The sequence below is a fragment of the Bacillus sp. TH22 genome, assembly GCF_016651015.1.
Lineage (GTDB): Bacteria > Bacillota > Bacilli > Bacillales > Bacillaceae_G > Bacillus_A > Bacillus_A mycoides.
The window spans coordinates 4,046,725-4,104,395 of record NZ_JAEKER010000001.1 but is presented as its reverse complement, the minus strand read 5'-3'; the positions used below and the strand labels follow the sequence as shown (position 1 = coordinate 4,104,395).

Below are 57,671 nucleotides of genomic sequence, written 5' to 3'. Positions count from 1 at the left end.
TCATTCGGATTGTGTTCAAACGTTTGGTAAACTTCCAATAGACGTTAAAGCGATGGAGATTGATAGCCTCTCTGTTTCAGCCCATAAAATATACGGACCAAAAGGAGTTGGAGCTTGCTATATAAATCCGCAAGTTCGCTGGGAACAAGTATTTCCAGGAACTTCTCATGAAAAAGGCTTTCGCCCTGGTACAGTGAACGTTCCTGGAATCGCTGCTTTTTTAACAGCCGCAGAGCATATATTAAAGAATCAAAAGGAAGAGAGCTTTCGTTTTCAACAATTACGATCTTATTTTTTAGAGCAATTACAAACACTTCCTCTAGAAATTGAAGTGAAAGGACATTCTACTTCTTGTTTACCACATATTATTGGGGTTACAATAAAAGGAATAGAAGGTCAGTATACAATGTTAGAATGTAACCGTCATGGTATAGCCATTTCAACTGGAAGTGCTTGCCAAGTAGGTAAACAAGACCCTTCAAAAACAATGCTTGCAATTGGAAAAACGTATGAAGAGGCAAAACAATATGTCCGCTTTTCTTTCGGACATCACACAACGAAAGAACAAATTGATACAACTATTCATGCACTACACACAATTGGAAATCAATTTTATAGAGGTGTTAAATCATAATGAAACAAAATGATCAAAAAAAGATTTTAGGCGAAGAAAGACGACAACTCATCCTCGAGTGGCTTCTTGCTGCAAATGAACCGTTATCGGGGAATGAACTATCTAAAAAGACAAACGTAAGTAGGCAAGTTATCGTTCAAGACATTTCCTTACTAAAAGCACGAAATGAACCAATTATTGCGACTGCACAAGGGTATTTATATTTAAAGCCACAAACAAGACAACAAGCTTTTGAACGCGTAATCGTATGCCAACATAAACCGGCAGAAGTACGTCAAGAACTTACTATGTTAGTTGACCACGGCGTTACGATTAAAGATGTAAAAGTTGAGCATCCTGTATACGGCGACTTAACAGCATCGATTATGGTAAGTAATCGCTTCGATGTAGAACAATATTTACAAAAAATCGAAAACACAAACGCTTCCTATCTTTCGCAACTAACAGATGGTATTCACTTACATACAATCGAAGCAGATTCTAAAGAAAAATTAGATGCCGCTTGTGAGGCACTAGACCGCGCTGGATTTCTCGTTTATTAATGTAAAGCACAGAGTTTTTTATCATTCTCTGTGCTTTTTTAGTGATATAATATTGAAATCAATTGTAAAGGAGATCAACTATGGGGATTGAACTCGTTCACTTTAGCACTGGTAAACCGAAACAAATGAAATATGGCGAAGATAAAGAAATGATAACAGGTATATGTAAAGATCCTACAGAAGAGGCCTTCCTCTCAAAAGACGGATTCCGTGGTGATGATGTAGCGGATTTAAAACACCACGGGGGACCTGATCGCGCAGTTTGTGTGTACCCACACGAGCATTACGCACTATGGGAAGAGGAATTTCAAACTACACTTCCGGCTTCCACATTTGGCGAAAACATTACCGTAACAAATATGTTAGAGCGTGATGTATGCATCGGAGATACATATCAACTAGGCGAAGCAATCATTCAAGTTACACAAGCGAGAGTACCTTGTAGCACAATTTCAAAACGCCTTGGTATTCCTGGTATTTTGCCACGTATTGTAGCAACTGGATATACTGGGTATTTATGTCGTGTTCTTCAAGAAGGTACTGTGCGTAAAGATTCTAAAATTACATTACTAGAGCGTCCATCAAACAATGTATCTGTTTTGTTCTCTAACGAAATTTATTTTCATAATAGGAAAGATAAAGATGGCATTGAGAAGATTCTTGCTGTACCAGAACTAGCCGAGATTTGGCGTGGTCAGTTAGAGGATCGCCTTGCGAAGTTAAAATAATAAATCCCACCTTTTATAGGTGGGACTCTATTTATCTATCATACGGTATACTAGCGACCGAAATTATATCGACTTAACTACAAAATACGACAAACACTCCCCTTACAACCAATAAGAAGAATAACTCCCCAATACAGTAACAGAAAAACCAAGTGCTTCAAGTTCCATCGTTACGCCTGGCAATAATACGTCATCGTATGCTTTATCGACATCGATTAAGAAAAAGTAATTTCCAAGACCTGTTTTCATCGGGCGCGATTCAATTTTGGATAAGTTTAATTTTCTCCATGCGAAAGCTGATAACACTTGATATAGTGCCCCTGCGTAATCAGCAGGTAACGTTATCATAAGCGTCGTTTTCTCTCCTCGGTTTTCTCCGTTATTTGGGAGTACTGCTTTCTTTTTCTTATGGAGAACAAGGAAACGCGTATGATTGTTTTTATGCGTATGAATATCACGCCTTACAATTGTTAATCCGTACTTTTCTGCCGCTGCTTCATTTGCAATGGCGGCAACTTTTTCTTCAGGATGTTCTTTCACATATTGCGCAGCAGCACTTGTTGATGTCATATCTCGAACAGTTACGCCTTTTAATTCCTCATTTAAAAATTTATGGCACTGTGCAATGGCATGTGGATGAGAATGTACAGCGTATACTTCTTTCCACACTCCTTCGTACTGCGGGTGTACGAGTAAATGTTGCTGAATTGGCACTGTAATTTCTCCTACAATGGAAAGTGGCTGCTCATGTACGAGATAATCAACCGTTATATTAACTGAACCTTCTATGGCGTTCTCTAACGGTACAACTGCGAAATCTACGTTTTCATTTGCGGCTGCATCAATACAATCTGGAATCGTTCGATACGGTACATGCTCTGCTTCCGGAAAAAAACGACTCACCGCCATATTTGTAAATGTTGCCTCTGGTCCTAAATATCCTACTCGAATCATCGTCTTTTCCCTCTCTTTTTCGTTTTCTTACTGTTATACCATACTTTTTTATATTCTTCTATGTAAATTTCGAATATTTAAAAAAGACTAGCATTCGCTAGTCTAAATGTTTCTTGTATTCTCTTTGAGCGAAGAAGAAATAAATGATACATGCAGCGATATAAAACAGAATAAACAAACCTACTTTTCTTAATGAACCGTCCATAAAGAGAGTATTATGAAACGTATATAACGCAACTGCACTATGCATACTTCCTACTATAATTGGCGCAAAAAATAGCATACACAATTGCCAACGGGAAATTTTCCAAACTTCTTCCTTCGTCATCCCAAGTTTAGAGAGTGCCCCGTACTGCTTACGATCCGATGCAATATTATGAAACCATTTAAAATATACGATGCTACATGAAGTAAGGAAGAATAATATACTAATGAATGAGCCTACAAATAGAGTAATATCACCGCCTTCTTTCATATTCAGATATAACTCCATATTACTTCGAAATGCATCATTTGCATTTTGTTTCATATGTTTCCGTAAAGCTTCGTTTAATTCCTTCGTATTTTCGATATTTGGTAATGTATACCCTCTATATATCATTTTTTCAGAATCCGGAATTATATTTGCTATACTGTTAAAATCTTCATCATTCATGACAAAAAACAGACCATTAATGTATGAAGGGTGATAGTTAAATTGCCCCCCTTCTTTCTGACCGTTAAATGCGAATGGATACGCTTGATTCATTACTTGCAATTGAATCTCTTTTTGATTATATACATTTGGATAATTGCGTTTATTATAATAGACAAGTGTAACTGTTCCTTTTTTAGGATAATACATTTTCTGTTTTTGTTTTCTTGCCTCTTGATTGTATTCACTTTCCTTTATAATCGGTGCTACCTCTGTTTCTCCCTTATTGGACTGAAAGGATGCATACACTCCAACAAAACTCATATATTGAAAATTATCATATCCATATTGATGTAATAAGTTTTCAACCTTGTCTTTCTCGAAAACTTCATGAGCAGAAGTACCTTTTTCTATGTATGAAAATGAGTGTACTCCTCCGCCACGCCACATATCTTGCATGCTAGAAAAATATAAGAACACCGTACCTGTCGCCGTAACGACAAACGTTGTTGCCATAGACAACAGAAAGAAAAAGCGACTATTTTCCTTCATTCGATGTGACAATTGATTCACTATAAATAAATACGGATATGTATACATAATCTTTTTATTTCGTTTTATCACTTCTAACAATTGGCTAACACCATGTGTAAAAGAAAAATACGTTCCAAAAAAGATAAGTATAGACACAGGGAAAAAGTATAATGCTATCGTTGGCACCGTCACTTGTAGCGCTAGCGCATATCCCGTTCCTAAACAAGCAAAGCCGAATAAACAAAGCCACTTTGATGTTTTCCTCTCTCGTTTATCTGTTCGAAATTCTTTTAATAACCGTATGATTTTTATATTCCATATACGTAAAGCACTTATAAAAGATAACAGAACAAAGACGAGCATATATATAACAAACGTTACACCAATCGCTCTCATGTCAAATATGACAGGGAGTTCTTTCGGAAGATGAAGTAACATACTAAATACCATAAAAAAGAGTTTCAAAAAAATCATGCCAAGCCCAATACCGAAAATATTAGCGAAAATTCCGATCAATATTTGCTCGGTCATAATCACTCCTATTACGTTAGACTTCGTCGCTCCCATTAACATATATAACCCTAATTCTTTCTTACGTGCTTCTATGAAAATAGAAGTAGAGTACAAAATAAATATGACGAAAAAAGAAATAATTATAACGTTACATATGATAAGTCCCCAGCGTACATTTTGATACCACATCGTCTCTTGCATATACGGATGTACAATGACAGACATGTATGCATAAGAAGCAAATATGGCAAAACAACTACTTAAGAAAAACACTTTATAATTACGCCAATTTCCCTTTATATTTTGTAGCGCCAGTTGCCGAATGTTCATCTATCGTCCTCCTGTACCTTACTACATAGGCAAAAAGCTAGAGGTTTCCCTAGCTTTTCACGTGTTTTAAATATCCTCTTTGCGCGATCATAAAGTAAATGGCAGAAGCTAAAATATAAGCCCCTATTACAATCGCACCTGATTTCCATAAATCGATATAAAGCATTTTCCCTAACGTATGAAGAGCAAACCCACTATGAATTGTACCGATTAAAATTGGGATAAAGAAGATAACACCCATCTGACGAATTGCAATTTTACGAATTTCTTTATCTGTCATACCAATTCTTTTTAATGACTTAAATTGAATACGATCTTGTTCTTTATCATTAAACCATTTAAAGTATGTCATGCTACACGCAAAGAAGAAGAACAGTACTGCTACGAAGAATCCGATGAACATTGTAATCGCTCCACCTTCTCTTATATCTTTATAAGCGAACACTGCGTTTCTCAATTCCCCTTGCTTTTCTGGTGCAATTTCCTTTTTCAAATCTAGCACAAGGTCTTCCGTACTTTTCCAGTCTTCAATATAATAACCATAATATTTCGTCTTTTCTTCATCTGGTACGAGCTTTTCGTATTTCTCAAAATCTTGATCATTCACAATGAGATATTCGCTATCATTAAAAACAGAATATGACGTTGGCTCATTTAATTGAGCAGACTGCATTTGTCCGTTGATTGTAAATTCATACGGTTTCGTACGATCTATCTTCATAAGTTCATTTGCTGCATCAACCATAACCATCGTCGCACTACCTGGTGCATTATGAACCTCTGTAATTTGCTCTTTCTTTTGTTTACGCACTTCCGCGTTATATTCTTTTTCTGAAATAATCGTCATTGGTACTTCACGTTCACTGTTAAACAACATTATTTTCTGTGTTGCAGGTAGTTTTACGTAAGTTACTTTTCGTGCATCTTCAAACCCATGTTTTTTTACAATCTCTTGTTCTTTTTCTTCATTAATCAGGCTATGCGTGTTTAGTCCCTTTTCCTCATATGAAATAGCATGCGGTGTAAGCTCTATCGTTTTCGCACTCATATTTTCAAAATATACATAAAGCGTACCAACCGCTGAAGATACAACTGCCGTAATAATAGAAATTACAAATAGAAAACGAGCATTATCTTTCATTTTATAAATAAGATTGCTAAGTACGAACATATTTGGATACGTATAAAAAGATTTTTTTCTTTTTTGCAGTGCTTTTAATACGACTGTACTACCTTGTGTAAACAGTAAATACGTTCCGCCTATCGTCAGCCCTACAATCGGTAAAAACAGTATGATAAAATTCATAAATGTCACTTGGAAGCTAAGTACATATGCAACAATAATACATCCTATACCAACTACACCTAACCATGTAAATGCAAAAGGTTCTACTTTTTGTTTTCTTGCTTCTCTTAATAAATCAATAATTTGCAAGCGCCCTACTGTCCAAACACTAAACAATGATAGTATTAAAAAGAGGATAAAGTATACACCAGCTGTAATAAGAATTGCTTTACTATTCCATACGAGTGGAAGTGTTTTATCTATTTTCAATATTACGCTTAATGCTTGGAAAAATAATTTTGAACAAAGCATGCCAAGCCCAATACCTACTACAATTGCAATACTACCTAACATAAGCTGTTCTAATATAATCATTCGGCCAAGTTGAGATTTTGTTCCGCCTATTAATGTTAATAGACCAAACTCTTTTTTTCTTGCTCGTAAAAATGTTGAATTCGCATATAAAATAAAGAGTGCTGAGAAGATGACTACAATATAATTCATCGATTCTAGCCCTTTTGAGATCATATCCCTCATACTAATATTACCGCTTACGACATCTGGATGATAAATGAAGGAAGCATACATGAAAAATACGACAATCGATAAACAGCTACTAATAAGAAACGCTTTATAATTACGCCAATTTCCTTTTACGTTATTAAGCGCGAGCTGGCGAAAGTTCATGATATTCTCCTCCTAGCATCGCAAGTACATCCAGAATTTCTTGGAAAAAGGCTTGTTTCGTTCTTCCCTTATGTATTTCTGAGAAAATTTCTCCGTCGCGAATGAAAAGAATACGTTCGCAATAACTCGCCGCTACTGGATCATGCGTTACCATTGCAATCGTTACTTTCTTTTGCTCATGCAAATCTTGAAGTGCTCCCATTAATGATTTCGCTGACTTAGAATCTAAGTTTCCTGTTGGCTCATCCGCTAAAATTAATGTTGGTTCATGAATAATCGCCCTTGCAGCTGCTGCACGTTGTTGTTGTCCACCTGATACTTCGTATACTTTTTTATTTAAAATTTCTTCGATGTTTAAAAACCTCGCAATTTCAAGTACTTTCGCATCAATTTCTTTTACAGATTTCTTCGCCATTACAAGCGGCAAAATAATATTTTCTTTAATCGATAATGTATCAAGTAAGTTGAAATCTTGGAAAATGAATCCTAGATGTGTACGGCGAAATTCCGCCAATTTTGCAGCACGCATTTGATTAATTTCTTCACCATTTACAAGCACATGACCTGAAGTTTGCTTATCAATTGTTGCTAATAAATTTAAAAGCGTTGTTTTTCCGCTTCCTGAAGGCCCCATAATCCCTACAAACTCGCCTTCTTCAATTTTAAAATTTATATCATTTAAAGCAGTCGTCGCTACTGAACCTTTTGATTGGTACACCTTCGTTAACCCTTTTACTTCAAGAACACTCATTTCTAATCCCCCTACGTGTTTTCTTCTTACATTTACTATAAGAAAAATAAGAAAAAGAAACGAGTGATTTCCCTTACAAAACGTTTTGTTATCTTACAGTTTTGTCATTTTTCTCATTAATGTATGATATTCTTCATCTTTTGCAAATTGGAACGTAACTGTTGTTCCTTCCCCTTCAGTTGATTGTACATACACTCCATGATGTAAATTACCGCAGATTTCCTTCGTAATATATAAACCCATACCTGTCGCTTCCCTTGTTTTACGGCCGTTTATTCCCGTAAAGAACGGATCAAATATACGCTTTACATCTTGCTCAGGAATACCAATTCCATTGTCCTTAATATGTAATAACACCTTTTGATCTTTCTCTTCAATTTGAAATTGAATTTCTTTTTTCTCTGCTTCTGAAATTTTTGTATACTTAATTGCATTCACAACAATTTGGCTCATCGCGATACTAAGCCACTTTCTATCAGACGCAATCATACAAGTCTCTTCTTCAAACATCATTTTCGGAAATACAGAAGATTGAATGAACGACTTCCGATTTTCATTAATAATATCTCGAATGACCTCTATAACATTTACTACTTCTACTTTATAGTCTTTCGAAAATTGATCTAACCTTGCCATATGTAACGCTAAATCTAACCCATTTAAAATACGATTATTTTCTTCACGAATACTTTCAATCGTTCCCCTTGCTTCACGGTGCTCCTTACCATATTTCTGTAACAATAATTCAATAACGGATACTGGTGTTTTCATTTGATGGATCCACTGGTTCATAAAAATCATTTGCTGTTGCTCTTTTGCATGCTGCTTATGAACTTCATTCATATATTGCTGCCTTAATAGCGTAAACGCTTCAACGACCAGTTCTTGCTCTGTTGTATAAGAAGTATCAATAAGTAAAGAGTCATGTAATGTATGTCCACCGGCAATATACTGTTCTATTCTCTTTAAAAACACACTTCGTTTTCGGTAATCGTAAATAAGGTATACACTAAATACAACTGTCCCTAATAAAAGCCCATATAACCACGTACCCCAATCAATTGATCTCTTTTCCAAGAGACTTTGCAGCTGCAATACGAGTCCAAATAAACAAAGGCTTACAATATAAGTAATAATTAAAGAAAAGCGGTCTATGAGGTAATTTTTAACCTTCATGCCCTTCGCCCCACTCAGTAAGAAGAGCATAACCGTACCCACGCTTTGTGACAATTGCATTTTTAATGCCTAACTCCTCAAGTTTCTTCCTTACACGCTTTACATTCACGGTTAATGTATTATCATCAACAAAAGCTACTTCATCCCATAAAGCCTCTAACAGCTCTTCACGTGTCACGTATTGATTTGATTGTTTCATTAAACATTCTAATAAATAAAACTCATTTTTTGTAAGTTCCGTTTGTTGACCTTTCCACTCTACTGTGTGCTGTGATGGGAATAATAACAATCCATTAACACCTAAGCAGTCCCTTTCCGCGGCCAAAGCATACTCACCATACCCGCGGCGGAGTGCACTTTTCACCTTTGCCATTACGATATCTAAATGGAATGGCTTCGTAATGTAATCATCTCCGCCATTTTCAATCGCCATTACTTGATCCATTTCCCCTGTTCTTGCAGAAACAAAAATAATCGGCGCATTCGATACAGTGCGGATTTGGCGGCACCAGTAGAAGCCATCAAAGTATGGTAAATTAATATCAAGTAACACAAGATGAGGACTTACTTTTACAAACTCATCTTTTATATGCCGTAAATCGCTCACTCTGAAAGATTGATATCCATACCTTTCTAAATGCTCCTCTAATATCTCTGCAATTTTTTCATCATCTTCTACAATTAATATTTTATACATATTCCTTTTCTCCCCATAAAATATTCTTCTAAAATCACTCCTTTTTCTATTATAAATTGAAACTTTAATCAATGGGGATTTTTTCCTATATCGACTTATAGTTCGCCTATATGAATTGGGTTTTTACTGGACTCAAATAACGAAAAAAAAAAAGACCGCCATATTTCGGCAGTCTTAATCGATAAATTCAAATTGATATTCAAGAATTTTCACAATATCTCCGTCTGTTGCACCACGTGCACGAAGGGCTTCATCAATACCCATTCCACGCATTTGACGAGCAAATCGGCGTACAGATTCATCACGTGAGAAGTCTGTCATCTTGAATGTTTTCTCAATGTCATAACCAGAAATAACAAATGTGCCATCACTTTCGCGTGTAATTTCAAAATTAGATTCAGATTCAAATTTGTACATTACACTTGCTTCAGATTCTTCTACATCATCGTACATTGGGAATTCTGGTGTTGTTTCTAATAAGTTCGCTACTTCAAATAGTAAGTCACGAACACCTTGTTTCGTTACAGCTGAGATTGGGAAAATTTTCACTTCGTCTCCCAATTTCTCTTTAAATGCTTGTAAGTTTTCTTCTGCATCTGGCATATCCATTTTGTTTGCAACAACAACTTGTGGACGCTCAGTTAAACGCATATTGTATTCTTTTAGTTCATTATTGATTGTGACATAATCTTCATATGGCTCACGTCCTTCTAAACCAGACATATCGATAACGTGTACAATTACACGTGTACGTTCGATATGACGTAAAAATTGGTGTCCAAGTCCAACGCCGGAGTGTGCGCCTTCAATTAGTCCAGGAAGGTCAGCCATAACGAAGCTGCGGTTATCACCAGTTTCAACAACACCAAGATTCGGAACGATTGTTGTAAAGTGATATTCTGCAATTTTCGGACGCGCTGATGATACAACAGATAATAATGTAGATTTACCTACACTTGGGAATCCAACAAGTCCAACATCTGCTAGCACTTTAAGTTCTAGCGTGACATCACGTTCTTGACCTGGTTCCCCGTTCTCAGCGATTTCTGGCGCTGGGTTCGTCGCTGTTGCGAAACGTGAATTACCACGGCCACCACGGCCACCTCTTGCGATTACAGCTGTTTGTTCATGCGTTACTAAATCGGCAAGAATTTCACCTGTTTTTTCATCTTTCACTATTGTTCCTGGTGGAACCTTTACGATTAAATCTTCAGATTTACGACCGTGCTGACCTTTACTCATTCCGTGCTGACCGCGATCAGCTTTGAAATGACGTTGGTAGCGGAAGTCCATTAATGTACGTAAGCCTTCCTCAACAACAAAAACAACATCTGCACCTTTACCACCGTCGCCACCTGCTGGGCCACCTTTAGGTACATACTTCTCACGACGATACGCAACCATTCCGTTACCACCGTCGCCGCCTTTTACATATATCTTGACCTGATCTACAAACATTATTTCACCACACTTTTTTCGATTAGTTGTAATATAACTGAGACTTCTTCGTCTCGTACTGTATAAGAAATGGAATACCATTTATTGTTTTCGTTCGCAAGCCACGTTTGTAGTTCTTCTACATTCGTTAGCTTTCCACGAAAATCAAAAAAGAAACGAGCATTCTCCGCGTCACATTCAATTGTGATACAAACATAATTTTCAACATATACGTCTAAACTATGCTGAAGCATTAAGAAAAACTGATTCGTCCATGTACATACAGTCTCATCTAGATGAGATAAGTTATGTAATTTCCCTAATACTTCGTACTCCAATAAGCACGGTTGCTGTTTCCAATTATATGTTAAAATCCACTCTGAAAATAAAGGCATTGATAGCCCCATCAGATTGGATTCTTGTCTCGCTTCTTGGACAAAACGATCGATGAGCCTATGAATCTCTTCCACTTTTCCAAGGGAAAGATTTCCTTTAACCATCTGCAAACGATTGAGCCAATCATGTCTCGAGTGGCTCAACGCATCTATAATTGTCCATTTTTCATTCATTTAGATACCCCTTAATATAGAAAAACTCTAACCTGCACTCAGGTTAGAGTTTTCCGTGAGTTCTTATGCTTCTTGAGCAACAGGATATACGCTCACTTGTTTGCGGTCACGACCAAGACGCTCAAAGCGTACTACGCCGTCAACTTTCGCGTATAAAGTGTCATCGCCACCACGACCAACGTTAACACCTGGATAAATTTTTGTACCGCGTTGACGGTAAAGAATTGAACCACCTGAAACCGTTTGACCATCTGCGCGTTTAGCACCAAGACGTTTTGACTGAGAGTCACGACCGTTCTTTGTACTACCTACACCTTTCTTAGATGCGAAAAACTGAAGATCTAATCTTAACATACGTTACACCTCCTGCACTTTTTCTATTAAACGGATATACTTTCCGTAATCAAGTTCAATCGTCTTAAGTGAAACAACCAATCCTTCTAGAAGTATTTGTGCTTTTTCTGCTGTATGAACGTCTAAATCATTAGGCAATTCATACGTCAAGAATCCGCCATCACTTCCGAGTTCAATAGTTGCCTGCACATTACAAAGTTCTTCCACTGCATTTATAGAACCAAACACAACCGCTGTAGTTCCAGCACAGACAAGATCTTGTCCATGTGGCGCATAATTGGCATGTCCAGTCATTTTAAATGATCGGATACTTCCTAGTTTCGTGCGACTTATCGTAATCTTAATCATCTTAACCAGAATTAAGCGTTAATAGCTTCAACTACTAGCTTAGTGTAAGGTTGACGATGACCTTGTTTCTTACGATTGTTCTTTTTCGCTTTGTATTTGAAAACGATGATTTTCTTAGCGCGACCTTGTTTTTCAACTTTCGCAGTAACTGTTGCACCCTCTACAACTGGGCTACCAACTTTCACGTTTTCGCCACCAACGAAAAGAACTTTGTCAAAAGTAACAGTTTCACCAGCTTCAACATCTAATTTTTCAATGTAGATTGCTTGACCAGCTTCAACTTTAATTTGTTTTCCACCTGTTTCGATAATTGCGTACATACTTGCACCTCCTCTTAATTACTAAGACTCGCCAAAAACGAGGTAGACATAAAATGTCTTTAGGGAACCTGTCTTGTGCGGTTGTAGCATATAGCAGTTTAGGTGCTATAAACTATAACATAAAAATATTACCATGACTCATTGACTATTGTCAATGAATGTTCTGCTAACTATTTTTTCCGTTCTACAATTTCTTTCTTACTTCCAAAACGGATAATAGCGTACTTTTCGATAATATCATCTTTGAAATAAATTTCAAATGGAATATTTTTTTGTAATTCTTTTTGTGAAAAATGTTTTTGTACTTTTTTTGAAGCACCAATCAATACAGCTTCATCCTCTATATTACCATAAGTAATAAGCTCTCTCTCTAGCTCATACGCAATTGTTTCATTAGATATAACGTAACCTGTCGCTTTACAAGGCGCACACTCTTCTAATAATACGTCACGTAACGAATGTTTCTTGCGCTTACGCGTCATCTCTAAAATACCTAACTCTGTAAACCCAAGCACTCTTGTATATGTGCGATCATCTTGTAAAGCTATCATTAAACGCTCTCTTACCTTCTCTTTATCTTCCCGTCTTTTCATATTAATAAAATCAATTAATATCATCCCGCCAATATCACGAAGTCTTAATTGACGAGCAATCTCTTCAGCAGCCATTTCATTTGTGCGAAATACGGTATCTTGTAAATTTTGTTTTCCAGTAAATTTACCTGTATTCACATCAATTACAGTCATCGTCTCCATTTGTTCTACAATTAGATAGGCACCATTTGGTAGCCACACAATTTTTTGAAGTGCTTTCTCGATTTCACGATCTATTCCAAAATGGTTAAACATCGAAGATTTTTCATTATAAAAGGTTACTCTTTCTTTCCCTACTTTTTCTTCTAATTCTTTTACTATACTTCTCGTATCTACAACTATTTTTTCAATTGTTTCAATTGGGTTCTCCTGAAATACACGATCTAAAAACGTCGCTGGTTGATGAAGTAGTAAGGGCGCCTTCCCTTGATCTTCTTTTCTTTTTAACTCTTCATATAACTGCTGCAACCCTTGCATTTCAGCTTGTATTTCATCGATCGTTCCTTTTTCAGAAGCAGAACGGAAAATGTATCCACCTGTTCCTTCTACTTCAATTCCCAGTAACTGTTGTCTTCTTTTATTATTTTTTATTTTCCGAGAAACAGCGCGCATTTCATCATAGGGCATGTAAACGACATATTTTCCGGTAAATTCTATCTTCGCCGTTAATTTTGGCCCCTTCGTATCAATTGCCTCTTTCACAACTTGTACAAGTATCGCCTGCCCTTCATGTGTGCGATATGAAGATGGTACATCATCAAATGAAAGATATGCATGTTTTTCTAATCCGATATTTACAAAGGCTGCGTTCATTCCAGCAATTGTTCTTACGATACGCCCAACATAAATATGTCCGACAATCTCCTGCTCTTCATTCCGTTTCCATAAAAGCTCTACAATTTTTTGTTTCTCTTCTATCGCAACACGCTTTTCCGAACCAGTGTAGTTAATATATAACGTCTTCAAAATTCTTTCCTCACTTTTCATTTCTTTTCCTTACAATATAAAAGGTTAGTGTCGTCGTCAACACTAACCAATTAATTCTTCAACAGATGAGGTTGTTCGTTTTTCAGCAAAATACGCATACAACAATTCATTTTCGTCCAATGTGTAATGCTCTTTATATTTTCCATGGACGATAATAGAGTGTTTATATCCTCTGCGAAATTTTGTGAAAATCGTATATAAATGATCTTCCGTTTTCACCTCAATAGGTGCTATTTTTTCAATATCTCTTTTATTCCCATAATAACGCTCTAATAAAAAACGCATAAATGCGTACCGTCTTTGTTTCCATTCTTGATATAAAGAAATCGCTAGAAAAACGAGTAATACCCACATCATAATGTTATTACTATTCCAAAGTAACTGCCATCCTAATATTACACTAAAAAAAACACATGACAATTTCATCATCTTTTCATGTGCTTGTAAATAGGGAAAACGATATGATAATACATTAAATAATACTTTTCCACCATCCAGTGGCCAAATAGGCAATAAATTAAACCCTAAAATAATGACATTATTCCATACAAAGAAATGGTACAAATCGTCAGTTACCCAGCCCGCTTTATACAAAATGTAAGCGACTGCAATCATCCATATATGCTGAATTGGCCCCGCCATAACGACAATTAATTCTTCTTTTAACGATTTGTTCCCATGTTCTTCCATCTCAACTACACCACCAAACGGCAAAAGCTGAATTTGTTTAATACGCCAATTATAATACGCTGCGGCAAAAGCATGCCCAAGTTCATGAACTAAAACGATACAAAATAGTAATAGTAACTCTTTAAAACGTGCTGTAAAAATACCAATGACAATAATAACCCAAAACAACGGATGCACAGAAATTTTCGTGAAAACATCCCTATATTTAATCAAATGAAATCACCTGAATTGGATCAATAAATTTTTCATTCTTTTTTATTGCAAAATAAAATTTGCCATTTTTATTATTTTCATCATTACTCACTATTCCAATTTTTTGTTTCTTTGAAACGTAATCATATAATTTTACTGACATATCATTTAAATTTGCATACCATGACTCCGTACCATCAGCGTGCTGAATTTGAACTGTATTTCCAAGTTCCTCTTTCTTGCCCGCAAAAACAACTATACCTTCATTTACTGACTCCACCGTTGCATTTGTAGCCGTTTGAACAAATACACCCTGGCCGTTTTTTTGAAATCCTTGCATCACCTTTCCAGAGGCAGGAATCGCATAATCCTTTTGCTGAATAGCCTCTTCTTTTTTCTCATTTGGAGAAAAGAACACGAGAGGTTTTCCAAACTGATTTTCATACCATTTTGATATAGTAGCAAATTGAAATTCTTCTTGCATAACTTTTTCTGTAACAGCTCTAGTACCATCAAAAGAAGAAGGTGCGTTCTTAAATAAAATAGCAACCGAAAGAACTAATATTGCTGATAGCAAAACTTTGAAGAGAAAAACTTCTTTTCGAAATAGAGGATGAATTTCCTTCTCCCCCTCTTCAATAAAGACCGTTTCGCTATCAAAATCTCCTCCCGCAAAATACTGCTCTTCTTCTAGCAATTCTTGCTCTGCTTTCCTTTTCGCAATCCGCTTTTTAATTTCTTCCACACGTCTATTCTTCATACTGTCTCCTTTCTTTCGTTAGCCTTATTCAAATAGAAACAGTTATATACAGTTTGTACATATGTATGAGTTATAGAAGGAAGATATTCATGCGAAGAAAAAAGAAAGCACTCCGCATTTATGCGAAGTGCTTTTAACGGATTCCAAAGAAATTTTTCATCTTTGTAAATACCGATACTTTTTCTTGTTCAAATGCTTGTAATGGTACATTCTCACCTAACAAGCGTCTTGCAATATTACGATAAGCTATTGCTGCTTTCCCGCTAGGTTGCAGCGCTACAGGTTCACCTGTATTCGTAGCACGAATAACTTCATCATCATCCTCGACAACTCCAAGAAGCTCGATTGACAGTGTACGTACGATTTCATCAACGTCTAACATATCCTGTTCATGAAGCATATGACTACGCACACGGTTAATGACAAGTTTCGGTGGTTCAATATCCTCTTTCTCTAAAAGCCCGATAATACGATCCGCATCACGCATTGAGGATACTTCTGGTGTTGTTACAACGATTGCTTTATCCGCACCTGCTACTGCATTTTTAAACCCCTGCTCAATCCCCGCAGGACAATCAATTAATATGTAATCATAATCTTGACGTAATACTTGTATTAATTCATCCATTTGTTCAGGTGTTACCGCCGACTTATCGCTCGTTTGTGCTGCAGGTAATAAATAAAGATCATCAAAACGCTTATCTTTAATAAGAGCCTGAGGTAAACGACAACGCCCTTCAACGACATCAACAAGATCAAATACAATACGATTTTCTAGCCCCATTACTACGTCTAAATTGCGTAAACCGATATCTGTATCAATTAAACACACTTTTTTTCCAGATAACGCAAGGGCTGTACCAATGTTCGCAGACGTTGTAGTTTTACCTACTCCGCCTTTTCCAGATGTAATTACTATTGCCTCTCCCACAGCTATACAATTCCCCTTTCTAACTTTGTTAAATTAGGTCTAAGATGAGTGAGAAGTTGCAGGCGATCGACAACAATGTGATTGTTCTCATTAATGTACGCACATTCTGCCGCCTCTGCTCCGTCTTCTTTCTCTTCCGGAGCCCGCATTGTCACATCACTAATTCGGAGTTGCATAGGGTTCATAATAGATGCAGCAATAACAGCTTCTGAATCTCCATCATACCCCGCATGTGCAATTCCTCTTAATGATCCCAAGACAAAAATATTCCCCCCAGCGATAACCGTTCCGCCTGGATTAACATCTCCAATTAATAATAAATTGCCTTTTACATGTAACACTTGTCCAGAGCGAACAATTTTGGAAATAGGGACAATTTCTGTTTCTTCTTTCCAAGCTATTGCTTCTGCTTTTGTTATAACATCACTTTCGATTGATTCTACAACAAGGTTCTTCTTATTGCGAATTAACGTACGAATCTCTTCTTGTTGTACTTCTGTTAAATAGCGATTTCCTACTTTAACACGCACTTCAATTAAAGAACGTCCGTCACTCTCATAGTAATGTGTAGAAAGCTTTTCATCCAATTCTTTTAGTAGCTCAGAGAATGAACAGCAATCATCTAAATGAAGTGTTATTCCATCTTTTGTCCCTTTTATCGTTACATTTTGTTGCTTTTTTTCTTCCACTAAAGTTCACCCCACCGATTCAATTCGACATAAAATTAGAAAATCCTTTTTTCTTTTTCTTCTATCGCTTTTGAAAGACGCACTAAATATCGTCTCAGTGGGAAACAAACTATTAATAAGAAAATTCCATTTAGCAATAAAGTAGCAAGGAGACGATCTGTGAAAAAGACAGATGCTGACATGTGAGTACGTCCTAACAAAGTTAAAAACCCATACACATAATACTCTAATGCTGCAATGCCAGCCAGTACGATAGAAGCGACAATAAATAAATTCAATTGTAATACTTTCATCACACTATAAACTAAATAAGCTAAAATCGGATAAGCAAATATATATATACCGACAAGTTCCGTGTATACGGTATCAAATAAGAAACCAAATAATAGTCCGTAGTAAATCCCTTGAACCGGACTATAGTACACTGTAATAAAACATAACACAATTATAAAGAAATGCGGTGCTGCTATACTGCCTTTCCAAAAGACGTCTGTTGGAACAACAGTAGAGAACATATTTTCAAATAAAAAAACAAAAAGGAGCAAAAGAGGAAGAGCTGCTCTTTTTAAAATCGTCATCATCTCTTCTCTCCCTCCTATTCTAACGGCGCTGTAGGCATATCACGTTTTGCAACTATAATATGCTCTACATCATTCAAATCAGCGGATGGTTTTACATAAGCCGTTTTTGTTAAACCGTATGGATCTGGCTGAACATCAACAATTTTCCCAATCGCAAGACCTTTAGGGAAGATATCACCAAGTCCAGATGTTACAACTAGTTGATCTTTTTGTACCTCTGCATCAGAGCTAATCTTTGTGAAAAGAAGTAGTTGTTTTTCTTTATCGTAACCTTCAATTAATCCAAAGATATTTTCTTGTCCTTGTACAATAGCAGAAACACGGTTTGTTCGGCTCATCGAACTTAACAACTCTACTGAAGATGTAAACTGAGATACACTTTTTACGCGTCCAACTAAACCTTTCGGAGTTACAACAGCCATATCTTTTTTGATCCCTTGCTGTGCTCCTTTATCAATTCCAACTAAATCGTACCATTTATCGGGATTACGAGAAACCACACTAGCTTGTACTTCCGTATAATCACCACGGGACTTTTCTTTACCAGTTAATTCTCGTAGTTTTTTATTCTCATCGTCTAAATTTTTCACTACTGCAGATAAATCTGCGGTAGAATCTAATTTTGCTTTCAGCTTTTTATTCTCTTCATACGTGCGCTTTACATCTTCTACGTTCTCGAAGAATCCGGCAACATAATTCGCTGGCTTTTGGAATACACGTTCTACAACACCGACAGTATCTTTTATAAACTGCTCTGGCCATGATAAACTGTTCCGTTCTTTCAATGAGATTCCAATCAATGCCACGAGAAGAATAATACTAACTAACAAAACAATTAATCTTTTGTTTAAGAAAAACTGTGGCACGTTCACACCCTCTTAATTTCATTGATTTTTATTTTGCAATATTATCGAGCAGCAGTTTTGAAAAGATCGATATTGTCTAATGCTTTACCCGTTCCAATTGCTACGCAATCTAATGGATCCTCTGCAACAAGAACTGGCATATTTGTTTCTTCACTAATAACTTTATCTAAGTTACGTAGTAATGCCCCGCCACCCGTTAATACGATACCACGGTCCATAATATCCGCTGCTAATTCAGGTGGAGTTTTTTCTAACGTATTTTTAACTGATTCTACAATTGCATCTACTGTATCTTTTAATGCATCTGCAATTTCTTCTGGTTGAATTAGTACTGTTTTCGGTAAACCACTTACTAAATCACGACCGCGAATTTCCATAGGCTCAATACCTTCTGGCTCGCCTGCAGAACCGATTTCTAATTTTAATGCTTCTGCTGTTCTTTCACCGATCATTAAGTTGTAGCTTTTCTTAATGTACTGAATGATTGAATCGTCCATATCATCACCAGCAACACGAACTGATTGACTTGTTACAATACCACCTAAAGAAATAATTGCAACTTCTGTTGTACCACCACCGATATCAACAACCATACTACCAGTCGGCTCCCAAACAGGTAAGTTTGCACCAATTGCTGCTGCAAATGGCTCTTCGATTGGATAAGCATCACGAGCACCAGCTTGACGAGTCGCATCGATTACTGCACGTCTTTCTACAGCTGTAATACCAGATGGTACACATACCATTACGTATGGTTTACGTGAGAAGAATCCATTTGATTTTTGAGCTTGTTGAATGTAGTATTTCATCATAATTGCTGTTGTTTCGTAATCAGCAATTACACCATCTTTCATAGGACGAAGTGCCACTACGTTTCCTGGTGTACGACCAATCATTTGTTTTGCATCGCTACCTACCGCAACGATTTGTTTCGTATCAGTTTGTAATGCTACTACTGAAGGTTCACGTAAAACTACACCTTTCCCTTTCACATATACAAGCGTATTCGCTGTTCCTAAGTCTATTCCAAGATCGCGAGTAAATCCACCAAATCCAAACATATCATTTATCTTCCCTTCTTATTTTCACGGACTCATTTTTCTTACTTTATATTTATAAAAACAGTACGTTTTTTTATATCTGCATCCTTTTTGTAGATAATTTTCTACAAAAAACTCATAAATCACATTATAAAACAAAATAAGTAAAAAGAATAGTCTTAAATATGACCTTTTTCCTTTAAACTCACGAATTTATGGTCACCTATTATGATATGATCAAGTACTTCAATTCCGATAATCTGGCCACATTCTACTAATCGTTTTGTAACTTCAATATCTTCACGGCTCGGCGCCGGATCTCCTGAGGGATGGTTATGAAGACATATAATAGAGGCTGCTGCCCGACGGAACGCTTCTTTAAAAACTTCCCTTGGGTGCACAATCGACGTATTTAAACTTCCAATAAAAATAGTTTGCCTATGTATAACTTGATTTTTCGTATTCAAATATAAACAAACAAAATGCTCCTGTTGCAAAAAACGCATCTCTTCCATCATATAACTCGCACAATCTTTTGGACTTCGAATACTATATCTATTTTGATATTCTAAACGTACCATTCTTCTACCTAATTCAAAAGCAGCCATAAGCTGCGACGCCTTTGCAATCCCAACACCATGAATGCTCATCATCTCTTCTAACGTTGCATCCTTTAACATTCGTAAGCCGTCAAAATGATGGAGAATATTATCTGATAACGTTAACACCGTTTCTTCTTTAGAACCCGTTCTGAGTAAAACTGCAAGAAGTTCTCGATTCGATAAACTTCCTGCGCCTTCTAACAATAAACGCTCCCGTGGCTGTTCTTCTCTCACAACATCACGAATACCGTTCATCTCTCCACCCCTTTTTTTACAATTTCTCCTAAAGAAAACCCCATGCAATTTTACGCATGGGTTACATCGCTATCAAACTGTTTTAATTCACGGACAAGACGCGCAATTGGCAAGCCAACTACACTGTAGTAGTCCCCTTGAATATGTTGAACAAAAATAGACCCTTTACCTTGAATTCCATAGCTCCCTGCTTTATCAAGTGGTTCCTTCGATGCAACGTATACGTCTATTTCCTCTTCTGTTAATCCCCAAAATGTTACTTCTGTACGTTCATAAAAAGTTACCGTTTTTTCTTTCGATATAATTGCAACACCTGTGTATACTTCGTGTGTTTTCCCCGATAATAATCGTAACATTTCTTTCGCCTCAGCCTCATTAGACGGCTTTCCAAGAATACGCGAATCATATGTAACAATTGTATCTGCACCTAGTACAACTTGATTACTATGGTTTTCTGCCACAGCAGATGCTTTTTGCAAAGCAAGCGACATAACAATATCAGAAGGTGATGAATATGCACCAATCGTCTCTTCTACTTCACTAACAACGATTTCAAATGGCACATCTGCTAATTCAAGCAGTTCCTTCCTCCTAGGTGACCCTGAAGCTAAAATAATTTTCCTCATATTTTCTCCTTCCCTTCTCACATGAAGCAAAATAATTTAAATCAATCGTATCAAAGGAATAGTTTCCCCACAAATTCTAGAAATATCATTTTCTCTAAACAAAATAATAGTTCTTTTTAAATACGATTATACGCTGCCCATACAGAAAGCACTTTGTTCTAAATTCAAAAGAAAAGAAAGAAGTATATGTACTTCTTTCTTCGTCATTTCATTATCCTATTATTTCACTTTTTGTGAAACCATTTTTTCATACGAAAGTATACCATCAATAATAACTTGATTTAATTTAGCTACAGATTCCTTATCGCTCTTCCCTTCCTTAATCGTTTGCACCGCTATTGACGTATACGTATAAAGCTTCTTTGCATCTTCACGCTTCATACTCTTCCCTTCCTTTTCCATAGCTTTCCACTCTTTTTGAATCGCTTCTATATCTTTTGGATTACTTTTTCCACTAGTTTGTACGCTGGACACATATTTTGCTAAATGAGTATATAATGGCTGCACTTTCGCTAAAAACATTCCTACTTCTTTATCATTTTTGAGCAATGCTTTATCTGTAATATCCCAATTTTTTTTCAAAACTGAAACACCATCTTGCTTATACTGATCTATTAATTGATTAACAGCCTGTTCATCGCTCGTAATAGCAACAACTAACGCATACTTATCACCACTCGGTTTCAAAGTAGCCACGCCCCCATTACTTTTCCACTCTTCAATAGCAGCCTGTCCTTTTTCTTCAGAGGAATAAAGCCCTCCTTGAACGAAAAATAGTTTCATTGGTTCTAATGACGTTCCTACCTGTGCTTTTTGTTTTTCCTCTTTCGGTGTTGGTGTTTGTTCTGCCGTTCCACCCACCTTTTGTTCCTCATTACCTGTCTGCTTCGAAGCCGTTACCTTACCTTCTCCTGTCGTCCCTTGTCCAGTTAATAAATGAATCATACCCATCCCAAATGCAGTACCGATAATTATTGCAGTTGCAACAATTGCGATTATTGTATTGCTCCACTTCTTTCGATATTTTTCCATAGATACTGATTTCGCTTTTTGAAACGGAACGACATTTTTCGGTCTCTCACTTTCTGCTATCATCCAGTCAAACTCATCCTTCTTTTTTTCCTCATACTTCGCTTCTGTTCCATTTACTTTCACCGAGATCGTTCGTGATTGCTTGTCCATACACTCACACCTCACCTCTTGTCATTGTCCGCATCATATCATATTCATTCCACAAAAAAACGAGATATTTGTCAGAGGAATTCGTCAAATAACCCTATATTATTATCTTATATGTATGCATTTGACTTCATTTGTAGAACAAAAAACTAGATAGCAAAGACTATCTAGTTTTTCTCGCGAATATATTTTCTAACTTCGGAAATGAAATACAAAGAACCTGTTATGATAAAAACATCATGTTCTCCTATCATGTCAACCTTTGTATCAATTGCCTCTTTCCAATCTTCAAAAACTAATTTTGACTCTTGTTGTGAATACGATGCAAGCTTGTCAGCAGAAATGGCACGATCAAAGGCAAACGTCGTAAATATTATTTCATCAGCAACTTTTTCTAATTGCCCTACCATGTTATGTAACTGTTTGTCACCAAGAGCAGTAAATAAAACTATTACATTCTTCTTTTTATAATGTGCCTCTACTGTTTTTACAAGACTTTCAATACCTTCTGGATTATGAGCACCATCTATTATAATATCTGGATTACTTTGTAACTTTTCAAATCGACCAATCCAGTATGCTTCTTGTAAGCCAGCTTTCATCTCCTCTTCATTAATTAAAAATGATAAATATGTTTTTAAATACATTACTGCCATAAGCGCTAGTGCTGCATTGCCTACTTGGTGAATGCCTTTCATTGAAATCCGAACATTTTCAAACGAGGCAAATGGACAATCAAAATCAAAGTGTTCCCCATCTTTATTAGAATGTTTATGTAATGTTGTAAACTGTTTTCCAAGTTCATATAAGCTTGCATGATTTTCCTTAGCAACCTTTTGAATTACTTGCAATGCTTCTTCATTTTTCACACCAGTAATAACTGGAACACCAGACTTAATAATCCCTGCCTTTTCATATGCAATTTCTCCTAGTGTATCGCCTAAAATATGCATATGATCGTGACCGATATTCGTAATAATCGTGAGAACCGGATGAATAACATTTGTAGAATCAAATCTTCCCCCAAGCCCCGTTTCAAATAAAACAACATCACAGAAATTAACTTTACCGAAATAATAAATTGCCATTACTGTAATGATTTCAAACTCAGTCGCTTCTCCTAAGTCCGTCTCATCTAATTTTTCAACGACTGGCTTTACCATATTTACAAGTTCCGCAATCTCTTCATCTGCAATCGGTATTCCGTTTACACTAATACGTTCATTGAATGTTTCTATGTAAGGCGATGTAAACGATCCTACTTTATATTTCGCACCTTCTAACATGTAGCGCATGTATGTTAAGGTTGAACCTTTTCCATTTGTGCCGGCTAGATGAACACATTTTATATGACGCTCTGGATTTCCGAGTTCTTCTAACATCCATTGCATTCTTTCTAGTCCTGGTTTTATCCCAAATTTCAATCGGCTATAAATCCAGTTTATCGCTTCTTCGTATGTATGTATCACGTTTGCTATTCCCCTTTCAAAAGACAAACTTCTTAATTCTATTATACGCAAAGAAAAGAGACTCACCAATATAGTGAGTCTCTGAAAAACATTTTTATTTCTCAAGATCCGCTAGACGTTGACGAACCGCTTCGCGTTTTTCTAGGTAATCTTGCTCTTTCGCACGCTCTCCGTCAATAACTTCTGCAGGAGCTTTCGCTACGAATCCTTGGTTTGAAAGTTTCTTCTGTACACGTTCTACTTCTTTATCGAACTTCTCAAGTTCTTTTTCAAGACGCGCTTTCTCTTCATCAAGATTGATAAGATCAGCTAACGGTAAGAATAACTCTGCACCTGATACGATTGCAGTCATCGCTTTTTCTGGCGCTTGTAAATCAATCTTAATTGTTAGTTCACTTGGGTTACAGAAACGCTCAATGTAAGAGCTGTTTTTCGTAAGCTGAGCTAGTACTACCTCGTCTTTTGCTTTAATTTGCATTTGAACTTTTTTGCTCATTGGCGTATTTACTTCCGCACGGATGTTACGAACAGAGCGAATGATATCAACTAGAAGGTGCATTTCTGCTGCCGCTTCTTTATCTTGTAAATCTTCGCGAACTGTTGGCCATGCTGCTACTGTAATAGACTCACCTTCATGCGGTAAATGTTGCCAAATTTTCTCTGTTACAAATGGCATGAATGGATGTAATAGACGCATCGTTTGGTCTAATACGTAAGCTAAAATCGAACGAGTTGTTTTCTTAGCTGCTTCATCTTCACCGTATAGTGGAAGTTTCGCCATCTCAATGTACCAGTCACAGAAATCATCCCAAATGAAGTTGTATAATGAACGACCAGCTTCACCGAACTCATATTTATCCATGTTACGTGTTACACTTTCGATTGTTTCGTTTAAGCGAGTTAAAATCCACTTATCTGCAACTGATTTTTCACCAGTTAAATCGATTTCTTCATACTTCATGTCATCCATGTTCATTAATACGAAACGTGATGCGTTCCAAATTTTATTAATGAAGTTCCAAGTAGATTCTACTTTTTCCATGCTGAAACGTAAATCTTGACCTGGTGCACTTCCTGTTGATAAGAAGTAACGCATCGCATCTGCACCGTACTTCTCGATAACATCCATCGGATCAATACCGTTACCAAGAGATTTACTCATTTTACGTCCTTGCTCATCACGAACTAAACCGTGAATTAATACATCTTTAAATGGACGCTCTCCTGTAAACTCTAAACCTTGGAAAATCATACGAGATACCCAGAAGAAGATGATATCATAACCAGTTACTAAAGCATCTGTTGAATAGAACTTTTTAAAGTCTGCTGCATCTTCATTCGGCCAGCCAAGTGTTGAGAATGGCCATAATGCTGAACTGAACCATGTATCAAGCACGTCATTATCTTGATTCCAGTTTTCAAGATTTGCTGGCGCTTCTGTACCTACGTATACTTCACCAGTTTCTTTATGATACCAAGCTGGAATGCGGTGTCCCCACCATAATTGACGAGAAATACACCAGTCATGAATGTTTTCCATCCAGCGTAAGTATGTGTTTTCAAAACGCTCTGGTACGAACGTTACTTTTTCTTCTTCTTTTTGTTGAAGTTCTACCGCTTTTTCTGCAAGTGGAGCCATTTTTACGAACCATTGTGTTGATAAATAAGGCTCAACAACTGCACCGCTACGCTCACTATGACCTACTGAGTGCATATGAGGCTCGATTTCTACTAATACGCCAGCTTCTTGTAAGTCTTTCACTAACTCTTTACGGCATTCGAAACGATCCATACCGTTATACTTACCAGCTTTTTCGTTCATCGTTCCATCTTCGTTCATTACTAAAATACGTGGTAAGTCATGACGGTTACCTACTTCAAAGTCATTCGGGTCATGAGCTGGTGTAATTTTCACAACGCCTGTTCCGAAGTCTTTTTCTACGTATTCATCAGCAATAATCGGAATCTCTCGGCCTACGATTGGAAGTGTAACTGTTTTTCCGATTAAATGTTTGTAGCGATCATCTTCTGGATGAACTGCTACCGCTGTATCACCAAGCATGGTTTCTGGACGAGTAGTTGCAAGGCGAATGTGACCAGAACCGTCTGTTAACGGATAGTTCATATGGTAGAATGCACCTTGAACTTCTTTATGAATTACTTCAATATCAGAAAGAGCTGTGCGTGTTGCTGGATCCCAGTTGATGATATACTCACCGCGGTAAATTAAGTCTTTTTCATATAATTGAACGAATACTTTATTAACAGCGTTAGATAAACCTTCGTCTAATGTGAAGCGTTCACGAGAATAGTCTAGTCCTAAACCAACTTTCCCCCATTGTTGACGAATGTGAGAAGCGTATTCTTCTTTCCATTCCCAAGCTTTTTCAAGGAATTTCTCACGACCAAGATCGTAACGTGAAATACCTTCTTCACGAAGTTTTCCTTCTACTTTCGCTTGCGTTGCGATACCAGCATGGTCCATTCCTGGAAGCCATAATACATCGTAACCTTGCATACGCTTTGTACGAGTTAAAATATCTTGAAGCGTCGTATCCCAAGCGTGACCTAAGTGTAACTTACCAGTTACGTTCGGAGGTGGAATTACAATTGTATATGGTTGTTTCTTCTCATCTCCTGTTGCTTCGAAATATTTGCCTTCAAGCCACCACTTGTAAAGGCCTTCTTCAACGGACATATGATCATATTTAGTTGGTAAATTATTTTCCGTATTTGACATTATTTTCCCTCCTTAAAATAAAAAATGCCCCTCATCCAAAAAAGGACGAGGGACATCGCGGTACCACCTTTATTTACAAACAAATTCAGAATTTGCTTATACTCTTAATTTGATAACGGACAAATCCGTCTTTTCCTAATAAGAATCATTCCGTTCAGAAAAGATGCTCCAGGGCTACCTTCTAACATAACTATCTAGAGAACCTCCCAGCCAATGGTTCCCCTCTCTGAAGACGTTTCATGTTATACTCTTCCCCTTCAATGCATTTATGTGATTGTTAATTATTATATACAATAGTGTAAAAAACGAAACCTTATTCGTCAAGATAAATTTGAAACTACGGCTTTTATCTCTTTATGAAACTAATAAAAAAAGATAAGCAGGGTTCTCCCTACTTATCTTCTTTATCCGTTCCCTTGCTGGGCAGCTTGTAATTGCGAAAGGAAATATTCTGTATTACTAATAAGCCAATGCGATTGCTGCAGAATTTTTACCCCGCGAAGCTCATTTTCTTCATTACGACTCTTTCTTCTTTTCGTATACGACTGAATTTGCCGAATAAAATGCGACGGGTACGTCATATACGCAAACATAAGAAGCTGCTCCTCTTTCGTAAATGGAAAATTTTTTTGATACATTTGATACCATTCAAAGCGGTCGCTCCGCGCAATTGGATATGTGTTCAAGGACCTTGAATAAAAGCTGACGATATCCTGTACCGGTGTAGCAAACTGAGACTTTTCTAAACTAATAAAATAACCGTTTCGTTCATAATCAAATAAAAAGTGATTAAGCGATACATTTCCATGAACGAAAGTAGTACGTGTTTTTTCCTTTTCTTTCATTGCATCATGCCATTCACTTAATTGTTTCGTTGCGAACTCACGTGCTCTCATAACGTGGTGATAATACGTACAATATTGTAATTCAAATGGAGACATATACCATTTCGCTTCTGATTCTACAAGAAACTCTTCTAATATCTCACCATCATTTTCCCAACGGCCGGATATATTTGTATAATGTTTTTCTAAATCTTCTTCTGTATAAGTCTCCTCTTTCACCGTTTTTTGATGCAACGTCCCGAGCGTTTGAAACATCTTATGGTATTGATCATTATCTTCGCCATTTCCTTCCGCACGTTCTAACCAAGGCATTAAATAATAGCTATATGCCCCATCACTTAAAACATAATTCCCGTCCGTCGTGTGATAGATAGGTACATAATTCGAAAAACCTTTCTCCTTCAAATATTGAATATGGTGTAAAAAATTATTCCGCTCTAATTTTCTATCTTGTATTTTCTTTAACGCATACGGACCTTGATTCGTATAAATTTTCATTACACTTCCGTGCTCTTCCATATGCTGAGTGTCCAATCTATATTGCCTCACAATGGGTTCATAGCGATTTCGTAATTCAATATCCATACGAATAACCCTTTCTTATTCAAAACATAGCTTCTAGGAAAAGAAAAGAGGTGAGTGAAAAAACTCACTCACTTATTTCACTGTTGCTTTTGAAACAGGAATATATATAATTTGCCCTGTAGTTAAATATATATCTTCTGATTGATTTACACGATATAAGCTTTGTACAGTCGTTTCATAACGTTCTGCAACCGATTCAATTGTATCTCCTTCTTGTACGAAGTACATTCTTACCTTCGTAAATTCTTCTTCTGGTTCTTTCGTAAATAATTTCGTTAAATAAAGTGCATTTTCATCTCGCTGTGAATATGCTTCTTCCTCTGGCTCTTCCTGCTTTTTCGCTTTTTCTTTCTTGAAATTTTTCCGCCCGAACAATTCAAATTGTGGCGTCTTTTCTTGCTCCTCTTCGCGCTCCACAAGTTCATGTTCTTCTAATTCCTCTTCTTCTATTTCTTGCTCTTTTCTTTCTTCTAACTGAAACGGCTCAAATGCATAATCTTCCCATCCATCTGATTCTTTATAGGCTGGTACCTCTTCGTGCGGTGCAGGTCTACTTTCATCTTCTTCAGCTGAATCAGCTTCCAACTCGGCATACACCGTCTCTTCCTCTTCATCCTCGGTTCTTTCTTCGTCACATAAACCTGTAATAGATATATCCGCTAATAGTTGTAAGCAACCATTTTCCTTTAATTCATAATCAAATTCCTCGATTGATACATATAATTCTTCAATTACTTTCACTCGATTTCTTGGAATTGATATTTCGAGCGGAAAGGAATGGACAAGCTCATTAACCCCGTCTGCCCTTGTTTCTACATAATCAATTGCCTTTGCTGGTGATAGCTCTCTTAACGAATAAGCTGAATCATCTTGCCTTGCAACGTACTCTCCCGTTAAATCTAATTGCCCCCTCACGATAACTTCATGATCGAGCTCCTCTATCTCAACGTCTGGATCTAACGAAATTGACAAAAGTTCTTCGACTTCCTGTCCCTTCTGGAACCAAACAGATTCTTTTAATGAAAATCGTAATGAATGATCTGTTGCCACTTCTTTTCCCCCTCCCAAACTATATGTCATTACAGATTTATGTTCCCTAAGGCTACTTTATGAATAAAAAAAATCGCTCCCCTAATGGAAAGCGATTTTCTCTAAGAAATTATGCTTTTAATTTTGACATTGCAATTTCGGCCGCCGCAATTGTCGCCTCAATATCTGCATCACTATGTGCTGTCGATAAGAATAAACCTTCAAATTGAGAAGGTGGTAAAAATACACCTTGTTCTACCATTTCACGATAGTAAGCTGCAAAGAATTCTAAGTTTGAAGATTTTGCTGCATCATAATTAGTAACTTGCTCATCTGTAAAGAAAATACCAATCATAGAACCTGCACGATTAATGTGATGCGGGATATTATGCTTTTCAGCTGCCTTACGTAGTCCAGCCTCTAACATTTCTGCTTTACGCTCAAATTCCACATATGATTCTGGCGTTAACTGCACTAACGTTTCATAACCTGCTGTCATTGCAAGTGGATTACCCGATAATGTTCCAGCTTGGTAAATCGGTCCGCTTGGTGCAACTTGACGCATAATCTCTGCCTTCCCACCGTATGCTCCTACCGGCAAGCCACCACCGATTACTTTACCTAAACAAGTTAAGTCAGGAGTTACACCGTAGTAACCTTGTCCACAATTATAAGCAACACGGAATCCTGTCATTACTTCATCAAAAATAAGTAGTGCACCGTTTTGCTCTGTCACTTCACGAAGTCCTTCTAAAAACCCTGGTTGCGGGGGAACAACGCCCATATTCCCTGCCACTGGTTCTACAATTATACAAGCGATGTCATCACCGAATTGTTCGAAAGCATATTTTACACTTTCTAAATCGTTATACGCTACTGTAATCGTATTTTTCGCTACACCTTCTGGTACACCAGGGCTATCTGGTAAACCTAGCGTTGCTACACCCGAACCTGCTTTAATCAATAAAGAATCACCATGACCGTGATAACAACCAATGAATTTCAAAATTTTGTTACGTCCAGTGTAACCACGAGCTAAACGTAGTGCACTCATTGTCGCCTCTGTTCCAGAGTTAACCATACGCACAACCTCAATTGATGGTACACGCTCGATAACAAGCTGCGCTAATTTATTTTCAATTTCTGTTGGTGCACCAAAGCTTGTTCCTTTTTCAGCAACAGCTTTTAAAGCCTCAACAACACGATCATTCGCATGACCATGAATTAAAGGTCCCCACGATAATACGTAATCGATGTATTCATTCCCATCGATATCATATACTTTAGAGCCTTTTCCGCGCTCCATAAACAGCGGATTCATACCAACAGACTTAAAAGCACGAACAGGGCTGTTTACGCCTCCAGGCATTAAATTTTGAGCCTCTTCAAACGCCGCAATCGACTTATCAAATTTTTTCATTATTTAGCGCCTCCTTCTTGTAACCATCTTGCTGCATCTTTTGCATGATACGTAATAATCAAGTCTGCTCCTGCGCGTTTCATGCTAATTAATTTCTCAAGTACAACTTCTTTTTCATTAATCCAACCATTTTGTGCTGCTGCTTTAATCATCGAATATTCACCACTTACGTTATAAGCAACGACTGGTAAGTTAAAGTTATTTTTCACATCACGAACGATATCTAGATAAGAAAGAGCTGGCTTTACAATTAAGAAGTCGGCCCCTTCCATTACATCTGATTCTGCTTCACGGAATGCTTCCATACGGTTCGCTGGGTCCATTTGATATGTTTTACGGTCACCAAACTGCGGTGCACCGTGTGCTGCATCACGGAACGGTCCGTAAAATGCTGATGAATATTTCACAGCGTACGACATAACTGGTACGTGCGCGAAACCATTTTCATCTAATGCATGGCGAATTGCTGTTACAAATCCGTCCATCATGTTAGATGGTGCAATAATGTCTGCCCCTGCTTTCGCTTGACTTACAGCTGTTTTTGCAAGAGCTGCAAGAGACTCATCATTTAAAATAACGCCATCTTCAATAACACCGCAATGACCATGGCTTGTGAATTGACATAAACATGTATCTGCAACTACTACTAGCTCTGGGAACTCATCTTTAATTTGCTTAATTGCACGCTGTACAATTCCATGCTCACAATATGCCGATGATCCAACTTCGTCCTTTTCAGCAGGTAAACCAAATACAATAACAGAACGAATACCTAAATCAACGACCTCTTGCATTTCAGCTTGCAATAAATCTAAAGACATTTGATATACGCCTGGCATAGAAGGAACTTCATTACGAGTATTTTCTCCTTCTAATACAAAAATAGGGTAAATAAAATCTTCTGTATGTAAAAATGTTTCACGTACAAGCGCACGCATGCCCCCGCTTTGTCTTAAACGACGATGACGATTAAATTGTAAAGAATTCATAGATTTCTATCCCCATTCTTTTATTTTATAGATTCACAAATGCATTGCAGTAATGCTTCTACAGTGTACTCTTTTGGCACAATAACATGTGGAAAATAGAGGTTCGCCTCTTTTTCCGTAATAGGCCCTATACAAGCAATTGTACATTTTTTCGTCCATTCTCTCCAGTTTGTACCCTCAAGTAAACGAACAAAACTATCAACAGTTGAAGGGCTCGTAAATGTAATAATATTTACTTCCCCTAATTTCAATGCTGTTATAAGTTCTTGTTTTTTCTCTACATTCACCTTCGTACCATATACAATTAACTCATCTAGAAAAATACCAAACTCCCTAAGTTTAACCGGGATTACATCTCTTGCTAAATTCCCTTTCGGAAATAAAATACGCTCGTTTCCACTTAATTCTCTTAGAAACTCTTCGGCAAATGTTTCTGCAACAAACGAGGTCGGAACAAAATGAACTTGATAGCCCCTTTTTTCTAACTCTAATTTTGTTTTCACGCCTACCGCAGCAATTTTAATCGGTCCAGGGAGCTTCTTTCTCAAACTATCTAGAAAAAAAGCTACACCATTTTTACTCGTGAAAATAACCCAGTCATACGAATGTAGCTGCCCTGCTATATGTTGAATTTGCCTATGAGACGTACCTTCCATACGCAAAAGCGGAATTTCCAATGGAATTCCGCTCCTTTCTTTCACTGCTACACTCATTTGTTTCGCTTGGTGCTGGGCACGTGTAATCAATACTGTTTTGCCAGCGAGAGCGTTCATATTTATTGTTGCTCCTTATTTGCAGCAAGGATGAGCTCTTTTGCTCCTTGTTTAATTAAACGGTCCGCAGCCTCTAATCCAACTTGCTTCGGATCATTACCTACTACTATCTCTTTCAATAAAACAGAACCGTCCATAGAACCGACAAGCGCTGTTAATTCGATTGCATCATTTTCTTTAAGAGTTGCATATCCAGCGATTGGAACTTGGCATCCACCTTCAAGTTTATGAAGAAATACTCGTTCAGCAGCCACTGTTCTTTCTGTTACTGCATCATTAATATGCGCTAACAACTGAAGTAAATCCGTATCATCCTCACGACATTCAATCGCTAATGCACCTTGTCCTACGGCTGGTACACATAACGTTTCATCTAAATGTTCTGTAATAACTTCTCCGTCCCAGCCCATTCTCTGTAATCCAGCTGTCGCTAAAATAATTGCATCGTAATCTTCATCTTTTAACTTACGTAAGCGTGTATCGATATTTCCGCGAATCCATTTCACTTGTAAATCTGGTCTCGCAGCTAGTAGTTGTGCACTACGTCTCAAACTACTCGTTCCTAAGATCGCGCCTTCTGCTAAGTCTTTAAACGATTCTCCGTTTTTAGAAATAAAAGCATCACGAGGGTCAACGCGCTTTGGCGTACAACCAATCGTTAATCCATCTGGAAGTACAGCTGGCATATCTTTCATGCTATGTACAGCCATATCAATTTCTTTCGTAAGTAACGCATGTTCAATTTCCTTTACAAATAAACCTTTTCCGCCTACTTTTGAAAGAGTAACATCTAAAATAACATCACCTTTTGTGACGATTTCTTTCACTTCAAATTCATATGGTAAACCAAGCGCTTTTAATTGATCAATAAACCAATTAGTTTGTGTTAATGCTAGTTTACTCTTTCGTGAACCTACAATAATTTTGCGCATAATTCTCTCTCCTCATTATAAATACCAAAAGTGGAAATTAGATAAACTGCTTAATAGAAAAATGTTAACTAGCATTACGAGAAATGCCCCGATATTCCACTGCACAATTTTCTTACCTTGCAACACATCTGCCGCTCGTAAATATAAGCCCACGCAATATACAAATAGAACGACAAAAGACCCAATTACTTTCGTATCATACCAATGGAAATTATCCAATTTTGTATATCCCCATATGCATCCTAATATAATTGCTAATAAGAAAAACGGAACAGAAAATAAATTTAATCCGTAAGACATAGATTCAAGCTTCGGCAAATTTCCTAATCTTCTTAATCTCGCATTCCACTTTTTCTTTTTTAATAGTCGGTATTGCAATAAATACATAATAGAAAAAATAAACGATACAGTAAACGTTGCATAAGAAATAATCGCCATACCGACATGCACGTATACAAGTTCTGAAACTAATTGCTCTGCAAGTACTGGCGACATCTTCCCAAGCGGTGTAAAAATAGAAAAAGCGCTTACGCCAAATGCTACAACATTTGTAAAAAAGACTAAAAAGTCAATACGCATAAATCGATTAATGACTAATGACATCGTAATCAATAACCAAACATAAAAATAAATCCCTGATAATAAAGTTAAAATAGGATTCGTTTCTGAATCTGTAGCCCTAAGCAACATAAAGATAGACTGCAGAACCCATACAATCGAAAGTAACCAAAAAGCAAAGCGGTTCGCCTTTCGGTTACTTTGGAAATAATCTATAAAATATAAACTAATGCTACAAGCATATAAAATAATTGCAATATGATAAATAATACTGTTATTTAAAAAACTCATCCGATCATCCTTCCAAGTTATAAAGATGGAACGGATGGTGTCCACGCTCTTTTATGTTCTACTTCTTCCGTATTTCCCGCTTCTTCCGCTTCTTCCACTTCTAAATCAAAAATCTTCGCAAATAAAGCTAATTTTTCGCCGGCTCCCTCTTCAACAGCTAATTCTTTAGCTACTAAAATTGGGTCCTTTAACAATTGGTTAATAATACTTTTCGTATGTTTACTAATTACTTTTTTCTCACGATCACTAAGGTTTGGTATTTTTCGCTCAAGACTTTCCATCGTATCACTTTGAATTGCTAGCGCTTTATCACGAAGAGCTGATATTAACGGTACAACACCAAGCGTACTTAACCAAGTTTTAAATAAAACCATTTCCTCTTCAATCATAAATTGAATTTTCTCTGCTTCTTTTAAACGTTCAGCACGGTTTGCTTCAACTACACCTTGCAGATCGTCGATATCATATAAGAAAGAGCCTTCTAATTCATCAATCGCCGGATCAATATCACGTGGTACTGCAATATCAACCATAAATAACGGACGACCAGAGCGCATTCTCTCTACTTTTGTCATCATTTCTTTCGTAATGACATATTCTGATGCACCCGTTGAACTAATTAAAATATCCGCTTCTAATAATGCACATTGCAATTCACTTAAAGGCTTTGCATGTCCCATATATTTCTCAGCCATCACTTCCGCTTTCGTAAGCGTCCTATTCATAACCGTTACTTTACGAGCTCCACTTCCGTATAAGTTTTGCAGTGCAAGTTCACCCATCTTACCCGCACCAAGAATAAGTACATGACAATCTGTTAAATCGCCAAATATTTTCTTTCCGAGCTCAACAGCAGCATAACTAACAGACATCGCACTTTCACCAATCGTTGTTTCTGAGTGCGCACGTTTTGCTAACGTAACCACTTGCTTAAACAACTCATTAAAAATTGTACCTGTCGCTTTTACTTGTTGTGCTTCTAAAAAGCTATCTTTTATTTGACCTAAAATTTGCGTCTCTCCAACAACCATAGAATCTAAACCGCACGTTACGCGGAATAAATGATCTATTGCGCCATCTTGTTCAAAAATAGACAAGTATGGTGCGACTTCTTCTATTTCAAGCTGAAACCAATCAGCTAAAAACTTCTTAATGTAATACCGTCCCGTGTGTAATTGATCGACAACAGCGTAAATCTCAGTGCGATTACAAGTTGATACAATGACATTTTCTAGCACGCTCTTTTGGTTTTGTAATATAGTCATTGCTTGCTCTAGCTCTGCTGCCTGAAATGTGAGTTTCTCACGAAATTCTACAGGGGCTGTTCGATAATTTACACTAACAACAAGAATATGCACGCAGCATGTCCCCCTTCACCCGTTTTATCACTTTATCTACTATCATAATACAACTTTCCTCTTATGAATCTGACAATCGTGTGAACAACTGATTATTTTTTATTTATTCTCCATATGTAATAAAGGAGCTTCAGTAAGATTAATAAAGAACTTTCTACTTTATAATAATTATAAAATAATAACTCTATTTGTACGTTACCAAAAAAAGTCCTCATAATCAAGTGATGGAAACTATTCCATATTAATTATAACATCATCTTTTCTATCTTCTTTCATCATGAAGGAAAATATGTATGATTGTTCCAAAATATAGTACTCACTTTCTCGATGCAATGCATTTGACATTGTATTTCTTTTTCGTTATATTGGTTTTACAAAATTAAATTGTGCACAATTTAAAAAATACAAGGAGTTGCCTATGAAAGAAAATCCTTTGCATCTAGATAACCAACTTTGTTTTTCTATTTACGCTTGTTCTAGAGAGGTTACCCGTTTTTACCGCCCCTATTTAGAAGAAATGGGCATTACGTATCCCCAGTACATTACTTTACTCGTACTCTGGGAACAAGACGGACTAACAGTAAAAGAAATTGGAGAACGTCTATTTTTAGATTCTGGTACTTTAACACCTATGTTAAAACGTATGGAATCATTAAAACTTGTACAACGTGTTCGTTCAAAAGAAGACGAGCGAAAAGTTTGTATTGAATTAACAGAACAAGGTAAAGATTTAAAAGAAATAGCTTGTTCATTACCAACAACGATGGCTACAAATTTAGGAATTACAGAGCAAGAATATCATTCTTTATTAATCCAATTAAACACATTAATTGAAACAATGAAAAAAATTAATGACAGAAAAGGGGAATAAACATGGATAAATTATATACTGCTTCAGTAACAGCAACAGGTGGAAGAAACGGTAAGGTAGTTTCAGATGATGGCATATTAAATCTTGATGTAAAAATGCCAAAAGCACTAGGTGGCGCAGGCGGAGAAGCAACAAATCCAGAACAATTATTTGCAGCTGGTTATGCAGCTTGCTTTGATAGTGCATTACAACTTGTAATTCGTACAAAACGTATGAAGGTGGAAAGTACAGAAGTGACTGCACACGTTTCTATCGGTAAAGATACAGATGGTGGTTTCGGACTATCTGCTGTACTTGACGTACATGTTGCTGGTGTTTCTCATGCCGAAGCACAAGAACTTGTAGAAGCCGCTCACGGTGTATGTCCTTACTCTAAAGCAACAAGAGGAAATATTGAAGTTACATTAAACGTACGCTAAAAGTTTAGTAAATAAAAAAAACGCGCGACATTCGTCACGCGTTTTTTGTTTTTGTCATTTTATGAATTGCTTTCCATGCTTCTTCTTTTCCAAGTCCTGTTTCAGAAGAGAATAGAACGATTTCATCGCCAATTTCAACAGCAAGCGTTTCTTTTACAACTTTTAAATGCTTTTGCCATTTCCCTTTCGGAATTTTATCGGCTTTCGTTGCAATAATAATTGTTGGGATTTCATAATGCTTTAAGAAATCATACATCATAATGTCATCTTTTGTTGGTTGGTGACGTAAATCAACTACTAATACAGCTGCGTCTAATTGCGTACGTGTTGTAAAGTAAGTTTCAATCATTCTGCCCCATGCCGCGCGCTCTGTTTTAGATACTTTCGCATATCCATAACCTGGAACGTCAACAAAATGCATCATTTCATTGATTAAGAAAAAGTTCAGCGTTTGCGTTTTTCCTGGTTTAGAAGAAATACGTACTAACTTTTTACGATTTAAAATTTTATTAATAAAGGAAGACTTCCCGACATTAGAACGACCTGCTAAGGCAATTTCTGGTAAATCACTGTCTGGATATTGTTCCGGTTTAACGGCACTAATTACAATATCTGCTTTTGTTACTTTCATTGTTTCACTCCTACTAATGCGTGCTCCAATACTTCGTCTAAATGAGATGCAAGCACAAACGTAAGGTTTTCTTTTACGCTCTCTGGAATATCATCTAAATCTTTCTCATTTTCCGCCGGTAAAATAATTTTTGTTAATCCCGCGCGGTGAGCACTTAATGTTTTTTCTTTCAAACCACCAATCGGTAATACACGACCACGAAGTGTAATTTCACCTGTCATACCAACTTCTTTACTTACAGGAATACCTGTTAGTGCAGAAATAAGTGCCGTTGCCATCGTAATACCTGCTGATGGTCCATCTTTTGGAACTGCTCCTTCTGGAACATGAATATGAATATCGTTTTTCTCATGGAAATCCGGATCAATATGAAGTTCTTCTGCACGAGAACGAATATAGCTAAACGCGGCTTGTGCGGATTCTTTCATAACATCCCCAAGTTTCCCTGTTAAAATTAATTTCCCTTTTCCTGGCGCTACAGACACTTCAATTGCAAGTGTATCGCCGCCCGCTGCTGTATAAGCTAAACCTGTTGCCATACCAACTTGGTCTGTTTTTTCAGCTTGACCATAACGGAATATATGCTTACCAAGTAAATCAACAATATTTTTCTCTGTTACAACAATGCGCTTGCGTTCTGCTGTAACGATAATTTTTGCTGCTTTACGGCAAACTTTTGCAATTTGACGCTCTAACGTACGAACACCAGCCTCGCGTGTATAATAACGAATAATTTCAAGAAGCGCTTCATCACGTACTTGCAAATTACCTTTTCGCAAACCGTGCTCTTTTAATTGTTTCGGCAATAAATGCTCACGAGCAATGTGCACCTTTTCAAGTTCTGTATAACCAGCAATTGAAATAATTTCCATACGGTCAAGCAATGGGCCCGGAACACTTGCAAGTGTATTAGCAGTTGCAACGAACATAACTTTCGATAAATCATATGGCTCTTCAATGTAATGATCACTGAAGTTATGGTTTTGTTCTGGATCTAACACTTCAAGTAACGCCGCTGATGGGTCTCCCCTGAAATCGTTAGACATTTTATCAATCTCATCTAATAAGAAGACTGGATTAACTGTTTTCGCCTTTTTCATACCTTGAATAATACGTCCTGGCATCGCTCCTACATATGTACGACGGTGACCACGAATTTCAGATTCATCACGCACACCACCAAGAGAAACACGTACAAAATTACGGTTTAACGATGTTGCAATAGAACGTGCTAACGAAGTTTTCCCAACCCCAGGAGGTCCTACTAGACAAAGAATTGGCCCTTTTAATGAATTCGTTAACTTCTGTACAGCTAAATATTCAAGTACTCGCTCTTTCACTTTTTCAAGACCGTAATGATCTTTATTTAAAATTTCTTCCGAATGAGTGAGGTCAATCATATCCTCTGTTGCTGTTGTCCATGGGAGAGTTAATAACCAATCAATATAATTATGAATGACACCACTCTCAGCAGAACTTACAGGTAATTTTTCATAACGATCTAATTCTTTCAGTGCAGCCTTCATTGTTTCTTCAGGCATTCCCGACTGTTCAATTTTCTCACGAAGTTCTTCAACTTCCCCGCCCTTGCCTTCTTTATCACCAAGTTCAGTTTGAATCGCCTTCATTTGCTCACGTAAGAAATATTCTTTTTGCGTGCGCTCCATTGAACGTTTCACTTTTTGTCCAATTTTCTTTTCTAGGCTAAGTAACTCTTGTTCATCTTGAATAATTGAAATAAGTGTATGTAGTCGCTCTTTCACAGATACAATCTCTAAAATCTCTTGTTTCTGCTTCGTTTTAATCGGTAAGTGAGAAGCAATTAAATCAGCTAGTCTTCCGGGTTCTTCTACATCAGCTACCGTTGCAAATGTTTCATTTGAAACTTTTTTCGAAACTTTAATATATTGTTCGAAATGCTCCAGTAACGTACGCATAAGAGCCTTCTCTTCCAAATCATCTTCTACTTCTTCAGTTACTGTTCTAATAGAAACTTGTACCACATTTTCTTCTTCGATAAACTCTACTACTTCTGCTCTATGTAAACCTTCTACAAGGACACGAAGCGTACCGTTCGGCAATTTTAACATTTGCTTCACTTTCGCCACTGTACCTACACTATATATGTCATCTTCTTTCGGATCGTCGATATTCATTTCTTTTTGCATTGCTAAAAAGATGATATTTTCATCCATTGCCGCCTGCTCTAGTGCTTGTATCGATTTATCACGTCCTACATCAAGATGCAGAACCATCGTTGGATATACGAGAATGCCTCTTAATGGTAGGAGGGGCACAATTCTTTCATTCGTATTCATACTAGACATAGCACCTCCATAATAAATTAAACTCCTGTTCAACTATTCTATATTACAATACATCTAGATGCAATTGCAGAGATTCTTCGCAATTGTAAATCCCCTGTTTTTTTGTGCCTCACGAAAAGAAAAAAGACTCCGCTTAAGCATACAAACTTAAACGAAGTCTGGCAAATTTTTATTATTGTATATTCTCACATTGATTGTGCATCTGTTTCACCCAAATCATTATGTGCATCAAGCTCACGATGCACATTTTCCTGCATAAATGTTAATTCAAATACTTCTTTTAATTTGCGAACAGGAATAATCTCAATTCCCTTTATTGTATACAAAAATGGTTGCATGTTTTCAGCCGGAATGATGACTTTCTTAGCTCCCGCTTTTTTCGCAGCTTTTATTTTTGCGTACACACCACCAATAGGCTTCACTTCTCCGTGGATACTTATCTCACCTGTCATCGCTACTTCATTATTCACATACGTACGATGCACTGCTGAATAGACACCTGTTGCCATAGCAATACCTGCTGAAGGACCATCAATCGGGATACCACCAGGAAAATTAATATGTATATCATACCCTTCTGGCAAGACATCTAGAGAACGAAGTACTGTTAACACATTATCAACAGAACCTTTCGCCATACTTTTACGGCGGATTGATTTCGTTTGATTCCCAATACTTTCCTCTTCTACAATTCCAGTGACATTTACTGATCCTTTATCTTTCGCAGGAATAGCTGTTACCTCAATTTCTAATAACGCACCTGTATTCGGCCCGTATACAGCAAGCCCGTTCACAAGACCGATTCTCGGAATTGGATAAATACGTTTTTCGTACTTTGGTGTAAGCTGACTAGAATGAACAACCCACTCAATATCTTCATCTTTAATGAAAGGTCGTTCTTCATTTATCGCCATACCAGCAGAAATTTGCACGAGATTAATTGCTTCTCGCCCATTTCTTGCATACATTCCAATCATTTCGATACCGTTCTCACCTACTTGCATCTCCACTTTGTCAGCTGCATTTTTCGCTACCTTTTGAATTTCTTCTGTATCTAACTCACGGAAGAACACTTCTAAACACCGCGACCTAATTGCAGGAGGAATTTCCTCTGGTGAACGTGTCGTTGCACCAACTAAGCGAAAATCTGCAGGTAAACCTTTTTGAAAAATATCATGTATATACGTTGGAATCATCGAATTTTCTTCACTATAATACGCACTTTCCAAAAACACTTTCCGATCTTCTAACACTTTTAGCATTTTATTCATTTGAATTGGATGTAATTCACCAATCTCATCAATGAACAAAATACCACCATGCGCATCTGTTACAGCCCCTTTTTTCGGTTGCGGGATACCCGCTTGTCCCATCGCACCTGCTCCTTGATAAATAGGATCATGCACTGAACCAATTAATGGATCCGCAATACCACGCTCATCAAACCTAGCTGTCGTCGCATCAAGTTCGATAAATGTTGCATTTGTACGAAATGGAGATTTCGGATTTCGTTTCGCTTCTTCTAATACAAGGCGTGCTGCCGCTGTCTTTCCGACACCTGGCGGACCGTATATGATCACATGTTGCGGATTAGGACCACAAAGAGCCGCTTTTAACGACTTAATCCCGTCTTCTTGCCCTACAATGTCTATAAAGGATGTAGGACGTACCTTTTCCGCAAGCGGCTCTGTTAAAGAAACCTCACGCATTTTACGAAGCTGCTCTAATTCTTTTTTCGATTCTCGATCAATTGAAACTTTTTGTGTTCGCTGATTTCGAAGTAAATGCCAAAAATACAATCCGACAATTACGCCAAAAACAAGTTGAACAAGTAAAAATATATTTGTCCAGCTCATAATTCATTTCCTCCCGCTATGTTTTACCTTTTAGTATTTCCTGGGAGGAATAGTGCTAAACATAAAGAAAAACAGCAATTATAAAAATTGCTGTTTCTTCTTCGCATTATGCAGATGTTTTTGTATCAAGTACAGTACCGTCTTGTAACACCAATTTTGGCGGTTCATTATCAGCTACTGTTTCTTTCGTAAGAATACACTTCTCGATATCTTTGCGAGATGGAAGTTCGAACATTACATCAAGCATCAATCCTTCAATAATAGAACGAAGTCCACGAGCACCTGTTTTACGTTCAATTGCTTTTTTCGCAATCTCAACTAGTGCACCTTCTTCAAACTCTAACTCAACATCGTCAAGCTCCAATAATTTTTGGAATTGCTTAACAAGTGCATTTTTCGGTTTAGTTAAAATATCTACAAGAGCATCTTCATCAAGCGGCTCTAGGTTCGCAATAACTGGAAGACGACCGATAAACTCCGGAATTAAACCGAATCTTAAAAGATCCTCTGGTAAAACGTGAGATAAAACATGCTTCTCATTTACATCAGCATTTTTCTTCTCAGCACCAAATCCAATTACTTTCTCACCAAGGCGACGTTTAATAATAGGCTCGATGCCATCAAACGCTCCACCACAAATGAATAGGATGTTCGTTGTATCAATTTGAATAAACTCTTGATGCGGGTGCTTACGACCACCTTGAGGTGGAACGCTCGCTACAGTACCTTCTAAAATTTTCAGAAGTGCCTGCTGTACACCTTCACCAGATACATCACGTGTAATTGATGGATTTTCGGACTTACGTGCCACTTTATCAATCTCATCAATATAAATAATTCCTTTTTCCGCTTTTTCTACATCGTAATCAGCCGCTTGAATTAGTTTTAGTAAGATGTTTTCTACATCTTCCCCAACGTATCCAGCTTCTGTTAAAGATGTTGCGTCCGCGATTGCAAATGGAACATTTAAAATACGCGCTAATGTTTGTGCCAATAATGTTTTACCACTACCAGTTGGCCCAATAAGTGAAATATTACTCTTCGCTAATTCTACATCATCAATTTTGCTGTTAGAATTAATGCGTTTGTAATGGTTATATACCGCTACCGCTAGTGCTTTTTTCGCGTTATCTTGTCCGATGACATACTCATCTAAGATTTCACGAATTTCTACCGGTTTCGGTACATCTTTGAATTCTACTTCTTCGTCCTTCGCAAGCTCCTCTTGTACAATTTCAGTACAAAGCTCGATACACTCGTCACAAATGTAAACACCTGGACCTGCAACTAACTTTCGAACTTGCGTTTGTGTTTTACCACAGAAAGAACATTTTAATTGACCTTTTTCATCATTAAATTTAAACATATTTTCACACCCCTTACAAAGTGCTAACCTCTTGCCTTCGTATGTACACGATAAATGTATCGTATGTAAATACATATTATGTCACTACGTAGCGAGAAATACAAATAATATGACTAGTTATGTACAAATAAAAAAATTTTAAAACTTTTGAAATATGTATATTCGACTTACAAAGGTACTTTTCCTTCTTCATCGAAAAGTTTTATAAATATATTTCTATATTTATAAAACAAGGCACGATTAAAATCGCGCCTTGTTATTTTATTATGCAGCGTTGTCTACTAAGAAGTCTACAGCTTTACGCACTTTAAGATCTTCAGATAAAGCGTCTACGCTTCCAAGAGCTTGCTTGATAGCGTCTACTGGCATACCGTACATTTCAGCCATTTTTTCAACTTCTGCAGTTACTTCTTCTTCAGTAACTTCGATGTTTTCAGCTTCAATGATAGCTTCAAGAACAAGATTGATTCTTACACGTTTTTGTGCATCCTCTTTCATTTGCTCTTTTAATTTGTCAGCGTCAGTACCTGTGAATTGGTAGTAAAGCTCAAGGTTCATACCTTGTTGGCTTAAACGTTGCTCGAATTCACGAACCATACGATCTAACTCAGTGTCGATCATAGCTTCTGGAATGTCGATTTCAGCGTTAGCAGCAGCTAATTCTACTACTTCGTCACGTACTTTGTGCTCAGCTTCGTGCTTTTTGCCTTCTTCTAAGTTTGTACGAAGTTTTGTTTTTAATTCATCAAGAGTTGCAACTTCTTCGTCAGCATCTTTAGCGAACTCGTCGTTTAACTCAGGAAGTTCTTTTGTTTTGATTTCGTGAATTGTTACTTTGAATGTTGCTGGTTTACCAGCTAATTCAGCAGCATGGTACTCTTCTGGGAATGATACTTCAACTTCTTTAGAATCACCAGATTTAAGACCAATTACTTGCTCTTCGAAACCTGGGATGAAAGTACCAGAACCGATTGCAAGAGAATAGTTTTCGCCTTTTCCGCCTTCAAATGCTTCGCCATCAACGAAACCTTCGAAGTCGATTACAGCTGTATCACCATCTGCAGCAGTTCCTTCTTCTTTAACAACTAGTTCAGCTTGACGCTCTTGTAAAGCTTTTACTTCGTTCTCTACATCCTCGTCAGTTACAGTTGTTTCAACTTTTTCTACTGCTAAACCTTTGTAATCACCTAATTTAACTTCAGGTTTTACAGTAACTTTTGCAGTGAAAATTAAGTTTTGGCCTTTTTCGAATTTCTCGATGTCAATCTCAGGATGAGCAACTGGGAAGATACCAGCTTCATCGATTGCTTCACCGTATGCTTTTGGTAAGATGATATCTAAAGCATCTTGGTATAAAGATTCAATACCAAAGCGTTGTTCGAATAATGGACGAGGCATTTTTCCTTTACGGAAACCTGGTACATTAATTGTTTTTACTACTTTTTTGAATGCAGCGTCGATAGAGTTATTTACTTCTTTAGCATCAACTTCGATTGTTAAAACGCCAACGTTACCTTCTAATTTTTCCCATTTTGTAGACATTTATTCTTTCCCTCCAACTATAATAATGTATGCACATACCTCTATAGATCAAAATTTTTATTATCTCTTTCTTGAAATAACAAATATACAAATAACCCTCTAGCAAAAAGCTTTCAGATACAATGTTCCAATCTACTAATTGTCTAAAAGACAACTACGGTATATTTTGTTCGAGACTAATATGAAACATATTAAGTAAGAGAATTATACTCCTCTTCTCTTACAAACAGGCAGATTTCTGCCTTTTGCAACCCTTACATTATAACATAGAATGTGCTCGTTTCAATAACTGAACGATTCTTTTTCATAATTATACGGGCAAATACCCTTCTCTTTCAATGCGCAGTAACCATTGATAGGCAATATGAAATTCCTCAAACTCAATATTGTATGCTGTCATAAGTTCTTCTTCATCAATAGCCAATCCGAAACGCTTTCTTCCAATTCTCTCTAAGACAGCAGCCCAAATTTCTACTTTATCCATTAATAGAGGGAACGGAAAAATGCTAATTTGTAATTCTTTCCAGTATGTAACCATCGTACTAAATATATCTGGATAATTTTGCTCTAATCGGTTTGAGAATTTATGTATAATTTTATCGGATTGCTCCTCATTATGACCTGTAAATGCTGGAATCACCTTTATCGTATTTCCAAACTTCTCTACTTCTATCTCTTCTTCTATTTGATTTTCTACCATTTTATACAAAATAGAAGTTTTTAAATACGGGTGCTGATCTTCGTCTATTAAAAATTTCTTTAAAGTAGGAAGTGCGAGATCCAGGTCTTTTAACGAAAGTTTCTGGATAACTCTTAGCTTTTGACCAAAGTTTTCTCCAAAAAGCCCATCGGTAAATTCTTCTAATTCAAAATTCGAATCCACTAGCGGTGTATCTTCTTCATTCAGCATCCCTTGCGCAAACAAAGCCAGCTGCGCCAATTTTTCCTTTTGCTCAGGAATTATATCTTTCGTTTGCAAAACTTCCTCAACAGTTTCAATGACACCTTCATAATCATTTGTTTGAACTAAAATAGTTACATACGTTTCAAGAATATCACCAAATAATATAGCTCCTGTTTCAAGCAACTGCTCACATTTTTCTTTCGCTTCTTCCATACGTTTTAATTCTAGCAAACAAATAACGGAAGCTAATTCTGTTTGTTCCGTTTCTGCATTATACTGACGTAATATTTCAAAGCAGCGCAATGCATCTTCGAATTCCCGCTCTTTCAACGCTAAAAAACCTTTATCAATATAGCGTTCTGATAGTTGCGGAAACAATACGACCGTATTTTCTTTTTTATCCATACGTCCGCCTCTTTTTCTAGATTTTAATGATCTTCAAAGTAAATATATCAAATGCGTAATGAGAACACAACATTCCAAAATTATTTATTTGAAATATAGGAATATTCTATTTTCATAACGAAAAAGCAACAAACTTCTAAATGAAATTCATTTTTCACAAACAAAAACCCTCAGCAACAGACGGCAGAGGGTTCATCATTAATGGAAAGCTTTTATAATTGTGGGGTATATAACAAGGGTAATAATTTGGAGAACAATAATTGCCATAACAATCATGCTAAAATAGAAGATTGGTTTACTTCGCTTCATTAAAAACATAATAATAAGCATCGTACAAGCAAACAAACTTAAAAAGAACAAACTCGTTGTCGAACTAAGTATACCACTCGGGACAAAGAACAATAAAACTACACTACAAGTACCTATAATTCCAAATAACCATTCCATTCATTCACTCATTCCCTTTCCCTCTCATGGCAGTTTTTTCTACGCTACTAAATGTTTTACAACATCAATTACATATGTTAACTTTTCATACGCCACAAACCCAAAAGCTACTGTTAAACCCGTTACGATTAATCCTTTCATCATCTCTTCCTCCTCATTTATCGTTGTTATCTTCATTATATAGGATTAGTAATTTGTTACCATCGAACTTCCTTACACTTACCTTACAGAGTTGTAAGATTTCAAAAATAAGTTTAAAATCATGTTAATGTATTTTTGTACAATTAAGAATTTAATTTACAAGGGGGATTATATATGTTCAAAAAAATGGCAGCTGACGTTTTAGGATTAAGCGATGTAGGTTCCGTTATCACACCAAAAGATTACGATAAGGTCGATGCTGATGATTACGTAATGCATGAAGATGGGGAGAAAATTTACTTTCTTATTAAATCAAAATCGGATGAATATTGCTTTACAAACAAAGGATTAATTCACCTAGATGGTACAAGTGCCACAAGCAAAAAACGTACATTACGCCGCTTTAGCTATAGTAAATATCAAATTAAAAACGTAGCACTTGAAACTGCAGGAACGATTGATTTAGATGTAGAAATTAAATTTCAGATGGGAGATGAGCATTACTCAATTGATGTTCATAAAAAACATATTGAAGAATTAAAAGATTTATATAAGGCTCTTCTTAAAATCGAAGAAATTTCATACGACAACGACATTACATTGCAGTATGCACATAAAAGTTTAGATATGGCATCTAACGCTTTCAGCCGTATTTCAAATGCACAAGTAAATTTAGCAGAACAGTTTAAAGAGATGAACGAGATCGCCTTTAGCTGGCTCGTTGATACGAAAAAGCAATATAACGTGAAAGATTACGGTTTTGTCTTTGAAAAATTTATTAATAACTAATTTAAAACAAACAAAAAACCTTGTTATCAAAAGATAACAAGGTTTTTTTAGCGTCCCAGGAGAGATTCGAACTCCCGACCCGTTATTTACCTACGATATATAAACGACTCTTTCATCGTTTGCTGAACGTTCATTTGGGCGGTCAACTGACCGTTTTTATTAATTAATATTATACGCTATAGTACGGCTCTACGTCAACGCTTAAAACTCTTTTATTCTACCGATTCTCTATCGACAATTCTGACGCATTTAGATGATACTATATCCACGGAAGACAAGATAATCGTCTTAAAATACGTTTCTCGGCGTATCTTTCCGCAATTATAGCCGAAAAAAAGACGCAGATTATAAAATCCCACGTCCCTCTCACCGCTATTACACCTTATACTTCTTGAAGAATTCATAGAGCGCAGCCCCTATAATATCATCTCGATTGAGACGATACATATCCTCGAATACACCTACTTTCACACATAAATCCTTGTCAATATTCACCGTCCTGCTAACTTTTTCTTTCGTCCCACTTTCTCCAATACGCATATATAACGAATGAATCGGACTAGTATTCTTCTGCGCCGAAATCTTTTCCTTTTCTTGCATAATCTCATTAACTGCGTTTTTAATCGGAACCCATTCGCTTAGCATTTTCCATAATCCACTTACGTCTTTTTTCTCGAGTACATCATCTGTAGTTTCTACCTTCGTATCATCCGCGACCGCTATAAATTCTCGAATATCCTTTTTTAAAGGAGCTTCTCCTTGTCCTGTAAAATGCCAACCTATATCACTTTTTTTACTATACTCATACCCCGCGTTTTTTAACCCCCTTAGCAACCTTTTATCACATATGCCAATCTCTTTTCCAACTACCTTAGCGGTATTTCCTTTGAGTAATTTTATTAACTCTTCAATCTTCATAATTTATGCCTCCTTCAATTACGCAACTTGCGTAATATCCAATTATTCATATTTTACAATTCTTATTTTTAAATATATCACACAAAAATAAAAAGGTGTAGCAAATCTGCCGTTCATCTCACTCTCGCCGTTTCTTAATCTACTTAAAAAGAAAGACAGGCGAAGTGTTCCCCGCCCATCTCCGCACTATTTTATATATTTTGATCGCAGGCTAAATATATCTTCCCCTTCACGAATGCCCGCCGATCCCTTTCTCACATTTTTTACGACAGTCCAATTCGAATTAGTTTCATCGCCGATGTTCTGTATTGTAAAGTTGCCGTCACCATATTTTCGGTGACCTTCTGCCAATTTCTCCGTTAAATCATTCTCGTTTGCTCTCGCCATCTTTGCGCCATCTCCCTTTTTATACAACCTTCTTTAACTGTCCAACCAATCACAAGTTCAGTCAATTGGAGATTCTCGTTTTCCGCTTCGATTAATTGTAACACACTGTCGAGGATAAGTTCCGATAACGGTTACCCCATCGCACTAGAAACGTTATTTTCTTTGAATGTGAATGAGCCGACGCCAGTTATGCTAAATGATACGATTCCATTCGTTACCAATCTATATCGTTTACGCATAAAAAAAGCGACTAGAGCCGAAGCCCTAAACGATTATTTCGTTTTGGCTAACGCCTTAACGACTTCTTCTTCCTTGACCGTTTCGTCGCCTAAGATATATAGAGTGCCGTCATTCTCGGCATCGTAATTTTCGCGTGTATTATAAAAAATAAAAGAGAGAGCCTTTAAGCCCCCCTCGTATATCCTATTTACCATTGCCCCCTTGCTCGTTGTTTTTGACGCTCTAGTCTCGCTAATTCCTGCGCAACCTTTTCGATATCTGCTTCCTCGCGTACGTGTAATTCCGCTACTTGAATAGTAGACTGATAGACATTGCCGCCGTTATTTCCGCCGCCTTTTTGCGGTGCTGATGCGACGCCCATAACAGAAGGTCGATTCGCAGTACGAATGAAGTTAAATAGATTCGCTTGTTGTGCTTGCGTTAATACTATCTCGTTCTTCCGTAACCTTGCATCTACTTCGTCGAACTTCGCACTTTTACCGACCAATCCACGAGGTGAGCCGCCACTGTGATACTTCGGTCGTGTAGATCGGTTCGATGGCGATGAACCTACCGTACCTCCGCTATGGAAATACTTCAGAGGATTCAGGTCACCGAGCCATTCTAGCGAGATTCGCTTCGTCTTCGGTGCTGTCGCCTTTTTATCTAAATCATCGACTTGCGCATCACCTTTCGATTTATCGACGTCAACTTTCTTCGTCTTCTGTGCTTGTGCATGCTTATCAAGGATACTGATTGCTATTTCCGCCATTTTGCCATCCCCGAGAATCTTCTTGACTTTCTCCGCTAGGGCTTTGCGGTCAGTGTCGGCGATTTTCGCATCGGCTTGCGATTTATCAGCGTCGACTTTCTTCGTCTTCTTCGCTTCGGCACGAATGTTTAACGCATCGATAACAAGGTTTGCCATCGTGGTATTACCGAAAATCTTCTTGATTTTCTCGGCTGTCGCTTTCTTATCGACGTCGGCGATTCCGTTGTCGGCATCCGTCTTATCTACGCCCATTTTCTTATCTTTTTTCTTCTCGATTTCGCCTTCGGTCTTCTTAATCCCATCTTTCGCCTGTGTATCGTCGACACCCATTTTCTTATCTTTAGGCTTCTCGATTTCACCTTCGACCTTCTTGTTCGTGGCTTCGGCTTCTTCAGTCTTCAGGTTGACGTTTTTGTCGACAGATTCTTTAGTCTTATCGTTCAACTTCCCAGCTTTTTCGATTTGCTTATCGTACTCTGCCGTATTCTTCTCGTGCTTCGCCCGCATCTCTTCGATAGCAGTCTTCGTATTTTCTAACTCACCCTTAACCTTCACCGCATTTTCGTATTCCTTCGTCTGTTCTTCCGTAACCTTTTGCTGACCAGCTGTTTTCTTCTCGTAAATATCGATAGTCTTTTGGTGACCTGCGAGAGCCTTATCGATTGCTTCGGCTTCCTTTCCGACTTCATACGAGACTTTTGCGCTTGCCATCGCTTCCGCTACACGAGTACGGACGATGTTTTCTGATTCCTGTCGCTTGGCTTGAATACCTTGAATCTCGATAGCGTGTTGCGAGATTGCGAGTTCATTCGCATCGATTTTTTGTTGTTTCGACCTCAAAATCGCTTCTTCATGCGATAACTCTTTCTTGTACATGTGTGCCTTACCTTCTTGACCTTTTCTGACAGCTTCGTTGTACTTGTCCTCTAGGCTGTTGACTTTTGTTTGTTGCATTTCAACGTCCTTGACTAAGTTCTTACGATTCGATATCTTCGCATTTCCTTCTTCGACAGCAGTTGCATAGTCCTTTAAGTCCTTCGCCTGATTCTTATACGCCTGATTTAACTGCTGGTCTAATTCGAGTTTCTGTTTCTCTTTAAGAGCAGAAACTAACTCTCGGGCCGCATCCGCACTTAACGCAAGTGCTTCGCCATTCTTGCTATATGCTTGCGCAGTAGCAGGTGCTTTTGCAATCATTTCGTCGTTGACGCCTAAGAACTTCTTTAGTTCCTCATGCGATACTCCTGATGCTTTAGCGAGATTATTCATTTCATCAACTAATGCTTTTTTCTTTTCAGGGTTCTCAACTAAATCGACTTCCTTCATTACATCCCTATAACGAAGCAACTGGTCATTACTTAGATTAATCTTCGCCTTCATTTCATCGAACTGGGTCGCTAGTCCTTCGACTGTACGTGATTGCTCGCCTAGTTCCTTGTACGTTTCCATGTTCACCTCTTTGTATTCTTGCGTTGCGCCTTTGCCGTGCATCATAGCAGCGGTTAATGTTCCGACAGCTAACGAGATACCAGCGATCCATGCTGTTGCAGGGTTCGTTACGATAGCGACAGATAATGTTCTCATTGCCGTTACTACCTTCATAATACCTACAGCGAGTAACGCAGTACCAGCGGTAGTTGCTCCCATAGTCAAACCGAATCCGATTAGCTTAGGGTCAATCTTTCCCAGTAATCCGACCATTTTCGTAGCGCCGTCAGCGAAACTAGTAAACGAAGGAAGTAACGATTCTCCAATAGCAATTACTACGCCCTCCATCGCTGACTTTGTTTGCATCCATGCACCGTTGAGTGTTTCTTGCTGAATCTTGGCGACACGTTCCGCTGTTCCGCCAGCGTTTTCTAGGCTTCGTTTATACCCCTCTAATGTGCCTTGTCCTTGATTTATTAATGCGAGGAAACCTGCTGATGCTTCTGTTCCCACTAACTGTGCCGCAGTAACGGTCTTCTGCGCATCCGTCATGCCTTCCATCTTTCCGCTGACGTGTCCAATTAATTCGGGAAGTGGTTTGAATTGCCCGTTCGTATCTACCACCGATATTCCTAACTTCTCGAAGGCTTTCGCTGTTTGTCCTGTAGGATTCGCTAGGGATAGTAACATCGCACGTAATGACGTACCTGCTTGCGAACCTTGAATACCTGCATCGGACATCTTTGCGATAGCCGTCGCTGTATCCTCCATGCCCCACCCTAATGCAGATGCAACTGGCGCAACATATTTCATACCCATACCTAACATGTCTAGATCGGTATTTGCAGTCGTCATTGTTTTCGCCAAAATATCGACAGCCTTATCGGTATCTTTCGAACTTAATCCGAAGCCCGTCATAATATTCGAGGCTATATCCGCACTTTTACCTAATTCAATTCCGCCAACTGCCGCTAGGTTAAGTACGGCTGGTAACGCATTAATAGAATCCTGCGCCTTGAATCCTGCCATTGACAGGAACGATAGACCTTCCGCCGCTTGTGATGCACTGAACTGCGTAGACGCCCCTAAATCCTTCGCTGTCTTCGTTAACTGTGCGAACTCAGTATCTGTCGCACCTGATATCGCCTTAACCTTCGCCATTGATTGCTCGAAGTTCATAGCCGACTGAACAGATGCGCCAATAGCGCCGACCATCGCAATACCTGCGACGGCTGACGCTTTACCTAGTGAGGACATGCTTTGTGATGTACTGGTCGAACCTTTGCTGAACTTATCCATGTCGTCTTTCGCCTGTTTCGTACTTTGCCTAAACTGTGTATTGTCGAGAATCAGTTTCGCCCTGACTTCTCCTGCGCTCGCGCTCATATATTTCATCCCCTTCGTTGTCTGAATGCAAAAAAGACGCTACCATCTGCGGATAACGCCTTAATCATCGTTTATTTAGTTCGTAACTCAATTGTCGTATCTTATGCTTTTACCTCTACCCAATCGCTTGCTAGGATATCGCTTGGTGTCGGTTCCCATGGCGTATATGCACCGCAACCACTGATAGGATGGTCGCATTTACTCATGATATAGTTGCCACCTACCGTGATGTATAATGTCTTCTTCTCACTTTCTCTTTTGACTCCCTTACCCTCCTTTAATAGTACTAATGCTTCGTTGAATTCCATCATTAATAATCGCTCCATTTCGTTATTAGTTTAGTAGCGGTTATATTACACCGCCAAAAGTCTATATTTACGCGTTAATTCACTTGATATCTTGATAATCTGCTAGTAGGAAGGGCAAAGCCCCACCCTACTTATTCAACACTTGCTTGTACTTCCGCAATGAAGCCAGCATGTTGTTCGTGGTATTCATCAATATTACTAGCGAAGGCATGTGTACGTTTTCCGATTTCTTTTAGATTAGATTCGAATAATCCCATGTTAACAACTGGCGTTTTCTCTAAATCAGCGATATCACTGAATGCTTTACGAAGTTGTTCCGCTTCGGGAACGTCCTGCTGTTCTTGTAGCTGACTATGGATTTTACGCAATCCAATTCTAGCACTGTATTTATCTTCGGGACTTCCGCCTGCATTGATGACAGTTTCAGCGAGTCTCATAAATTCGCCATCAATCTGCAAGGCTAGTCCACGTTCATCCGCTTTGCTTACTAATTCTTTCATCGCATCTAATCGCTTCCCTGTTGTTTCTCCGAATAATACAGCGCCTTTAAGAGCCAATAGTTCTCTATCAAATAAACGTTGTTTCTGCGCATCTACTTTTTTAGTTTCAGCGAGTAATAGCGCTTGTGCTTCGGATTTCGCTTCCGATAATAGCTGACGATATTCTTTTTGGAATCGCTGTGCCTGAAGGAAGAATCCGACTTCCAATTTATCGTCTAGTTGCTTGCGTTTCTGTGCCTTTCCTTCATCACTCAACATTCCGTCAAGTTCAATTCGATTGCGTTCAGTTCTTGCGTATCCCATTAGACCTCCCATGAATTCTTTCATTCCTGAGTGACGAATATCTCTTGCTTGATTTACTTTCTCTTGAATAGTTGCCATGATTACATCTCTCCCTTTATTTTATTGGTTACTTTATTTAGTCCATTTCTTATCTTCTTTAACATATAGATTGCGACCTGCTCCCAAAGGGGTACATTACGGCAATGATGCGCCTTCCCGTCCTTCTCGAAATAGTAGTCGCTTAACATCGCTAATGTCGTAGGGCCTGTTATATATTCCGCTGTTTCTGACGTTTCACTTTCGTCTTTCAACTCGCATGATACTCGTTGTTCGTGAAGTAGCGCAGTGTAGATAAGCTGTGTGCTTGTCCAAACGTCATAATCCGTTACTTCACCGCAATGCTTATCAATAACAGTCTCAATTTTATCTGCGATAAAACCTACGTTATAAATCGGTGAAACATCTTTGAATACCAGTCGGTTCTTATCGTATAAAAAGACCACCAGGTAATCGTATCTATCTTCGATTCTATGTATATTAGCGGTGATACGTGGTTTTGATACATCGATTTTAGATGATTCTTCCATAATTCATTCCCCTTTCTTTTTCAGCTTTTTAATTTCTGATGATACCGCTTGTCTTGCGTCTCGTGTCGCAATATCTTTAACGAGAATATCTAGTTTATATAAGTTATTTTTTCCGACTAACCGTTCCACCTTACGCATATTGTATTCGTTAGGTACTTGATGCCCTGATTCCCAACGGGTTGTTGCGAGGGGTTGTACGCCTAATTCCTTTGCGAACTCTTTCTGCGTCATACCAAGAATCTTTCTAATAAGACGTATCCTATTCGCATTTGCTCGTTTAGTTGTTTTGCTCACTTTCTATCAACTCCTTATATTTAATTGATTGATATTACTACCATATATTTGATATGGTTCAAAGTTAAATTGGAGGTAGAGAGACAGGTTGTGCGTACCTATCCCTCTCACATTGTCAGCTCAGTGCAGGTAATCACAGAGCAAAGTTAAGTTAGTAATATAAAACCATGTATTTTGTATGGTTTAAGTTTAGATAAAGTATTTTTACTTCTTCATCCTATATCGCCTTCTAACGGCTTGTTATTTGGCGTACTTAACGTAATTTCTTCAATTTATTTAAAAATAATAGGAGAGCCGAAGCCCTCCAAGTTATTATTTCGATGATACTCGTTCTTCTAATGTATCGAAGATTCCAGTTAACGCATCCGTTACCTCGCTAATATATCCACGGTCGACAATTCGAGGATTCAACGCATATGCATCGCCCTTTAATGCCGTAATTCCACATGAGATTTTAGCAAGTGCGCCTTTCTTCACGATTCCGCGTAACTTATTCGTGAATGACTTGTATTCTAGTCCGACGATTTCTGCTAATCTTGCGACTGGTAGATATTCAACTTTCGATAAGTCCATTTCGTCAGGGTTCTCGACCAGCATGTATGTACTTACGTGAATGTACGGCATTAATTTGAAGATGATGCCTGCTTCAGTGTCCGTTAGTCTATCTAGTACTTTGCTTGTGTGAGTCTTATAAACCTTTACGAAATCCTTTTCCATGTTAACACCCTTTCCGCATGCGATTAGTTCTTCGTTAATATAATACTTCGCTGTTTTCTTACTTCTATCTACTTTGATAATACCTGCGTTTTCCAAGCGATCAAGAACGTGCACTAATCCTCGGCGACTCTTTCCTAGCGATTTCATCATGTTCGCAACAGTTACTGCATTCTCACCTTTGCGACCACTATCGTTAGAAAGCAATCCGTCATTTCCGTAATATAGATGTTGCATCAATCGTAATACGACGCCTAAGTCTGCGCTTTTTAATTCTTGGTTAGTGCTGACAATCTTACGTGCGACTTTGTAGAATACCCGCTTATCTTTCTCACGTCGTAATTCTCGTTCTCTCTTCGCTATGATTGCGTCACGTTGAGATGTTTTAGTCGCTTCGTGTTCTGCAATGATTTGCGCTCTTAATTCTTCTATCGATAATAATTCGCCCTCCGTCGTTACTAGTTCCGTAATTCCGTTTAGTGTAGTCATAATAACCTGCCCCTTTTCGTTATGTTGGTGATGGAAAATTACTTCCTCGATACATAGGGACATCCGAAACGCTGTTATTTGCATATCTAATTACTTTTTTTATTAATTTTGCACATATCATAAATACAGGTAGGTTTGATGGATGCAAACCGCTGTAAACACTACACACTTTTTTTGCACATAAACAACCTTTTCACACATTTTTTTACACATAAGAAAATAGCATTCGTCCTTACTCTACCAATGGATACAGCCATTTTCCATATGAAACCCCTTCTGTTATCTGGGTTGATTAAGTACATTTTTATTACGCATCAACTACCACTAAATGATAACCATCTAACTGCTGTGGTACGCACAAAGGCATCTGCTCCCACTGATTCGCTGGCGCTCCCAGTATTATTTATATAGAATGCGATAATTTCTTTAATAAATAACGCAGTAATATATAATCATTGACTTGAGCAGTTCCCTTAATGCGATAAGTCCTAAGCCGTTAGGCGTAGTTATCTTTGTCTCTACTTATAATAGGGGCGTTATTATCGCTAGTTAGGCTACTCTCGCATCTATTGCGATAATATATTTATATACTGGCTATAGTTATATAATGGGTCTAGCTAGTGAGTGGTTGAGCTATGATAGGTAGACCGCTCATGGGTCGGACAAGGTCGAAGAGTATGCGAATATTTTGCGATAAAGGGTTTCCTATAACGCCCTGAGTCGAAAACTGCGTGTACTTTTCGTAGGGGACTGCTTCAGGGGGTATCGGTGGTGGGCTTGGGGGGTGGTGACTTTCCGAGTTTTGGGATGGCGTCGTGATGAATATCGAATTCAATCAAATGAATAACGAATGACACAGAAGGACTTTGTGTTACTTTCGACTTTCGAAGAGAAACGTTGATTTAACAATCTTCTTCGCACATTCAATGAACATTCAATTCGAATAAAGTTTTATACATAAAAAGAAACGTTGATTTAATCACGTTTTGAATGCGCAACGAGAATCGAAAAGAGTGAATGAAAGGATGAATAAAAGAAAGCGATCACTTTCGAATAACTCTTCGAAGACTTTCCGAACTCTTTTCGAGAACAGATTAATAGAATCTTTTTCGATAACCCTTTCGAACACTTAACGCAGACACTAACATGCAGTACTTACGTGATGTACGATGCAGTATAACGATACCTGATAGTACGATATGGTGTATTACGGAATAGGTTGTCAATTAACAGCGTCTAGGACATCGCAAATGAGCCCGTTAATTACTTAGAATACTTGTGATACATACGCAGACAGAAACGCCCATATGAGCCTATGCGTGTCCTATGACGGCTACCATATCCGCCCTAACATACGCTGGTATATATGCCCTATGAAATCGTACACGGTGCGCCCTGTGAAACAGATATGACGTTGTATCGTCGTCAGAAAATGCGGTACATACATGCGCCCTATTCCATATAGAAAAAGCGCCTTGTTCAATTCAAAAAACCTTCATAACTCACAAGTATTGACGGTTTAATAGGTGCGTAGTAAGATAAGTACACGAGACACCTTCATATCTTACCTTCAAAAATAAGACGCAGGAAAGGTATCTAAAGGAGCGATTTTATAGTGACTAAGATTTTAGGCTATGCACGAGTGAGTACGGTCGGACAAGATTTAGAAACGCAGATAGAAACACTAGAGAAGTATGGTTGCGATAAGATTTATCATGAGAAGTTCACGGGAACGACGACAGAACGTCCGAAGTTTATCGAAGTTATTAACGTACTAGAAGAAGGCGACACGCTTGTAATAACAAAGTTGGATCGCTTCGCAAGGACAACGAGGGAAGCGACGGAAACTATCGAAATGTTATTCGAACGTGGTGTGAAGGTACATGTATTAGACCTCGGCGGGATTATCGAAGACACTCCTCAGGGACGTTTGATGTTTAATATATTCAGTGCATTCGCAGAATTCGAACGTGGCTTAATCGTTCAACGTACGCAGGAAGGAAAAGCAATCGCTAGACAACGCCCTGACTTTAAGGAAGGACGCCCAAAGAAATTCAGCGATACGAAGTTAAAAGAATCGATGGAAATGCGAGAGAAGATGCAGTGGAGCATGAAGAAAACCGCAGAAATGACAGGTGTATCTTTATCGACATTAGAAAGATATGCGAGAAAGCAACGACAATAGACGCTGAATTTATTTGGCGTCTTTTTTATTT

At 37.7% G+C, this 57,671-nt stretch carries 54 protein-coding genes and 2 other annotated features (1 of these 56 running past the window's edge); of the genes, 7 read left to right on the top strand and 47 right to left on the bottom strand.

From position 1 onward, the window contains the following. The 3 genes from JFU18_RS20915 to JFU18_RS20905 all read left to right on the top strand — a co-directional run. A protein-coding gene (locus JFU18_RS20915) for an IscS subfamily cysteine desulfurase (protein WP_193652397.1) crosses the window boundary here: on the top strand, positions 1-634 show its 3' portion. 509 nt of this gene lie to the left of the window's left edge; the window shows 634 of its 1,143 coding nt (coding positions 510-1,143); its start codon lies off the left edge, out of view; the stop codon is at positions 632-634. Beyond that, a complete protein-coding gene (locus tag JFU18_RS20910) occupies positions 634-1,176 on the top strand; it encodes a transcription repressor NadR (protein WP_002034157.1) in 543 nt (180 codons plus the stop codon). The genes JFU18_RS20915 and JFU18_RS20910 overlap by 1 nt, the downstream gene beginning before the upstream one ends. An 80-nt stretch (positions 1,177-1,256) precedes the next feature. After that, the gene (locus JFU18_RS20905; RefSeq protein WP_201031824.1) at positions 1,257-1,904 is read left to right on the top strand and encodes an MOSC domain-containing protein; all 648 of its coding nucleotides are present in this window, start codon (positions 1,257-1,259) and stop codon (positions 1,902-1,904) included. Between the two features lie 102 nt (positions 1,905-2,006). On the opposite strand, the gene pheA is transcribed toward JFU18_RS20905, so the two are convergent. The 32 genes from pheA to hemA all read right to left on the bottom strand — a co-directional run bounded on the left by pheA (position 2,007) and on the right by hemA (position 35,473). Further along, positions 2,007-2,858 (bottom strand): prephenate dehydratase, encoded by an 852-nt coding sequence (gene pheA, locus JFU18_RS20900; RefSeq protein WP_002067399.1) that lies wholly within the window; start codon positions 2,856-2,858, stop codon positions 2,007-2,009. 97 nt (positions 2,859-2,955) lie between these two features. After that, positions 2,956-4,869, bottom strand: a complete 1,914-nt coding sequence (locus JFU18_RS20895) for an ABC transporter permease (protein ID WP_201034338.1) — start codon at positions 4,867-4,869, stop codon at positions 2,956-2,958. A 49-nt stretch (positions 4,870-4,918) separates the two neighbouring features. Continuing rightward, positions 4,919-6,841, bottom strand: a complete 1,923-nt coding sequence (locus JFU18_RS20890) for an ABC transporter permease (protein ID WP_201031826.1) — start codon at positions 6,839-6,841, stop codon at positions 4,919-4,921. Then, the gene (locus JFU18_RS20885; protein ID WP_002015381.1) at positions 6,816-7,592 is read right to left on the bottom strand and encodes an ABC transporter ATP-binding protein; all 777 of its coding nucleotides are present in this window, start codon (positions 7,590-7,592) and stop codon (positions 6,816-6,818) included. The genes JFU18_RS20890 and JFU18_RS20885 overlap by 26 nt, the downstream gene beginning before the upstream one ends. 93 nt (positions 7,593-7,685) lie before the next feature. Next, positions 7,686-8,768: a HAMP domain-containing histidine kinase gene (locus JFU18_RS20880; RefSeq protein WP_201031827.1), complete on the bottom strand. Its 1,083-nt coding sequence runs from the start codon at positions 8,766-8,768 to the stop codon at positions 7,686-7,688. Next, the gene (locus JFU18_RS20875) at positions 8,758-9,465 is read right to left on the bottom strand and encodes a response regulator transcription factor (RefSeq protein ID WP_201031828.1); all 708 of its coding nucleotides are present in this window, start codon (positions 9,463-9,465) and stop codon (positions 8,758-8,760) included. The genes JFU18_RS20880 and JFU18_RS20875 overlap by 11 nt, the downstream gene beginning before the upstream one ends. Positions 9,466-9,639: 174 nt before the next feature. Next, positions 9,640-10,923, bottom strand: a complete 1,284-nt coding sequence (gene obgE / locus JFU18_RS20870) for a GTPase ObgE (protein ID WP_002015378.1) — start codon at positions 10,921-10,923, stop codon at positions 9,640-9,642. Continuing rightward, positions 10,923-11,471: a sporulation initiation phosphotransferase B gene (locus tag JFU18_RS20865; RefSeq protein ID WP_044442397.1), complete on the bottom strand. Its 549-nt coding sequence runs from the start codon at positions 11,469-11,471 to the stop codon at positions 10,923-10,925. The genes obgE and JFU18_RS20865 overlap by 1 nt, the downstream gene beginning before the upstream one ends. A gap of 63 nt (positions 11,472-11,534) precedes the next feature. Continuing rightward, a complete protein-coding gene (gene rpmA, locus JFU18_RS20860; RefSeq protein WP_000944957.1) occupies positions 11,535-11,825 on the bottom strand; it encodes a 50S ribosomal protein L27 in 291 nt (96 codons plus the stop codon). 3 nt (positions 11,826-11,828) lie between these two features. Further along, positions 11,829-12,173 (bottom strand): ribosomal-processing cysteine protease Prp, encoded by a 345-nt coding sequence (locus tag JFU18_RS20855; RefSeq protein ID WP_002138477.1) that lies wholly within the window; start codon positions 12,171-12,173, stop codon positions 11,829-11,831. Between the two features lie 11 nt (positions 12,174-12,184). After that, a complete protein-coding gene (rplU, locus tag JFU18_RS20850; protein ID WP_000270907.1) occupies positions 12,185-12,493 on the bottom strand; it encodes a 50S ribosomal protein L21 in 309 nt (102 codons plus the stop codon). A gap of 14 nt (positions 12,494-12,507) precedes the next feature. Beyond that, positions 12,508-12,586, bottom strand: a sequence feature (ribosomal protein L21 leader region). A gap of 77 nt (positions 12,587-12,663) precedes the next feature. Continuing rightward, a complete protein-coding gene (locus JFU18_RS20845; RefSeq protein ID WP_201034339.1) occupies positions 12,664-14,073 on the bottom strand; it encodes an Rne/Rng family ribonuclease in 1,410 nt (469 codons plus the stop codon). Positions 14,074-14,115: 42 nt separating this feature from the next. Continuing rightward, positions 14,116-14,976 (bottom strand): M50 family metallopeptidase, encoded by an 861-nt coding sequence (locus JFU18_RS20840; protein WP_002088816.1) that lies wholly within the window; start codon positions 14,974-14,976, stop codon positions 14,116-14,118. Beyond that, positions 14,969-15,715, bottom strand: a complete 747-nt coding sequence (locus JFU18_RS20835) for a M23 family metallopeptidase (RefSeq protein WP_002034147.1) — start codon at positions 15,713-15,715, stop codon at positions 14,969-14,971. The genes JFU18_RS20840 and JFU18_RS20835 overlap by 8 nt, the downstream gene beginning before the upstream one ends. A 133-nt stretch (positions 15,716-15,848) precedes the next feature. After that, positions 15,849-16,646: a septum site-determining protein MinD gene (gene minD, locus JFU18_RS20830; RefSeq protein ID WP_000503308.1), complete on the bottom strand. Its 798-nt coding sequence runs from the start codon at positions 16,644-16,646 to the stop codon at positions 15,849-15,851. A gap of 2 nt (positions 16,647-16,648) precedes the next feature. Beyond that, positions 16,649-17,335 carry a septum site-determining protein MinC gene (gene minC, locus JFU18_RS20825; protein WP_002015372.1) on the bottom strand — a complete coding sequence of 229 codons (687 nt, stop codon included), beginning with the start codon at positions 17,333-17,335 and terminating at the stop codon, positions 16,649-16,651. A gap of 35 nt (positions 17,336-17,370) precedes the next feature. Further along, entirely contained in the window at positions 17,371-17,916 is a 546-nt protein-coding gene (gene mreD, locus JFU18_RS20820; RefSeq protein ID WP_002015371.1) for a rod shape-determining protein MreD, read from the bottom strand. A 14-nt stretch (positions 17,917-17,930) separates the two neighbouring features. Further along, positions 17,931-18,782 (bottom strand): rod shape-determining protein MreC, encoded by an 852-nt coding sequence (mreC, locus tag JFU18_RS20815; protein ID WP_002129256.1) that lies wholly within the window; start codon positions 18,780-18,782, stop codon positions 17,931-17,933. Positions 18,783-18,823: 41 nt separating this feature from the next. After that, the gene (gene mreB / locus JFU18_RS20810) at positions 18,824-19,843 is read right to left on the bottom strand and encodes a cell shape-determining protein MreB (protein ID WP_002015369.1); all 1,020 of its coding nucleotides are present in this window, start codon (positions 19,841-19,843) and stop codon (positions 18,824-18,826) included. Between the two features lie 158 nt (positions 19,844-20,001). Continuing rightward, positions 20,002-20,679 (bottom strand): DNA repair protein RadC, encoded by a 678-nt coding sequence (gene radC / locus JFU18_RS20805; protein ID WP_201034340.1) that lies wholly within the window; start codon positions 20,677-20,679, stop codon positions 20,002-20,004. Positions 20,680-20,729: 50 nt separating this feature from the next. After that, positions 20,730-21,305: a Maf family protein gene (locus JFU18_RS20800; protein WP_012261761.1), complete on the bottom strand. Its 576-nt coding sequence runs from the start codon at positions 21,303-21,305 to the stop codon at positions 20,730-20,732. 219 nt (positions 21,306-21,524) lie between these two features. Further along, a complete protein-coding gene (locus tag JFU18_RS20795) occupies positions 21,525-22,487 on the bottom strand; it encodes a stage II sporulation protein B (RefSeq protein ID WP_201031830.1) in 963 nt (320 codons plus the stop codon). A 164-nt stretch (positions 22,488-22,651) separates the two neighbouring features. Further along, positions 22,652-23,953, bottom strand: a complete 1,302-nt coding sequence (locus tag JFU18_RS20790) for a bifunctional folylpolyglutamate synthase/dihydrofolate synthase (protein ID WP_201031831.1) — start codon at positions 23,951-23,953, stop codon at positions 22,652-22,654. A gap of 94 nt (positions 23,954-24,047) precedes the next feature. Beyond that, the gene (locus JFU18_RS20785) at positions 24,048-26,693 is read right to left on the bottom strand and encodes a valine--tRNA ligase (protein ID WP_098635312.1); all 2,646 of its coding nucleotides are present in this window, start codon (positions 26,691-26,693) and stop codon (positions 24,048-24,050) included. 38 nt (positions 26,694-26,731) lie between these two features. After that, positions 26,732-26,963: a binding site (T-box leader), on the bottom strand. 134 nt (positions 26,964-27,097) lie between these two features. Continuing rightward, positions 27,098-28,123, bottom strand: a complete 1,026-nt coding sequence (gene ysxE / locus JFU18_RS20780) for a spore coat protein YsxE (RefSeq protein WP_012261764.1) — start codon at positions 28,121-28,123, stop codon at positions 27,098-27,100. Between the two features lie 72 nt (positions 28,124-28,195). Beyond that, positions 28,196-29,203, bottom strand: coding sequence for a stage VI sporulation protein D (spoVID, locus tag JFU18_RS20775; RefSeq protein WP_170969887.1), 1,008 nt, complete (start codon positions 29,201-29,203; stop codon positions 28,196-28,198). Positions 29,204-29,282: 79 nt separating this feature from the next. Further along, positions 29,283-30,572, bottom strand: a complete 1,290-nt coding sequence (hemL, locus tag JFU18_RS20770) for a glutamate-1-semialdehyde 2,1-aminomutase (RefSeq protein WP_201031832.1) — start codon at positions 30,570-30,572, stop codon at positions 29,283-29,285. Continuing rightward, positions 30,572-31,561 carry a porphobilinogen synthase gene (hemB, locus tag JFU18_RS20765; protein WP_002015358.1) on the bottom strand — a complete coding sequence of 330 codons (990 nt, stop codon included), beginning with the start codon at positions 31,559-31,561 and terminating at the stop codon, positions 30,572-30,574. The genes hemL and hemB overlap by 1 nt, the downstream gene beginning before the upstream one ends. A 20-nt stretch (positions 31,562-31,581) precedes the next feature. After that, positions 31,582-32,334, bottom strand: coding sequence for a uroporphyrinogen-III synthase (hemD, locus tag JFU18_RS20760; RefSeq protein WP_201034342.1), 753 nt, complete (start codon positions 32,332-32,334; stop codon positions 31,582-31,584). Between the two features lie 2 nt (positions 32,335-32,336). Continuing rightward, complete coding sequence (gene hemC / locus JFU18_RS20755; protein WP_002034194.1) at positions 32,337-33,266, bottom strand: hydroxymethylbilane synthase; 930 nt, start codon at positions 33,264-33,266, stop codon at positions 32,337-32,339. A 15-nt stretch (positions 33,267-33,281) separates the two neighbouring features. Further along, the gene (locus JFU18_RS20750) at positions 33,282-34,115 is read right to left on the bottom strand and encodes a cytochrome c biogenesis protein (protein ID WP_002015354.1); all 834 of its coding nucleotides are present in this window, start codon (positions 34,113-34,115) and stop codon (positions 33,282-33,284) included. Positions 34,116-34,132: 17 nt separating this feature from the next. Beyond that, on the bottom strand, positions 34,133-35,473 hold the full coding sequence (hemA, locus tag JFU18_RS20745; protein ID WP_201034343.1) for a glutamyl-tRNA reductase: 1,341 nt from the start codon (positions 35,471-35,473) through the stop codon (positions 34,133-34,135). A gap of 418 nt (positions 35,474-35,891) precedes the next feature. On the opposite strand from hemA, the gene JFU18_RS20740 reads away from it, so the two are divergent. Together JFU18_RS20740 and JFU18_RS20735 are read left to right on the top strand one after the other, a co-directional pair. Further along, positions 35,892-36,344 carry a MarR family winged helix-turn-helix transcriptional regulator gene (locus JFU18_RS20740; protein WP_002015350.1) on the top strand — a complete coding sequence of 151 codons (453 nt, stop codon included), beginning with the start codon at positions 35,892-35,894 and terminating at the stop codon, positions 36,342-36,344. 2 nt (positions 36,345-36,346) lie between these two features. Further along, positions 36,347-36,763: an organic hydroperoxide resistance protein gene (locus tag JFU18_RS20735; protein WP_002015349.1), complete on the top strand. Its 417-nt coding sequence runs from the start codon at positions 36,347-36,349 to the stop codon at positions 36,761-36,763. A 34-nt stretch (positions 36,764-36,797) separates the two neighbouring features. Here JFU18_RS20735 and yihA read toward each other — a convergent pair whose 3' ends face one another. The 7 genes from yihA to JFU18_RS20700 form a co-directional block, all read right to left on the bottom strand. Next, on the bottom strand, positions 36,798-37,394 hold the full coding sequence (gene yihA / locus JFU18_RS20730; protein ID WP_002088829.1) for a ribosome biogenesis GTP-binding protein YihA/YsxC: 597 nt from the start codon (positions 37,392-37,394) through the stop codon (positions 36,798-36,800). Next, complete coding sequence (gene lon / locus JFU18_RS20725; protein WP_201031835.1) at positions 37,391-39,721, bottom strand: endopeptidase La; 2,331 nt, start codon at positions 39,719-39,721, stop codon at positions 37,391-37,393. The genes yihA and lon overlap by 4 nt, the downstream gene beginning before the upstream one ends. A gap of 185 nt (positions 39,722-39,906) precedes the next feature. Continuing rightward, a complete protein-coding gene (gene lonB / locus JFU18_RS20720) occupies positions 39,907-41,577 on the bottom strand; it encodes an ATP-dependent protease LonB (RefSeq protein WP_002015346.1) in 1,671 nt (556 codons plus the stop codon). Between the two features lie 106 nt (positions 41,578-41,683). After that, positions 41,684-42,943: an ATP-dependent protease ATP-binding subunit ClpX gene (gene clpX / locus JFU18_RS20715; RefSeq protein ID WP_000472285.1), complete on the bottom strand. Its 1,260-nt coding sequence runs from the start codon at positions 42,941-42,943 to the stop codon at positions 41,684-41,686. Between the two features lie 264 nt (positions 42,944-43,207). Next, positions 43,208-44,485, bottom strand: a complete 1,278-nt coding sequence (gene tig / locus JFU18_RS20710; protein WP_002034203.1) for a trigger factor — start codon at positions 44,483-44,485, stop codon at positions 43,208-43,210. Between the two features lie 310 nt (positions 44,486-44,795). Next, positions 44,796-45,794, bottom strand: coding sequence for a hypothetical protein (locus tag JFU18_RS20705; protein ID WP_201031836.1), 999 nt, complete (start codon positions 45,792-45,794; stop codon positions 44,796-44,798). A gap of 198 nt (positions 45,795-45,992) precedes the next feature. Next, positions 45,993-46,241 (bottom strand): hypothetical protein, encoded by a 249-nt coding sequence (locus tag JFU18_RS20700; RefSeq protein WP_001983650.1) that lies wholly within the window; start codon positions 46,239-46,241, stop codon positions 45,993-45,995. 315 nt (positions 46,242-46,556) lie between these two features. On the opposite strand from JFU18_RS20700, the gene JFU18_RS20695 reads away from it, so the two are divergent. Then, entirely contained in the window at positions 46,557-47,171 is a 615-nt protein-coding gene (locus tag JFU18_RS20695) for a PH domain-containing protein (RefSeq protein WP_137057903.1), read from the top strand. 375 nt (positions 47,172-47,546) lie between these two features. On the opposite strand, the gene JFU18_RS20690 is transcribed toward JFU18_RS20695, so the two are convergent. The 8 genes from JFU18_RS20690 to JFU18_RS20655 form a co-directional block, all read right to left on the bottom strand. Next, positions 47,547-48,089, bottom strand: coding sequence for a CopG family transcriptional regulator (locus JFU18_RS20690; protein WP_201034344.1), 543 nt, complete (start codon positions 48,087-48,089; stop codon positions 47,547-47,549). Between the two features lie 186 nt (positions 48,090-48,275). Beyond that, positions 48,276-48,476 carry a cytoplasmic protein gene (locus JFU18_RS20685; RefSeq protein WP_201034345.1) on the bottom strand — a complete coding sequence of 67 codons (201 nt, stop codon included), beginning with the start codon at positions 48,474-48,476 and terminating at the stop codon, positions 48,276-48,278. Between the two features lie 427 nt (positions 48,477-48,903). Then, complete coding sequence (locus tag JFU18_RS20680) at positions 48,904-52,281, bottom strand: phage tail tape measure protein (protein ID WP_201034346.1); 3,378 nt, start codon at positions 52,279-52,281, stop codon at positions 48,904-48,906. 101 nt (positions 52,282-52,382) lie between these two features. Continuing rightward, on the bottom strand, positions 52,383-52,589 hold the full coding sequence (locus JFU18_RS20675; RefSeq protein ID WP_242486480.1) for a Thoeris anti-defense Tad2 family protein: 207 nt from the start codon (positions 52,587-52,589) through the stop codon (positions 52,383-52,385). A 131-nt stretch (positions 52,590-52,720) separates the two neighbouring features. Next, positions 52,721-53,470 (bottom strand): hypothetical protein, encoded by a 750-nt coding sequence (locus tag JFU18_RS20670; protein ID WP_201034348.1) that lies wholly within the window; start codon positions 53,468-53,470, stop codon positions 52,721-52,723. Between the two features lie 2 nt (positions 53,471-53,472). Beyond that, positions 53,473-53,958, bottom strand: coding sequence for a hypothetical protein (locus JFU18_RS20665; RefSeq protein WP_201034349.1), 486 nt, complete (start codon positions 53,956-53,958; stop codon positions 53,473-53,475). Between the two features lie 3 nt (positions 53,959-53,961). Then, the gene (locus tag JFU18_RS20660; protein ID WP_201034350.1) at positions 53,962-54,252 is read right to left on the bottom strand and encodes a helix-turn-helix domain-containing protein; all 291 of its coding nucleotides are present in this window, start codon (positions 54,250-54,252) and stop codon (positions 53,962-53,964) included. Positions 54,253-54,564: 312 nt separating this feature from the next. Further along, the gene (locus JFU18_RS20655; RefSeq protein ID WP_201034351.1) at positions 54,565-55,455 is read right to left on the bottom strand and encodes a hypothetical protein; all 891 of its coding nucleotides are present in this window, start codon (positions 55,453-55,455) and stop codon (positions 54,565-54,567) included. A gap of 1,615 nt (positions 55,456-57,070) precedes the next feature. On the opposite strand from JFU18_RS20655, the gene JFU18_RS20650 reads away from it, so the two are divergent. Continuing rightward, on the top strand, positions 57,071-57,640 hold the full coding sequence (locus JFU18_RS20650; RefSeq protein ID WP_307838351.1) for a recombinase family protein: 570 nt from the start codon (positions 57,071-57,073) through the stop codon (positions 57,638-57,640). The last annotated feature ends 31 nt before the right edge of the window (positions 57,641-57,671 follow it).

Bases quoted from the DNA above. Each gene is read 5' to 3' on its own strand.
- JFU18_RS20750 (WP_002015354.1), bottom strand. From the start codon at position 34,115: ATGAGTTTTTTAAATAACAGTATTATTTATCATATTGCAATTATTTTA.
- mreB (WP_002015369.1), bottom strand. From the start codon at position 19,843: ATGTTTGGATTTGGTGGATTTACTCGCGATCTTGGAATAGACTTAGGA.
- JFU18_RS20675 (WP_242486480.1), bottom strand. From the start codon at position 52,589: ATGGAATTCAACGAAGCATTAGTACTATTAAAGGAGGGTAAGGGAGTC.
- JFU18_RS20845 (WP_201034339.1), bottom strand. From the start codon at position 14,073: ATGAAAAGTGAGGAAAGAATTTTGAAGACGTTATATATTAACTACACT.
- JFU18_RS20910 (WP_002034157.1), top strand. From the start codon at position 634: ATGAAACAAAATGATCAAAAAAAGATTTTAGGCGAAGAAAGACGACAA.
- hemC (WP_002034194.1), bottom strand. From the start codon at position 33,266: ATGCGCAAAATTATTGTAGGTTCACGAAAGAGTAAACTAGCATTAACA.
- JFU18_RS20680 (WP_201034346.1), bottom strand. From the start codon at position 52,281: ATGAGCGCGAGCGCAGGAGAAGTCAGGGCGAAACTGATTCTCGACAAT.
- JFU18_RS20905 (WP_201031824.1), top strand. From the start codon at position 1,257: ATGGGGATTGAACTCGTTCACTTTAGCACTGGTAAACCGAAACAAATG.
- radC (WP_201034340.1), bottom strand. From the start codon at position 20,679: ATGAACGGTATTCGTGATGTTGTGAGAGAAGAACAGCCACGGGAGCGT.
- rpmA (WP_000944957.1), bottom strand. From the start codon at position 11,825: ATGTTAAGATTAGATCTTCAGTTTTTCGCATCTAAGAAAGGTGTAGGT.
- JFU18_RS20795 (WP_201031830.1), bottom strand. From the start codon at position 22,487: ATGGACAAGCAATCACGAACGATCTCGGTGAAAGTAAATGGAACAGAA.
- JFU18_RS20735 (WP_002015349.1), top strand. From the start codon at position 36,347: ATGGATAAATTATATACTGCTTCAGTAACAGCAACAGGTGGAAGAAAC.
- yihA (WP_002088829.1), bottom strand. From the start codon at position 37,394: ATGAAAGTAACAAAAGCAGATATTGTAATTAGTGCCGTTAAACCGGAA.
- JFU18_RS20895 (WP_201034338.1), bottom strand. From the start codon at position 4,869: ATGAACATTCGGCAACTGGCGCTACAAAATATAAAGGGAAATTGGCGT.
- tig (WP_002034203.1), bottom strand. From the start codon at position 44,485: ATGTCTACAAAATGGGAAAAATTAGAAGGTAACGTTGGCGTTTTAACA.
- ysxE (WP_012261764.1), bottom strand. From the start codon at position 28,123: ATGGATATTGAATTACGAAATCGCTATGAACCCATTGTGAGGCAATAT.
- JFU18_RS20785 (WP_098635312.1), bottom strand. From the start codon at position 26,693: ATGTCAAATACGGAAAATAATTTACCAACTAAATATGATCATATGTCC.
- JFU18_RS20690 (WP_201034344.1), bottom strand. From the start codon at position 48,089: ATGAAGATTGAAGAGTTAATAAAATTACTCAAAGGAAATACCGCTAAG.
- JFU18_RS20865 (WP_044442397.1), bottom strand. From the start codon at position 11,471: ATGAATGAAAAATGGACAATTATAGATGCGTTGAGCCACTCGAGACAT.
- hemL (WP_201031832.1), bottom strand. From the start codon at position 30,572: ATGAAAAAATTTGATAAGTCGATTGCGGCGTTTGAAGAGGCTCAAAAT.
- JFU18_RS20705 (WP_201031836.1), bottom strand. From the start codon at position 45,794: ATGGATAAAAAAGAAAATACGGTCGTATTGTTTCCGCAACTATCAGAA.
- clpX (WP_000472285.1), bottom strand. From the start codon at position 42,943: ATGTTTAAATTTAATGATGAAAAAGGTCAATTAAAATGTTCTTTCTGT.
- lonB (WP_002015346.1), bottom strand. From the start codon at position 41,577: ATGAGCTGGACAAATATATTTTTACTTGTTCAACTTGTTTTTGGCGTA.
- JFU18_RS20885 (WP_002015381.1), bottom strand. From the start codon at position 7,592: ATGAGTGTTCTTGAAGTAAAAGGGTTAACGAAGGTGTACCAATCAAAA.
- JFU18_RS20890 (WP_201031826.1), bottom strand. From the start codon at position 6,841: ATGAACTTTCGCCAGCTCGCGCTTAATAACGTAAAAGGAAATTGGCGT.
- hemD (WP_201034342.1), bottom strand. From the start codon at position 32,334: ATGAACGCTCTCGCTGGCAAAACAGTATTGATTACACGTGCCCAGCAC.
- JFU18_RS20655 (WP_201034351.1), bottom strand. From the start codon at position 55,455: ATGACTACACTAAACGGAATTACGGAACTAGTAACGACGGAGGGCGAA.
- JFU18_RS20685 (WP_201034345.1), bottom strand. From the start codon at position 48,476: ATGGCGAGAGCAAACGAGAATGATTTAACGGAGAAATTGGCAGAAGGT.
- JFU18_RS20670 (WP_201034348.1), bottom strand. From the start codon at position 53,470: ATGGCAACTATTCAAGAGAAAGTAAATCAAGCAAGAGATATTCGTCAC.
- JFU18_RS20700 (WP_001983650.1), bottom strand. From the start codon at position 46,241: ATGGAATGGTTATTTGGAATTATAGGTACTTGTAGTGTAGTTTTATTG.
- JFU18_RS20665 (WP_201034349.1), bottom strand. From the start codon at position 53,958: ATGGAAGAATCATCTAAAATCGATGTATCAAAACCACGTATCACCGCT.
- obgE (WP_002015378.1), bottom strand. From the start codon at position 10,923: ATGTTTGTAGATCAGGTCAAGATATATGTAAAAGGCGGCGACGGTGGT.
- JFU18_RS20875 (WP_201031828.1), bottom strand. From the start codon at position 9,465: ATGTATAAAATATTAATTGTAGAAGATGATGAAAAAATTGCAGAGATA.
- rplU (WP_000270907.1), bottom strand. From the start codon at position 12,493: ATGTACGCAATTATCGAAACAGGTGGAAAACAAATTAAAGTTGAAGCT.
- hemB (WP_002015358.1), bottom strand. From the start codon at position 31,561: ATGAATTCTTTACAATTTAATCGTCATCGTCGTTTAAGACAAAGCGGG.
- JFU18_RS20740 (WP_002015350.1), top strand. From the start codon at position 35,892: ATGAAAGAAAATCCTTTGCATCTAGATAACCAACTTTGTTTTTCTATT.
- lon (WP_201031835.1), bottom strand. From the start codon at position 39,721: ATGTCTAGTATGAATACGAATGAAAGAATTGTGCCCCTCCTACCATTA.
- JFU18_RS20835 (WP_002034147.1), bottom strand. From the start codon at position 15,715: ATGAAGAATAGACGTGTGGAAGAAATTAAAAAGCGGATTGCGAAAAGG.
- mreD (WP_002015371.1), bottom strand. From the start codon at position 17,916: ATGATGACGATTTTAAAAAGAGCAGCTCTTCCTCTTTTGCTCCTTTTT.
- JFU18_RS20695 (WP_137057903.1), top strand. From the start codon at position 46,557: ATGTTCAAAAAAATGGCAGCTGACGTTTTAGGATTAAGCGATGTAGGT.
- spoVID (WP_170969887.1), bottom strand. From the start codon at position 29,203: ATGACATATAGTTTGGGAGGGGGAAAAGAAGTGGCAACAGATCATTCA.
- JFU18_RS20855 (WP_002138477.1), bottom strand. From the start codon at position 12,173: ATGATTAAGATTACGATAAGTCGCACGAAACTAGGAAGTATCCGATCA.
- JFU18_RS20800 (WP_012261761.1), bottom strand. From the start codon at position 21,305: ATGAGGAAAATTATTTTAGCTTCAGGGTCACCTAGGAGGAAGGAACTG.
- JFU18_RS20880 (WP_201031827.1), bottom strand. From the start codon at position 8,768: ATGAAGGTTAAAAATTACCTCATAGACCGCTTTTCTTTAATTATTACT.
- pheA (WP_002067399.1), bottom strand. From the start codon at position 2,858: ATGATTCGAGTAGGATATTTAGGACCAGAGGCAACATTTACAAATATG.